A 46,801-nucleotide genomic window follows, 5' to 3' on the forward strand; every position below is an offset into this window, starting at 1 on the left:
CGCCGCAGGCGGCGCCAAAAAACACAGCGGCCGTTTTCGATACCGACACAACCAGTGGATGCAAACTGGACCGAGACATCGGCGGACCGGCAAAGCCAGTATTGGATCCATGATCGAACTCGCCGCGGCGGCCGGGGTGGCGGTGGCCGCACTCGGCCTGGTGCTCACTCCCGGCCCGAACATGATGTATCTGGTCTCCCGGACGATATCGCAGGGCCGGCGCGCCGGCATGATCTCGCTGACCGGGGTCGCCGCCGGTTTCGGCGTCTACCTGACTGCCGCCGCGACCGGAATCACCGCGGTGTTCACCCTGGTCCCGGCGCTGTACACAGCGCTGAAGGCAGCGGGGGCCGCCTACCTGCTGTGGCTGGCCTGGCAGGCGATCAGGCCGGGCGCGGCCTCGGTCTTCACCCCCGAACCGCTCCCCCGGGACCCCGTCCGCAAGCTGTTCACCATGGGGCTGGTGACCAATCTGCTGAACCCGAAGATCGCCGTCATGTATCTGGCGCTGATTCCGCAGTTCGTCGCGCCCGGGGCGGGCCCGGTATGGGCCCAGAGCCTGTGCCTCGGGGCGGTGCAGATCACCGTCGCGCTGGTGGTGAACGCCCTTATCGTGTGCACCGCCGGGACGGTCGCGGGGTTTTTGAGCGGACGGCCGCTGTGGTTGCGCGTCCAGCGGTTCCTGATGGGTTCGGTGCTGGGGGCGATGGCGGCGCTGCTGCTCACCGACCGGACCCGTCCGGTGCCGGCCTGAGCAGTCCGATCAGCGCAACCGGACCCCCTGCAGTTTCGCCGGATTGGCATGGTCGTAGGCGCCCTGGATTACGCCGTCCACCACGGTGAAACCCATGACCCGCGACGGGAAACCCGGATAGTCCCCGTCGCCGGGGCGGGCGTGGAACAGCACTCCGAGCTGTCCGTTGACCCGGACGAACTCCATATCCTCGGCCCCGAGATCGACGCCCGGCCGGTCCAGGCCGTAGCGACGGATGAGACCGAGGAACAACCGGGCGACCTTGTCCGGTCCGAAGATCACATTGCGCGCGGTCTGGGTGGTGCCGCCGGAATCGCCGATCATCTTCGCGTCCGGATGCAGTACCGCCGCCACGGCGCGGGCATCGCCGGTGCCCAGCGCCACCAGGAATTTCTGCACGGCTTCCTCGTGCTCGCCGTCGGCGGCGACCGGCGGTGTCTGTTCGCGTACGACCTTGCGCGCGCGGGCGGCCAACTGCCGGGCCGCTTCCGGGGTGATATCCAGAATGCCGGCGATCTCGCCGTAGGGTACCTGCAGACCTTCGTGCAGTACGAAGGCCACGCGTTGCGGTGGGGTGAGCTGATCGAGCACCACCAGGGCCGCCATCCGGAATTCCTGACGCTGCACCACGGCGGCGAGTGGGTCCGCACCGGGCGAGCCGGTCAGTGGGGTCACCACCGGCTCCGGGAGCCATTGGCCGATATAGTTTTCCCGGCGTACCGCGGCACTGCGCAACCGGTCCAGGCAGAGCCGGGACACCACGGTCGTCAACCAGGCACGCAGATCCTCGATCTCCGACTGCGAGGCGCCGGCCAGCCGTAACCAGCTCTCCTGCACCGCGTCCTCGGCATCGGCCACACTGCCGGTCAGCCGGTAGGCCACCGCCAGCAGATGTCCACGATGGGACTCGAAGAGGTCGGCGAGAAGCGTGGCTACCACCGCCGGAATTCTACGGAGCCCCGCTGCCGGGCCGGGCGGCGGCCCGGCGCGCCGGACCGGGAATTCGGATGCCGGAGACCCTCTCGAACTGCCACCATCGACGGGTGGAGGAGCGCACGCTGACCGACGGCACCGTCTGGCTGAGCCGGCCGGTGGAATCCGATATCGAGGCGATCGTCGAATGCTGCCAGGATCCGGCGATCGCCGAATGGGTGACGATCCCGGTGCCCTACGGGCGCGCCGATGCCGAATACTTCGTCCGCACCAGGTCGGCCGAGGGCTGGGCCGCCGGCAGTCCGTGCTGGGCGATCCGGCTCGGCGAGCACGACCGCCTCGTCGGCACCGTGGGCCTGGGCGTGCGGCCATCGGACGAGGGCTCCGCCGAAATCGGTTACTGGCTCGCCGCCGAGCACCGCCGCCAGGGACTGATGTCGCGGGCGATCGCGCTGGCGTGCGATTTCGGCTTCGACTCGGCGGGGATGGGCCTGACCCGCATCCATTGGCGGGCTTTCGTCGGTAATCACGCGTCCGCCGCCGCGGTCCGCGCACAGGGTTTTCGCTACGAAGGTCTGGCCCGGCTGGGCAGCGTGTTGCGCGGAAGCCGTCGCGACCATTGGATGGCCGCCCGCCTGAACACCGATCCGCCCGGTCCGGCGGACGGCTGGCCGGGCGGGGTCTGATCCGCGGCATCCGTCGTATTCGGCGGTAGCGGCCGAATACGCACGGCCGTCGGCCCGGCCGCCCGCGCCGCGGACCCGTGGTCCGTACGGCGCAGCGACCGGATCGTCAGCGCAGGCGGCGCCGGGCGACGGCGTCGGCCAACCGGTCCAGCTGGGCGGCGGTGGTGTCCCAGTCCATGCAGGCGTCGGTGATGGACTGGCCGTAGGTGAGATCGGCGGACCGGCCCAGGGTGAGGTCCTGGCGGCCCTCCACCAGGAAGCTCTCCAGCATCACGCCGACCACACCCGGTTCACCCGCGGCCAGCCGCTCGGCGATATCGGCGACGACGACGGGCTGACGCCGGTGGTCCTTGTTGCTGTTGCCGTGGCTGGCGTCGACCACGATCCGCTGTGGCAGCTTCGACTTCTCCAGCCGCGCGCAGGCGTCGGCCACCGAGGCCGCGTCGTAGTTCGTGCCGTTGGATCCACCGCGCAGGATCACATGGCAGTCCTCGTTACCCGCGGTCTGGATCAGCGCGGCCCGGCCGTCGAGATCGGTACCGGGGAACACATGACTGGCCGCGGCCGCCCGGACCCCGTCCACGGCGACCTGCACATCGCCGTCGGTCCCGTTCTTGATCCCGACCGGCATGGACAGGGCGCTGCTCAGCTGCCGGTGCACCTGGCTGGCCGCGGTGCGCGCGCCGATCGCGCCGTAGGAGACCAGATCCGAAATGTACTGCGGGGTGATGGGGTCGAGGAACTCGCAGGCCACCGGCAGACCCAGCGCGGTGATATCGAGCAGCAGCTGACGGCCGATCCCCAGCCCGGTGTTGACATCGAAGCTGCCGTTGAGATGCGGATCGTTGATCAGCCCTTTCCAGCCCAGTGTGGTGCGCGGCTTCTCGAAGTAGACCCGCATGACCAGGTGCAGCCGGTCGGAGAGTTCCGCCGACGCGCCGGCCAGCCGCCGCGCGTAGTCGAGCGCGGCGACCGGGTCGTGCACAGAGCACGGCCCGACGATCACCATCAGGCGGTCGTCGACCCCGTTGAGGACCTCGACGGTGGACTTGCGCCCGGCCCGCACGGTGGCGGCGTGATCGTCGGTGATGGCATGGACCCGGCGCACCTCGGCCGGGGAGCGCAGCGGGCTCACACTGAGGGTGCGCTGATCGTCCAGATCGGAATGGTTGGCGTCGATATCGACCGCGGTTGTCATTGTGGGTGGTGTCCTTCTCGTTCGGGCCGACCCACGGAAATATTCGCCCGTCGAGCCGGTCGTCATCCGGCTCGGGGGAAACTGGTCAGCGCGCGTGATAGCGGCAGACCGACCCGCCCCGGGCCGGCTTGCTAAACCAGAAATACACGCGCTGCACGATTGGTCACGGTACCAGGCGGTTGACCACGGAGTTGGATGCGGGGCGGAATCACATGAAGGAAAGTGATACTCGACACAATTCCACCCCGGCGCCGTGTCAGAACTGGCCGGGCTCGTAGTTCCCGGCCGGAGTGTGGGCGATGGCGTTGAGCCGGTTCCACGCGTTGATGGTGGCGACGGCGACGAGCAGTCCACCGATCTGGTCCTCGTCGTAGTGCTTACGCACCCGCTGCCAGGTCTCCTCGCTCACCCCGCCGCCGTCGGCCAGCCGGGTGCCCGCCTCGGTGAGTTCGAGCGCGGCGCGTTCGGCCTCGGTGAAGACGGTGGCCTCTCGCCAGGCGGCGACCAGGTTGATCCGCAGCGTGGATTCCCCGGCGTGCAGGGCGTCCTTGGTGTGCATATCCAGGCACATCGCGCAGCCGTTGATCTGGCTGGCCCGGATCTTCACCAGTTCGTAGGTGGCGGCGGGCAGACCCGAGCTCTCGGCCACCTTGCCGGCGGTGACCAGACGCTTCACGTAGCTCGCGGTGACCTTGTTCTCGAAGAGATTCACACGGGGTTCCATGTCCGGATTCCTTTCGTTCCTGCCTTGTCACAGAGAAGACGACGCACCGGACTCAGGTGTGACATCCCGCGGTTGAGCACCGCGGGATGGCGGGGCGATCAGGCCGAGAAATCGAACTTCACGTCGGTCAGCCGCTCCGAGAGTTCCCACAGCGAACGCGCGGTGAGCTGGTCCTTCGCCCGTTTCGAGCAGCCCGAGCGGCCGGGGTGGCCGCGCATCCCGCCCAATCCGGTCGGCCCGTAGTAGGCGCCCGGCTCGACCGGGGCGGTGGCGGCGAAGAGTTCCGGCAGCGCCCCCATCTCCGCACTCTGCGCGAACACCTTGTTACCGATGTTCATCACCGAGTCGAGCACGGTCTCGGTATGGGACTGCAGTTCGGTGGCGGCGTAGCCGGGGTGGGCCGCCACCGACAGCTTCGCCGAGCCGGCCGCGGCGAGCCGGCGCTGCAGTTCGAAGGCGAAGAGCAGATTGGCCAGTTTCGACTGGCCGTAGGCCGACCAGCGCTTGTACGGGCGCCGCTCCCAGTTGAGATCCCCCAGGTCGATGGCACCGGCCGCGTGGGCACCGCTGGACAGGGTGACGACCCGCTCACCGATTTTGCCGAGCAGCAGGCCGGTGAGCGCGAAATGGCCGAGATGGTTGGTCCCGATCTGCATCTCGAAACCGTCGGCGGTCCGCCGCAGCGGTACCGCCATCACGCCGGCATTGTTGATCAGAACGTCCGCGCCCTCCACCCCGGCGGCGAACTCCCGGACCGAGGACAGATCGGCCAGATCCAGCTTCCGGACCTGCGCCCGCTCGCCGATCTCGTCGGCGACGGCCTGCCCCTTGCCCACATTCCGGCAGGCCAGGATCACCTGTGCCCCGGCTCCGGCCAGGGCTCGCGCGGCGACCGCGCCGAGCCCGCTGTTCGCCCCGGTGATGATGACGGTTCGACCCTGCTGATCGGGGATGTCCCCGACGCCCCAACCACTCATGGGGCGAGTCTAATGCGCGACGGGGATGTGCACCGGGCGCGACGGACCGGGTATCCCGGACAGCATCCGGATCTCTCGCTCACGCCGGGACCTGCACGGAAGAGACACGCCCTTTTCAAAAGATATAGGGTTGCCTAACCTATCAACGGACCGGAAACGCGCCGCACACGCTTTCGAGTCCCTGTTTTCCCAATGAGGCATATCGTGACTTCCACCGCCGCCGGCACCCACCGTGACGGTTATGTTCCCTTCCCCGAGGACCTGGCCGAGACCTACCGCGCCGCCGGCTACTGGACCGGCACCACCGTGGGGGATCTGCTCCGCGATACCGCGCGCCGTAGCCCGGAGCATCCGGCACTGCTCGGCGACCGGCCGCTGACCTACGCCGAACTGGACGCGGAAGCCGACCGGATGGCCTACGGGTTCCTCGCCCTCGGGATCGCGCCGGGCGACCGGGTGATCGTCCAACTGCTCAACACCCCCGAATTCGCGATCGCGCTGTTCGGCTTGTTGCGCGCCGGCATCATTCCGGTACTCACCTTGCCCGCGCACCGCCGGGCCGAGATCGAACACCTGGCCGGTCTCTCCGACGCGGTCGCGTACCTGGTCGCCGACCGCCAAGGCGATTTCGACTACCGGCAACTGGCCGCCACCCTGCTGACCACCGTCGAATCGTTGCGCCACGTCCTGGTCGCCGGTGCGGCCGGCGAATTCACCGAACTGATGTCCATCGCCCGGGACACCGGATCGCTGCCCGCGATCGACCCCGCCGATATCGCGCTCATGCTGGTCTCCGGCGGCACCACCGGACTCCCCAAACTCATCGCCCGCACCCACGACGACTACGTCTACAACGCCACCGCGAGCGCCGCCGTCTGCGAACTCGGCGAGCGGGACGTCTATCTGGCCACCCTGCCCGCCGCGCACAACTTCCCGCTGGCCTGCCCGGGCATCCTGGGCACGGTGGCGACCGGGGGCGCACTGGCCTTCGTCGCCGACCCGAGCCCGGAGAGCGCCTTCGCGGCGATCGAACGCCATCGCGTCACCGTCACCGCGGTGGTGCCGCCGCTGGCGCAATTGTGGTCGGCCGCGGTGGAATGGGAGGACGCCGATATCTCCTCCCTGCGCCTGCTACAGGTCGGGGGCGCGAAACTGGCCGAGGTGAACGCCCGCGAAGTGGCGCCCGCGCTCCGGGTGACGCTGCAGCAGGTCTTCGGTATGGCCGAGGGGCTGCTGAATTTCACCAGGCTCGACGACGATCCGGAGATCGTCTGCACCACCCAGGGCCGCCCGCTGTGCCCGGCCGACGAGATCAGAGTGGTCGACGAGGACGGCGTGGACGTCGCACCGGGCGCGGAGGGCGAACTGCTCACCCGCGGCCCGTACACCCTGCGCGGTTATTACCGCGCCCCCGAACACAATGCCCGCGCCTTCACTGCCGACGGTTACTACCGCAGCGGCGATCTGGTGCGGCAGCTGCCCAGTGGGCACCTGGTGGTGTCGGGCCGGATCAAGGACGTGATCAACCGGGGCGGGGAGAACGTCTCCTGTGACGAACTCGAGGAGCATCTGCTCGCCCACCCCGCCGTCCGGCACGCGGCCGCGGTCGGCCTGCCCGATCCCGGACTCGGCGAAAAGGTCTGCGCGGTACTGGTCGTCACCGGCGATATGCCCACCCTGGCCGAGATCAAGGAGTTCCTCACCGGGCGCGGTCTGGCGACCTACAAACTCCCGGACATCCTGCGCCGCGCGGACACCCTGCCGCTGACCGCGGTGGGCAAGGTCGACAAGAAGGCCCTGCGCGCCCAGGAGTAGGTCGGGAGACGGTCCGGGCCGCGGGGCCCGCGACCGTCCGGGCGCCGGGTGCCCTACGCCCTCACCACGTAGGGCGCCACGCTGCCCAGCTTCTCGCAGGTCTCCTCGAACTCGCGTTCGGGCCGCGACTGCGCGACCACCCCGGCTCCCGCACGCAACCACGCACCCGCATCGGTCTGGTACACCGCGCGCAGCACCAGCGCGGCCTCCAATGCACCGGTCGGCGAAACCATCAGCACCGCACCGGAGTACAGACCACGCGGACGGTCGTGCCGGAAGACCGAATCGACCCCCGGCCGCTTCGGAATACCCGAGGCGGTCACCGAAGGGAAAATGGCGTCCAGCGCGTCCCAGGCCGTACGGCCGGCCGCGAGGCGCCCCCGGACGGTAGAGGCCAGATGTTGCACACTGCCGCGTTCGCGCACCGCCATGAAGTCCGAGACCGAGGTGGTGCCGGGTTCGGCGACCGTACCGATCTCGGCGAAGCAGGTCTGTACGGAGAGGGCGTGTTCGACGATCTCCTTCGGATCGGAGATCAGCTCCGCGCGCGCGGCACTGTCCATCTCGGCCCCCAGCCCGAAGGCGCGGGTGCCGGCGAGCGGTTCGGTACTGACCGTCCGGTCGTCGTCCACCGAGAGCACCAGTTCCGGGCTGAACCCGGCCGCCTCCAGTCCACCCAGCTTCAGCAGGAAGGAGCGAGCGGGAGTGTTGTGCGCCCGGCCGAGCCGGTAGGTGGCCGGGATGTCCACCGCGAAGGGCAACTCGACCTTTCGCGAGAGAATGACCTTCTGGTACCGCCCGGACTCGATCTCCGCCACGGCCGCGGCGACGCGCTCACGGTAGCCGGAGGCGTCGATCCGCACATCCACCGGATGGGGTTGCGGGAGCGCGGTGTCCCGGGAACTCGCGACGGTATCGGCGAGAGTCGCGGCCTCGTCCGGATCGGCTCCGGTGATCCACACCGCCCCGGTGGTGTCGATCCGTACCTCCACGCGCGGGATCATCAGATGAACCAGGGCGGTGCCGGGGCGCAGATACCCGGTGGCTCCCAGCGACCACGCGCAGAATTCGAATCCGATCCACCCGTAGGCATTGCGGCCGGTCATCGGAAGTTCGGCGAGCACGTTGTTCATCACCGCGGCCGGGCTGCCGGACCAGCCGCGGGCCGTGGTCTTGCCCGCCCAGGTGATCCGCAGTTCGCCGGCATCGAGTTCGACGGTGCCGATCGGGTCCGCGGCGAAGACCCATTCTCCGCCGCGTTCGTAGACCACATGGTCGCCGAAGTGGTCCGCGGCGGCCAGGCGCGCCATGGCTGCCGCCGGGTCGGTCACATACTCGGCGCGTAAACGTTCGTCAGTGGTCGACAACGATCCTCCAAGGCTAACCGACCCAAATCCGGAAGTAAGGTTAGCATTACCTCTTCTTATTGGGAGGTCTCGGAAACGACCGGAAACGAGCCAAACAACCCCAACGGCGCGAGAGCCGTCCATAGTGGTTGGCAAGGAGTATTTTCGAGCCGACGACCGATCGGATCCCGCCGATCCGGTTACGCGGCCCCGGCCCGGGCCGGGGCCGGGGCCGACCGCCCTCATCCGAGCAGAGGATCCACACCATGATCGAGCACCGAAGTGGAGCTCCGGCAACCTCCGACCTGCCGCTGGAATCGGTGGTCGCGCTGGTGGATTCGGCTTCGGGTACCGAACGCGAACTGATCGGGCGCTGGATCGCCGATGGCGGCCTGGCCGCCGAACTGGGCGTACGCGCCCCGGTCACCCAGCTCGACCTGGACGCCGGTGCCATCGCCGACCGGCTCACCGGCCGCACCGACGATCCACTGGTGGTCCCGGTCCGGGTGCTGTGGCTGCCGCCCGAACGCGACGGCGTCCGGCGGGTGACCTTCGGTGACCTCGCCCAGCTCACCAATCCGCGCCGCCCGAACCGGCTCGCCCAGCGGCGGCTGATCGAACGGTCCCCCGACCGTCACCTGGTACTCACCGGCAGCCCGGCCCGGCTGAGCGAACTGCGGGCCAACAATCCCGAGGCCACCGCCCTGCACTACGCCGGCACCGCCGACCCGTTGGCCCGCGCGGTGGTACGCGCCGCGGTGGTCGCGCTCGAACGCGCGGAACGCGGCGTCATCGGTGACCGGTACAAGGTTCCCCGCCTGGTCACCGAGGAGATCCTGGACTCGCCGGAATTCCTGCGGCGGCTCGAATCGATCGCCGACGAGATCGGGGCCGATCCGCAGGAGGTGCACCGGCGCGCCGAGAAGGCACTGAACGAACTGGTCGCGGCGCAGAGCCGCATGGTCTCGGATCTGTTCACCCAGGCCATGCGCCCGGTCCACGCGTCGACCTGGAAGGTGGACTGCGACGAATCCGGGCTCACCGCCCTGCGCGACCTCAACCGGCGCTACCCGCTGGTCTTCCTGCCCTCCCACCGGTCCTATGTGGATGCCTTCGTCCTGGGCGATGTGCTGGCCCGCAACGATTTCCCGCCCAACCACGTGGTGGGCGGCGCGAACCTGCGGTTCTGGCCGATGGGGCCGATCGCCCGGCGCACCGGGACGATCTTCATCCGGCGCAGTTTCGGTGGCGACACGGTGTACCAGGCAGTGGTCGAGGAGTACTTCGGCTATCTGATGGCGCGACGGTTCAACCTGGAGTGGTACTTCGAAGGCGGCCGCACCCGCACCGGAAAGCTACGCCCGCCCCGCTACGGACTGCTCAACTATCTGGCCGCGGCCGTGCGCCAGGAACGGATCGCCGACGCGCTGCTGGTCCCGGTCTCGATCACCTACGAGCGGCTCAACGAACTCGGCGCCATCGCCGACGAGCAGATGGGCGGTCGCAAGAAACCCGAAGGCCTGGCCTGGCTGGCCCGCTACGTCCGCAACCAGCAGCATTCGGCCGGGCACGTCTACGTCCGCTTCGGGGCCCCGCTCTCGGCGCGCGAACGTCTCGCCGCCCACGGCGATCCACTGATCGCGACCCCGGTCACCATCCCGCTGTACCCGGCCGACACCACCGGCCGGGCCCGAACCGGCCCCGACGAGCCACGCGACGAGAGCGACGAGAAAGAACGCCTGGCGGTACAACGGCTCGCGTTCGATGTCGCCGTGGGTATCAACTCGGTCACCCCGATCACCGTCAACGCCCTGGTCACCCTGGTCCTGCTGGGTGTCCATCAGCGGGCACTCACCAGGGCCGAGGTCTGCGAGGTACTCGCCCCGGTGCTGGACTACATCGAACAGCGGGATCTGCCGTGTGGCGAGATCGCGAAACTGCGCGACGAGCAGAGCCTGGCCGTGGTCCTCGAGCAGTTGTCGCTCGCGAAGGTGGTCACCGTCTACCGCGGCGGGGTCGAGCCGGTGTACTCCATCGAGGCGGGCGCCCACCTCGAAGCCGCGTTCTACCGCAACAGCGCGGTGCACTGGTTCGTCGATCGCGCCATTGTCGAACTGGCGATCCTGGCCGCGGTCGACGCCGCGCCCGACGATCCGGCCGGTGATGCCGTCGGGCCGGACGCCGATGCCCTGGATATCGGTTGGGAAGAGGCCTACCGGCTGCGGGACCTGCTGAAATTCGAGTTCTTCTTCCCGGACCGGACCGAGTTCGCCGAGCGGATCACTGCGGAGGTGCTGCTGATCGACCCGCGCTGGCGGTCGCGTTCGCGCGACACACTCGGCAGTGAGATCCTGGCCGCACTCACCGGCACCGGCTTCATGATGGCCCACCGGGTACTGCGCTCGTTCTTCGATGCGCAGCTGGTGGTGGCCGAGCGACTGGCCGCCCGGGACCCGGCGACGGGGGTCGACCGCAAAGAGTTCGTCGACGAATGCGTCTCGGTCGGCAGGCAGATGCTGTTGCAGCAGCGGCTGCACAGTACGGAGTCGGTTTCCACCGAACTCTTCGGCAGTGCGCTGAAACTGGCCGCCAATCGTGGGCTGCTCGAACCCGCGGACCCGGAATCGGCGGAATCGGTGGCCGAACTCGCCGCCCGGCGTGCCGAGTTCGCCGAGCGCTTGCGCACCATCGGCTTCCGGATCTCCCGGGCCGCCACCCTCGACCCGTCCAATCTCCCGGCCGGACGGGTCCGATGAGCACGCGGGAAGCGGGCACCGGGCACACCGGCGAAAACCCCGCGCCGTCCGGGATCGACGCGGTGGTGGCCGCCATCCGTTCGGGCCCCCGCGGCGCCGGGGTCGGCGCTGTCTTCGACCTGACCGCGCTGGCCGAACTCGGGTCCGCGCCCGTGCCGCGGTGGCGCGGGCCGGACCGCGAGCTGCTGGAAACGCTGTTCGATCAGTTACGGCACAGCGGCGAGAGTTCGGCGGGCGATGTGCTCGAGCGCGGCGTGCGGGCCGCGGCCGGCCGGACGCCGGAAGAGCTGACCGCGCTGGGCGAACGCCTGTTCAAACGGGGCTGGTACGACCGGTTACGCCCCGAGCTGCTGCGCTTGGTGCAGGAACATATCGCGGCCGGGCACACCGTGGTGTTGACCGGGGACGCGGCGGAATTCCAGTTACGTCCCGCGGCCGCCGCGCTCGGTATCCCCCAGGTGCTCGGCAGCCGGGCGGCGGTCTCCGGGGGCCGGCTGACCGGGCGCATCGAGGGCGAAGTGCGTTACGGCCCCGAGAAGGCCGAGGCGGTGTCGGAATTCGCGGCCGCCCATGGAGTCGACCTCAGGCGTTCCTATGTCTACAGCGGCAGCGCGGGCGATCTCCCGCTGCTGGCCCGCGGCGGCACCCAGGTCCCGATCGCACCCGACCCCGTGCTCGCGGCCACCGCGGCCGAGTACGGCTGGGCCACACTCGCCGTGGGCCCGCGGACCGCGCCGCGCCCGGCCGACTATCTGCGGACCGTGCTGGGGCTCTTCGCCCTGCTCGGCGGAGCACTGTACGGGGTACTGCGCAAGTCCTACACCCGCGATCGGCGGGCCATGGCCGACGCTCTCATGAAGTACGGCACCGCCTGGCCGCTGCGCCTGTGTGGGATCCGGCTCCGCGTCACCGGCGCGGAACATGCCCGCCACCCGCGGCCCGCGGTCTTCCTGTTCAACCATCAGAGCCAGTTCGACGTGCTCATCGTGCCCGCAGTGCTCGGTGGGCACGTCACCGGCATCGGTAAGAAAGAACTCATCCGGCATCCCATTTTCGGCCCGCTCATGCGGTTCGTCGGCGTCACCTTCATCGACCGTTCGAACACCGACCTCGCCAAGGCCTCGCTGGCGCCGGTGGTGGACACCCTGCGCGGCGGCCTGTCCGTCGCGATCGCCCCCGAGGGCACCCGTTCCTACACCGCGCAACCAGGCAGGTTCAAGAAGGGCGCCTTTCACATGGCCCGGCAGGCGGGGGTGCCGGTGATCCCGGTGGTGATCCGCAATGCCGCCGAGGTCGGCCGGCGGGATTCGATGATCGCGCGGCCCGGTGTGGTCGAGGTGGCGATCCTGCCGCCGATCGCTGTGGACACACAGGACCCGTCCGAACTGGACGAGAAAGTCGCCGAGGTGCGGCAGCGTTATCTCGACACACTGCGCGACTGGCCGCGCTGAACGGTGTCAGAGGGCGCGGCCGAGGAGCAGCTTCCACGGCATCAGCGCCGATTCCAGCTGCACCTTCAGGCTCATCTTGGAAGCTCCGAGGGTCCGCTCCTCGAAGCGGATGGGTACCTCGGCGATACCGATGCCCTGCTTCTTGGCCCGGTAGTTCATCTCCACCTGGAAGGAGTAGCCGTTGCTGCGGATCGTGCCGACCTCGATGGCGCGCAGCGTATCGGCCTCCCACGCCTTGAAACCGGCGGTGGCGTCCTTGATCCCGAGCCGCAGGATGGCATTGACGTAGAAGTTGGCCCACGCCGAGAGCGCCTTGCGGTACCACTTCCATTCCGCCGCGGTGGAACCGCCGGGCACATAGCGGGACCCGAGCACGACTCCGATACCCGGCCGATCCAGCTCCGCCAGCATGGCGGGGATCACCTCGGCGGGATGGGACAGATCGGCGTCCATCTGGATCACCACATCCGCGCCCTCCTCGAGGGCCCGGGTGATGCCGGCGATGTAGGCCCGGCCCAGTCCGTCCTTCTCCGTGCGGTGCAGTACCGACACGACGTCGGGCAGCTCCGCGGCCAGCTTCTCCGCCACCTCACCGGTGCCGTCCGGGGAGTTGTCGTCGACTACCAGTACGTGCAGGCCGGGCACGGGTAGTGCGGTCAACCGCTCCACCGCTACCGGCAGATTGTCCCGCTCGTTGTAGGTCGGCACAACAACGGTAACCCTCAAGGGTCGCCCTCCCTGCTCACCTGGTCTCGCCCCGCGGCCGGGTAGAGCAGGCCGCGAGCGTCGCTACGAATTACCCGTGAACGGTAGCCCAACCGCCCACCCGGGAATGCAGCGCACCGGTGATAGCGTCCCCGAGCGGGGCCATCGGCACTTCTTCGGGCGAATCAGTCGCCCTCGCGATACGCCCGATCCGCCGCGTCCTGCGTGGCATTGCGCTGCCGCACGATCTCGAGCGCGCGTTCGGCCGTGGCCTGATCCGGATACGGCCCCATCCGGTCCCGGAACCAGCACTGACGCCCACGTTCGGCGCGCTGATGCTTCAAGCAGTAATACCACCGTTCGGCCATGGTCACAGCATTCCACCCGGCCGGGGTCCGAAACAGCAGAAACCCCCCGATCGTGGTGATCAGGGGGTTGATTGTGGCCAGGGCCGGGATCGAACCGGCGACCTTTCGCTTTTCAGGCGAACGCTCGTACCAACTGAGCTACCTGGCCGCAGGCACCCGGAACGAATGCCATCCGATGGAGGCCGGATTGCTCCGGCATCCACTGGCGACCCTGACGGGACTCGAACCCGCGACCTCCGCCGTGACAGGGCGGCGCGCTAACCAACTGCGCCACAGGGCCTTGCTGTGTGCCACCTATTCGCATAGGTGGTACCCCCTACGGGATTCGAACCCGCGCTACCGCCTTGAAAGGGCGGCGTCCTAGGCCGCTAGACGAAGGGGGCTCGTCCCGGATTTCTCCGGACCGGCTTTCAACGGCTGTCCGTTGGGAGCTCGCATAGCTTATGACAGGGTGCGCACAATTCCCAAATCTGCTGGTCAAGCGGGGGAACCCAGCTCTTCCAGGCGCGCGCTCGCCCGCCACCCCGACCGGCCGAACTCGGCGACCCACGCCGGGGTACAGGTGGCCTGGATCAGGACCTCCAGCGACTCCCGGAACCGGGTGCGCAGATCCGGCTCGCCACCGTGGGCGTCGGCCATATAGCGCTGACCGATCAGCGCGCCGGCGAGGGTCCGGGTGAAGCGGTCGGGATCGGTATCCGGGCGCAGCTGGCCCTGTTCGATCGCCGCGACCGTCAGATCGCGGATGGCCGCGGAGAGCATCGGACAGCCGCCATGGCCCTGCCGATGGAAGCCGGGGTCGATGACGAGCCGGAATTCGGCCTGCACGATTATGTCGTGCTCGAGTCGCAGCGCGAGCTCGTCGAAGACGCCGTGCAGAATGTCGAGCGGGCCCAGGTCCGTGCGCACGAGCCAGCGATCGATGGTGCTGCCGTATCGCTCGATCGCCGAATCGAGAACGGCCCGCGCCAGATCTTCCTTCGAATCGAAATGGAAGTACATGGCGCCCTTGGTCGCCCGCGATCCCTCCAAAATGCGGTTGAGCGAAGCCGCGGCATAGCCGCTCTTCCCGAACTCAACGGCGGCGGACCGGATAATTGCTGCCCGTGTCCGACGGGCCCGCTCTTGCTGCCGTGCCATGCTCGAAACGCCTCCGAAGCCTTGTGCAATCCGCGGGATTTCCACCCGCAGAATGCTCGCGACCGTTCATCCGCCTTCGAGAAGCGGGCCGAGGTCGCGAACTTATCCTGTTGTATGCCGACCTGCGGTCGGTTTATTGACCTGTACCGAACCTTTGGTACGAAACCCAGCCCGCAGAGGAAACACACCGGCTGGTATAATTCGATGGCCCGGGTGCGCCGCAGGGGGTGCGCATCCGGGCATTCCGTTGCGCCGTTCCTGGTCCCCCATACGCCTCCCGCAGCGCCGTCCCGAGTGACACCCCGAATTCGCTGATTCGTCACGGTACTCGGAATCTCGTACCGGCATGCGGTAAACCGATACAGCGGGCTACCATTTCGCCGTCCGGATTTCGCGAACCGGACATCGAGGAGGCCGAACGAATGGCCGAGCGAATCCTTCGGTAACGCAGGATCTTCGACCGCTCGGGCAGGTTCGGAGCCGGTACTCAGCCGGCTGCTCCGACCCCTGGATGGATACCGCCCCGCTCATGCGCCCCGCCGGGAGCGCAACACCCCGGAAATCCGGTTCCCGAACCCCACATCTGCGAGAAGTCTGCCTTCATCGATCCAAAGGCATTGGTATCCAACATATTTGGATCGTATCGTGCTACCCGTTGTATCAACAATGCCGCAGGTACCGTGATACCGAACTCATGGGTATGGTTTCCGGCTCACCGGGTCCACCGAACGAGCCCGACCTCCCCCACCACCCCATCGGGCCACCGTCCGCCCGGCCCACGCCGGACCGGGCCCTCCCCACCCGAGTGACGGAAAGCACCAGCATAGCCACCCGATTACAAGAAACGCGGACTCGACCAGTACACTTGCGCCCGCGCCCCTATAGCTCAGTTGGTAGAGCTACGGACTTTTAATCCGCAGGTCCCAGGTTCGAGCCCTGGTGGGGGCACCCCGGGCGCCCGGCCCACCGGCCGGGCGCCCACCTCTTCTTCCCACCCTTGGTGGGTCCCCCTGTGAGTTGGACCAGCCTTGACCCGGCCGCGATGTGACCGGAGCCGACGCGCGCGGACTTCTTTCGGCCCAGTGCCCGGGCGATCCCATGACGAGGATGAACAACCCTGATCAGCCCCGTAACTACCGGCCGGACGCCCGCGTGCGCCGACCGATGTGCTATTTCCCACGGCCGCTAACGCAATCGAGACACCGGGCGATACGCCCATGACTGCGGATCCGGCCATACACTCGGGTGTGACCCCGGGCAGGGACACCTACACCAACGTGCAATCTTTCACGGTCGGATGCGTTTCGCATCACACCTACGGTGCCGTAAGGTATGGCCGCATCGGCATCGGTCTACATCAGGTGACCCGCACCAACGCAACATATGAAGGGCTTGATTACATGGCAAGGGATCTGACTCAACTCGAGCTGCTCACAGAGTTGGAGCCGGTTGCCGAGCAGAACGTCAACCGGCACCTCTCCTTGGCTAAAGAGTGGCATCCGCACGACTACGTCCCCTGGGACGAGGGTCGCAACTTCGCCGCACTCGGCGGACAGGACTGGGACCCCGACCAATCCAAGCTCAGCGAGGTCGCCAAGGCGGCCATGATCACCAACCTGCTCACCGAGGACAACCTGCCCTCCTACCACCGGGAAATCGCCGAGAACTTTTCCCAGGACGGCGCGTGGGGGACCTGGGTCGGCCGCTGGACCGCCGAGGAGAACCGGCACGGGATCGTCATGCGCGACTACCTGGTCGTGACCCGCGGCGTCGACCCGGTGGCCCTGGAGCAGGCTCGCATGGTTCATATGACCAACGGTTTCGCCTCACCCGCCGAGGTCGACGCCGGTTTTCTGCATTCGGTGGCCTATGTGACCTTCCAGGAACTGGCCACCCGCGTGTCGCACCGCAATACCGGCAAGGTGTGCGACGATGCCATCGCCGACCGCATGCTGCAGCGCATCGCGGCCGACGAGAACCTGCACATGATCTTCTACCGCAATATGTGCGGCGCGGCCCTCGACCTGTGCCCGGACCAGGCGCTGGAGGCCATCGCCCTGATTGTGGAGAATTTCCAGATGCCCGGCGCCGGGATGCCGAATTTCCGGCGCAACGGTGTGCTGATGGCCAAACACGGCATCTACGATCTGCGCCAGCACCTCGAAGAGGTCGTCCAGCCGGTACTGAAGAAGTGGGATGTGTTCGGCCGTACCGACTTCACCGCGCGTGGTGAGCAGACACGGGAGCGCCTCGCCGATTTCCTGGACAAGCTCTCCAAGGACGTCGAGAAGTTCGAGGAACAGCGCGACCGGATGCTCGCCCGCGAGGCCGCCAAACGCGAGAAGGCCTTCGCCACGGTGAGCGGCTGAGCGTCCACCACGAGAACCAGCGACCGAGACCGCCGGTGTCACCGGCGGTCTCGTCGCATTCACGGGCGGCCCCCGCGACCCCTCTTATTTCATCGGCAGGGCACCGTCCACGCCGCCCACATCGGTGATCTGCCGGCCGGAGTTCTCGTCGACCGTCACCGTGTAGGTGACCGTGGTCTGCGTTCCGTCCGGATTCTGGGCGTTGGTCGAGGTCACGTTCACGAAGACGTTCACCTTGCGGACCCCGTCCTGTTCGGACATGACCTTCGCGGTGATGGGGGCGGCGGTCGAGGTCCACTGCAGTGGCACCAGGATCTGCTCCAGTTTCGGCGCGGTCTCGTCGAACTTGCCCGCCAGCTGAGGGCTGGTGTTCTTCTTCAGGGCGGCGATCCAGGCGTCGAGATCCTTGAAGTTCACGGTGGCCGCGCCTACCGCGTACTCGGTGGCCAGCTGCTCGGCATGGATGTCGGCCGCGGCGCGCTCGTCGCGATCGGCCAACTCGCCTCGTGCGGTGAAATAGAGCACGGCGAAGACGATCGCCGCCACGGCGAGCACCGCCACGACCGCGCCGCGGATCAGGCTGGAAACCTGGATGGACACCGTGCCCGGGCGGGATTCGGCCGGGGCCGGTTTCGCGGGGGTGGCGACGGGTTCGCCCGCGCCACCGGCGGTCTCCCCCGGCTCGCGACCGGCGTCGTCGGTGTTCTCGGCCATGGATGTCGTCCTCTTTCGATTGCTCCCGATCAGGGCAGCGGCCCCGGCGGTGTATCCAGCGGAAATCGGGCGGCCGGCGGGTCCGGCGTTCACGAGGCTAACGCCCGGCCGGACCGGACCCGCAGCTACCCCGCGGGGCTCGCCACGCCGGTCACCGACGCAGCCGAAAGGACCTCCGGCGGCGTGCTGTCGCGCGGTGAGGCACCCGACAGTGACCGGGCCCGGACGCTCGAGGGAAAATGGAACACTGTGCAAACACAGCTGGAGCAGGAGACACGTCTGCGGATCGGCCCCTACCCGGTCGATCCGCCGGTTGTTCTCGCGCCGATGGCCGGTATCACCAACCTGGCTTTCCGCAAGCTCTGCCGGGAGTTCGGCAGCCCGACCGCGATCTACGTCTGCGAGATGATCACCGCGCGCGCGGTGGTGGAACGCAACGAGAAAACGCTGCACATGATGGCGTTCGACGAAGGCGAATCACCGCGGTCGATGCAGCTCTACGGTGTGGACCCGGCCACTCTGGGCGAAGCCGTCCGGATCATCGTCGGCGAGGGCTGGGCCGATCACATCGATATGAACCTCGGCTGCCCGGTACCCAAGGTGACCCGGCTCGGGGGCGGCGCCGCCCTGCCCTACAAGCGCAATCTGTTCGCCCGGATCGTCCGGGAGATGGTCCGGGCCGCCGAACCGGCGGGGGTGCCGGTGACCATGAAATTCCGTATCGGAATCGACGACGAGCATCAGACATACCTCGATACCGGCCGCATCGCCGAGAGCGAAGGCGCGGCGGCGGTCGCCCTGCACGCGCGCACCGCCGCGCAGCGCTACTCCGGAACCGCCGACTGGTCGGCCATCGCACGCCTGAAAGAGGCGGTCACCACGATCCCGGTACTCGGTAACGGCGATATCTTCAGTGCCGCCGACGCGGTGACGATGATGGCGCAGACCGGCTGCGACGGGGTCGTGGTGGGGCGCGGCTGCCTCGGCCGGCCCTGGCTGTTCGCCGAACTCGGTGCCGCTCTGCGGGGCGAGCCCGCGCCGGTGCCGCCCACCCTCGGTGAGGTGGGCGCGATCCTGACACGCCATGCCGGACTGCTCGCCGAGCACCACGGCGAAGACAAGGGCATGCGTGATCTGCGCAAACATATGGCCTGGTATTTCATGGGCTTCCCGCTGGGCGCGGAGCTGCGGCGCAGTTTCGCGACGGTCTCCTCGCTGACCGAACTCGAAACGCTCATCGAGCAGCTCGATCCCACCGTCCCGTTCCCGGCGGACGCCGGCGGCCCCCGGGGCCGGCAGGGTTCGCCGGGCAAGGTCGCGCTTCCGCACGGCTGGCTGGACGATCCCGAGGACGGGACCGTCCCGGCCGCGGCCGATGTCATGCACAGCGGCGGCTGAATTATCCACAGCGGGGCACCGGCCGATTCGACACGCCGATTCGACACGCCGCGAAACCGTCGTATGCGCGTGCAAACATAACTGCGGGCAACATCTCAGCATTTACCGCTTTTGCTGCCCTCTCGTAATGTCCGAGTGGCTCTCAGTGGCGAAATCGTTATCATTGCGGAATCCCGCGCAGCCTTTCGAGCACGGTTGCGTCGGCAGTGAGTTGCGGAAAAGCGAGGTTCATTGGTGGGTGACGATCGGCACGGGCGATCATCAGGGCCCGGAGGTCGCGCACCGTGGGAGCGGTATCCCGCGGGAGAGTCCCCCGAAATGGACGACGCGCGAGGGTCTCGCCGGCCGCGGCAGCCGGAGCCGCCCGCCAACCCCGGGCCGCTGACGGTCCAGGATTTGGTCGACCGGGTGGACAGTGAGCGGACGGTCCGGCGTCGCGAGGGCGACGCGCCCCGACACGGAGCACCGGACGGCCCGCCCCCGGGACGCGCGCCGCGCCCGCCGGGTCCGGGACCGCAGCCCGGCGCCGAACAACGCCCCCGGCCGGAGCAGGGCGGTCCCGGCGGTTCACCCGCAGCGCGGCCGAATCGGCCGCCGGCTCCCCCGCAACGTCCCGCTACACCCACGCCGGGCCGGCCCTCCACCGGCTCGACTCCCGCCGCGCAACCAGGTCCGGCGGAGGGTCGGCCCACGGGGCCGCCGCCCCGTCGTCCCGACCGGCCGCAACCCCCCGCAGCCCGCAACCAGCCGCCCGCCCCCCCGCAGCGGCCCGGCCCGGAGCAGCCCGGGCGCTCACCCGGCCGCCCCGGCGGCGAGATGCCGCCCCGCCCGAGCGCGTCCCGTCCGCCGACCGGCAACCGGGCGGCGGTGCCGCCGCCCGCCAAGCCCACCCCGGATCCGTCGAAACGTCCGCCGACCGGACAGCATCCCGCCGCACCGCCGCCGGGCGAGCCCGGCGATCCGACCACCGTGGTTCCACAGCAACCCGACCCCGCCCGAGGCGGCCCGCGACCCGGTAGCGAAGCGGCACCGAAACGGTCCCGGCAATCATCCGGCACACCTCGGCGTGGCAAGAATGCGAAAGCCGCGGCCGTGGTAGCCGCGGACCCCGCCGAAATGGTCACCGATATTCTCGACCCGCTCGACGAGACCGATTCCCGGATCAGTGGCCGGACCGATACCGCCGGCTGGCCGACCTCGGGACCGGCCGCCCCGGAAACCATCGGCAAGCCGAAACGACGGCAGACCCCCGAGAGCAAGCGCAACAGGCGGCTCCGAATCGCGGGTCGCGCCGGGGTGGCCTTCTTCTCCGTCCTGGCACTGCTGATCACCGGTGGTGGCTGGAGCTACCTGCGCGCCACAGGTAACAGCTTCACCCAGGTGTCCGCCCTCGCCGAGAACGATGACGATGTCATCGATGCCCAAGCCCAGCTCGGTGACGAGAACTATCTGATCGTCGGCACCGATACTCGCGCCGGAGCCAACGGTGATGTCGGCGCCGGCACCGTCGAGGATGCCGAGGGTGCACGCGCCGACACCACGATGCTGGTGCACATCCCGCAGAACCGGCAGCGCGTGGTGGTCGTCTCCTTCCCGCGCGACCTGGATGTCTCCCGGCCCGAATGCAAAGGCTGGAACAACGAGCAGAACGGCTACACCGAGGACGTATTCCCCTCGGCCATGAGCGACAAGCTCAATGCCGTGTACGCGCGGGGTGGTCCTCGCTGCCTGCTGTCCACCATCCAGCGGTTGACGGGCAGCACGATCAACCATTTCATCGGGATCGACTTCGCCGGGTTCGAGCAGATGGTGAACAAGGTCGACGGTGTCGAGGTGTGTGTATCCAAGCCGCTCGAAGACGGGGTGCTCGGCACCATCATTCCGGAGGCAGGCCGCCACCGCATCGACGGCGCCACGGCCCTGAACTACGTACGCGCACGCCATGTCTACGGGGAAGAGCGCAGCGACTACGACCGGATCAACCGGCAACAGAAATTCCTGGCCTCGCTGTTGCGCGGTGCGCTGTCCGGAAAAGTCCTGTTGGATCCCGGAAAGTTGAACGGCTTCATCAAGGCATTCACCGAGGCCACCTTCGTCGACGGGGTCCAACCCAACGACCTGCTGATGCTCGGCCGATCGTTGCAGGACCTGGAGTCGGGAGCGGTGACCTTCTTGACGGTCCCCACCGCGGGCACCACCTCCTACGGCAACGAGATCCCGCGCACCTCCGATATCCAGGCGATCTTCCAGGCGATCCGCGACGATCAGCCACTGCCGGGAGAGAAGACCGCACCCGCACCACCCCCGACCTCCGAAGCACCGGTGCCGCCGTCGCTCACCGCGGTCGATCCAAGCGCCCTGTCGCTGCTGGTCTCCAACGGTTCGGGAATCGCCGGCCTGGCGAGTTCCACCGCCAGCCAGATGGCCAATGTCGGTTTCAACATCTACAACTACGACAACTACACGGAGGGGAACTCGACCGAGACGAAGGTCCGCTACTCCGCCGGCCACGAGGCCGAGGCTGCCACGGTCGCGAGCGCGATTCCCGGCGCGACCATACAGCTCGACGAGTCGCTGGGCAGCATTGTCGAACTCGTCCTCGGCGAGGATTACCAGCAAGTGGTGAACGAGCCCACCCCGGTCGGCAGCCCCATCACCGATGTGCCGCCCACCAGCACATCGCCGGTCGAACTGCCCACCGACCTGGAGCACGTGAACGCCGGAGACGATCCCTGCGCCGCCCAGTAACTCAGGCGGGAACAGGCCGCCTACCGGGTTATTCACCCCGTGTTGGTGACGTGGACAGTAGTGCCAACTAGTCTTCTGGTTCATGCGTGTCATCTACAACGAGCAAATGGCCGATCTCGCCCACCTGCTGGGCGAGATGGCCGGGTTTGCCGGTTCGGCCATGGATCGCGCCACGCAGGCTCTGCTCCAGGCCGACCTGCCGCTTGCCGAGCAGGTCATCAGCGAAGGCGATCGGATCGCCGAGATGATCGCCGACGCGGAGGAGAAGTCGTTCGCGCTGCTCGCCCTGCAGGCCCCGGTAGCCGGCGATCTCCGGCAGGTCGTCAGTGCGATCCAGATCGTCAACGACGTCAACCGGATGGGTACGCTCGCTCTGCACGTGGCCAAGGTGGCCCGCCGCCGGCACCCCAATCACGCCCTCCCCGAGGCGGTCAACGGCTACTTCGCCGAGATGGGCCGGATCGCGGTCAGCATGGGCCAGGGCGCCAAGGAGGTGCTGGGTTCCCGCGATCCCGAGCGCGCGGCGCAGCTGAATCAGGACGATGAGGCGATGGACGATCTGCATCGCCACCTGTTCACCCTGCTGATGGACCGGGAATGGAAGTACGGGGTGGCGGCTGCGGTCGATGTCACCCTGCTGGGTCGCTACTACGAGCGCTTCGCCGACCACGCCGTGGAAATCGGCCGCCGGGTAATTTTCCTGGTCACCGGTGTACTTCCGCCCGACGAAGACGCCGAGGTATAGCCCGGGCCCAGGTTCGGCCGCCGGATTCCGCGACGGTCGGATCGGCCTGCCGTCGGCCGGGATGGACCGTCCCCGGTGAGGTAGACGCGGGAGTCGTAGCCGCCCGATATAGAAACCACGATCTCCGCAACACCCAGAATTTCTGGGCGTTGCGGAGGTCGCTGAAACCCGCGTGGCATCGGGCGGGGCCGATTATTGGAGTTTGGTTACGTGCCGACGGACTGCCAGTTGTCGACAGCGCAGATTTCGACCGGAGCCGGTATCGCTAGTTGACAACGATCCATTCGTACCGGCCCTGGCCATGTGAGTAGCACAGCCACTTCGTCGTGCCCTCATGGCGAGTGTTGCCAACGGTATGCTCATTGCACGGGTCTGTCGGCACAGCCGCAGCCTGCGGGGCGAGCAACGTCGAGGCCAAGATCGTGGCCACACCGAGCAATCCACTGGTAAGTAATCGTACTGCCATCACGAATCCTCTTTCGCTCGAATAGATTTCGCAGAGGTCGTGCTATTTTCTCCCCCCTGCATCACACAGGATATCGAAACATGTTGCGAGAAACAACAACTCGTCGCGACTCACGTGCGGCGGGCAGTGCAGCGGCAGCTGCGGGTTCGGTGGCGACACGAGGGATTCCGGCCGGTACGACGCATACAGAGAAGCCCGCGGGAATCGTTCCCGCGGGCTTCTCGTCGTCGGTGCCGCCGGTGGCTCAGCCGAAACGGCCGGAGATGTAGTCCTCGGTGGCCTTTTCGCCCGGGTTCGAGAAGATTTTCTCGGTATCGTCGATTTCTACGAGCCGGCCCGGTTTGCCCTGGGCCTCGAGATTGAAGAATCCGGTCTTATCGCTCACCCGCGCCGCCTGCTGCATATTGTGGGTGACGATGACGATCGTGTATTCCTTCTTCAGCTCGGTGATCAGGTCTTCGATCGCCAGCGTGGAGATCGGGTCCAGGGCCGAGCAGGGCTCGTCCATCAGCAGCACATCCGGGGACACTGCGATGGCGCGCGCGATGCACAGACGCTGCTGCTGACCGCCGGAGAGGCCGCCACCGGGCTTGTCCAGGCGATCCTTCACCTCGTTCCACAGGTTCGCGCCGCGCAGCGAACGCTCGGCGACCTCGTCGAGTTCACCCTTGTTGCGCACACCCTGCAGTTTGAGACCGGCCACCACATTGTCGCGAATGGACATGGTGGGGAACGGGTTCGGCCGCTGGAACACCATGCCGATGGTGCGGCGCACGCCGACCGGGTCCACCTGCGAGGCGTAGATGTCCTCGCCGTCGAGCATGACCGCGCCCGAAACGCTGGCGTTCGGAGTCACCTCGTGCATCCGGTTCAGCGACCGCAGCACCGTGGACTTCCCGCAACCCGACGGACCGATGAAGGCGGTCACACTGCGCGGCAAGACGTTGAGCGACACATCGGCGACGGCGTGGAATTTGCCGTAGAAGATGTTCAGGTCTTTGATGTCGATCCGCTTGGCCATCTGTTTTCCGTTTCCGCCCTTATCGGTTCCGCGTGAGGAGCTTGTTGACAGCCGCGGCCGCCAGGTAGAGCACCGCGATCATGAGGATCAGCGTCAGCGCGGCACCCCACACCCGCTGCCGGCCCGCGTCCTCGGCGCTCTTCAATTCCTGGAAGATCAGCAGCGGCAGCGAGGCCATATTGCCGTCGAAGATGTTCATATTGATCGCCTTGCTGTAGCCGACCAGCACCAGCACGGGCGCCGTCTCGCCCATCACACGGGCCAGCGCGAGCAGGATCCCGGAGATCATGCCGGGCAGGGCGGTCGGGATGACGATCCGCACGATCGTCTTCCACTTCGGGATGCCGAGCGCGTAGGAGGCTTCGCGCAGCTCGTCCGGGACGAGTTTGAGCATTTCCTCGGTATTGCGGACGACCACCGGGAGCATCAGCAGCACCAGGGCCAGCGCCACGGCGAACGAGCTCTGCGGGAAACCCAGGGTCGCGATCCAGAGCGCGAAGATGAACAGCGCCGCGACGATGGAGGGGACGCCGGCGAGGATATCGACCATGAAGGTGGTCACCTTGGCGAACCGGCCGGTGCCGTACTCGATCAGATAGACCGCCGCCATGATGCCGAGCGGTACGGCGATGACCGCGGCCACCGCCGACTGCACGATGGTGCCGTAGATGGCGTGGTACACACCGCCGCCGGTCTGATCGGGCAGCACCCCCTTCTGCGAGTTCTGCCACCACTCGAGCGACATGACGACACCGATACCGTTGCTGACCACCATCCAGAGCACCCAGCCCAGGGGGATGAGGGCGACGAGGAAGCACAGCGCGAACACCGCGGTCGCGATGTTGTTCTTGATCTTGCGGGCCGTGCTCACATCCCGGAAGGTCGGCGCCTTGATCGGCTTGTCGAGGCCGGTCGTGGTGGTGGTCATCAGCCGTTCACCTTTCCGCCTGCCGCGAGCCGGGCCAGCGCGTTCACGACGAAGGTCAGCGCGAAGAGCACGAAGCCCGCCGCGATATAGGCGCCGGTCGGCAGCGGCGCGCTGAATTCGGCCGCGGCCGAGGCGATCTTGGACGCGAAGGTGAAGCCGCCGTCGAACAGCGACCAGGTGCCCGGGGCCGCCGAGATCTTCAGGATGAGCAGGACGGCGATGGTCTCACCGAGAGCGCGACCCAGACCGAGCATGGAACCGGCGATCACACCGCTGCGGCCGTAGGGCAGGACGGTCATCCGCACGACCTCCCATTTGGTCGCGCCGAGGGCCTGGGCGGCCTCGATATGCGCCGGCGGGGTCAGCGCGAAGACCTCACGCGAGACCGAGGTGATGATCGGCAGGATCATCACCGCCAGCACCACGCCGGCGGTGAAGATGGTGCCACCGCCGCCGATCGAGACATTGCCGTCGGAGAACAGGAAGAACCAGCCGAGGTTGCCGTTGAGGAACTCCTGGACCGGTTTCAAATACTCCGCCAGCACCAGCAGGCCCCACAGTCCGTACACGATCGAGGGCACCGCGGCCAGCAGATCGGTCAGCATGGAGAAGGGGCGGGCGAGCCGCTTCGGCGCGTAGCGGGTGAGGAACAGCGCGATGCCGACACCGATCGGCACCGCGATGACCAGCGCGAACGCGGAGCTCAACACCGTCACCATGAACAGGTCACGGATACCGAAGCGGAGATTGTCCGCGTCACCGGTGTTGAACTCCGCGCTGGTGAAGAAGTTCACCTCGTCAGCCCGGAGCGAAGGCACCGCACGAATCAGCAGGAACAGTGCGATCAGCGCGATGGAGGCCACGATGATCGCCGCGGCGGTGGTCGCCAGCGATTTGAACACCAACTCGGCCCGCCTGCCATGACCGCGACTTTCACCGCCTAGCGGCGGCTTGCTGGGATGGCTCGACATTGATGCGGGGACTCCCGCCTTCGGCAGGCCCGTCGCGCTGGACGAGCCTGCCGAGGCTACCTCTGGGTTGACTGTCATATTCGCGCTATCAGGAGATGGCGTTGATCGCCGTGGTCAGCTTGGTCTTGAACTCCTCCGGGATCGGCACGTAACCGTTGTCCGCCAGACCGTCCTGGCCGTTGGTGACGGCGGAGGTCAGGAATGCCTTGACAGCGGTCGCGGTCGCCCCGTCGGCGTACTTGGAGCACACGATCTCATAGGTCGGCAGGATGATCGGGTAGGAGCCGGCCTCGGTGGGCTTGTAGAACGACGAGGTGTCGAGCACCAGGTCGTTGCCCTCGCCCTTGATCTTCACGCCGTTGATCGCCTTACCGGCGGTCTCGGAGGTCAGCTCGACCGGTTCGGGACCGGCGGAGGTGATGATCCGGGCCACGGACAGGTTCTGCGACTTGGCGAACGACCACTCGTTGTAGGAGATCGAGTTCTTGGTGTTCTTCACCGCGGCCGAGGTGCCCTCGTTGCCCTGGGTGCCCTCACCGACGCCGCCGTTGAAGACCTTGCCCGCGCCCTTGCCCCACGCACCCTCGGACGCGGAGTCCAAGTAGAGCTGCAGGTTGTCGGTGGTGCCGGACTCGTCGGACCGGTAGACGACCTTGATCGGCTCGGCGGGCAGCTGCTTGCCCTCGTTGAGCGCCTTGATCTCCGGGGCGTCCCAGGTCTTGACGGTGCCGTTGAAGATCTTGGCCACGGTCGGGCCGTCGAGCGCGAGATCGGTGACGCCGTCGATGTTGTAGGTGATGGCGATCGGGCCGAACACCGTCGGCAAGTTCCACGCGGGAGAAGCGCAGCGCTCGGCGGCCGCGGCGGGCTCGCCCTTCTTCTCGCTGAGGGGGGAGTCGCTACCGGCGAAATCGGTCTGGCCGCCGAGGAATTCCTTGACGCCCGCGCCGGAACCACTCGAGGTGTAGTTGAGGGTCTGGCCGTCACAGTTGGTCTCGAAGGCGGCGGTGAAACGCTCGACGGCGTTCTTCTGCGCCGAGGAGCCGCTGGCCTTGAGGGCCTCCTTGCCACCACAGGTGACGTCGGCGTTGGCCTCGACTCCGGTCGAGGACGCATTGTCGTCGCTGCCGCAGGCGGCCAGCGGCAGGGTCACGGCCGCGATCACACCGACGAGGGCGCTGCTGCGCTTGAACTTCACTCCAGTCCTCCGGATACGTCCTACTCGCCCGGTCCCTCACCGGCCCGGGCGCGTGTCGTGGTGCGGCCGTTCGCGGGGAACTTGCACACCGGGCGACCCACTGCCGCCCAGAATCAAACTAGGGCGCGTCGGTAGACAGCTGGACCAGGGCAAGTGAACGGAAGGTGAACAGGGCGGCGCGAACACGTCCGATATGTGTGATGTTTGCCGCGCTGTTACTCCGCGCATACCGGATTGCGGCCTTCCAGCGCCCGGACGTAAGAGTCGCGGCCCCGGGCGGTAACCGTCCGGTTCCGCGGTCTCAGGCCGGTATCGAGTAGGCGATATCGATATGCGCCGGGGCGAAATCCAGCCCGCGATAGGTGCGGACCGCGGCCGTGTTGTCCGCCTCGGTGTACAGCAGAACCTCACCCAGTCCGGCATCGCGGAGGTGATGCAGGCCGATCAGGGTGAGCAGCCGACCGAGTCCGCGCCCCTGGGCAGCCGGATCGATCGCGACCACGTACACCTCACCGGCCGGGGGATCCTCGTCACGATGAATCTTGGTCCAGTGGAATCCGAGCAACCGTCGCGGCTCCTGCGCATCGAAGGCCAGGAAGAGTCCGGCCGGATCGAACCACGATTCGGCGCGTCGCTCTTCCAGTTCGCGGGCCGACCAGCCGCCCTGCTCAGGATGCCAATCGAAGGCCGCGTTGTTGACCCGCAGGAGCTCGGCGTCGTCGGCCGGGCCGCGATAGGCGCGAACCACGAGCCCGTCGGGTACCTCGACAGCCGGTAGCTCAGGAGTTGCCAGCGGGCGGCGCATCTGCCAGAGTTCCCGCGCGGCCGACAGCCCCAGCCGCCGCGCCACCGCCTCCGCGGCGGGCAGTTTCCCGTGCGCCCAGATCCGGGCTCCCGGCCCGCCGGCGGCCAGCGCGGCCGCCACCAGATCGCCACCGATCCCGCGCCCGCGCCATTCGGGGGCCACCACCGCCTCGGCCATGGCGGGGTGCTCGCCGTGCGCCGGAGTCAGACTCGCGTACCCGGCCACCTCGTCTCCCGCCACGGCCAGCAGGTGGCGGGCCGGCGATTCCCGGCGCAGGCCCAGCAGGACCTGTTCGGAAACCGGGGCGACGCCGTCGGCGGTCGCCGCCGCGTCGAGCAGCGCGCTCACCTGGCCGGCGCGGGCGGCGGAGGGACGCTCGTGCCACTGCAGTTCGTACTCACCCATATCGGCCGGGCTCACTGGAGCGTGCCGTTGACCGGTGCCATCGAATCCTCTTCGGTCCCGTCCTTGTCGCCACCCGCGGACCGGGCATCGGAGTCGTTCTTGTTGTTCGAACGGGCGGGACGCACCGCCTTGTACCCGACATTGCGCACGGTACCGATCAACGACTCGTACTCACTGCCCAGCTTCGCCCGCAACCGCCGGACGTGCACATCGACGGTCCGGGTACCACCGAAGAAGTCGTAACCCCACACCTCCTGCAGCAGCTGGGCGCGGGTGAAGACCCGGCCCGCGTGCTGGGCCAGGTACTTCAGCAGCTCGAATTCCTTGTAGGTCAGGTCGAGCGGGCGCCCGCGCAGCCGCGCGGTATAGGTGCCCTCATCGATCACCAGCTCCCCGAGGGTGATCTTCCCGGAGTTCTCCGGGCTGGCCGAACCGCCGGTCCGGCCGACGAGCAGGCGGAGCCGGGCGTCCAGTTCCGCGGGCCCGGTACTGGGCAGGAGAATATCGTCGAGACCCCAGTCGGCATTCACCGCGACCAGCCCGCCCTCGGTGAGCACGGCGACCACGGGGACCGACGAGCCCGTGCTGCCGAGCAGCCGGCACAGCCCGCGAGCCGCCGCCAGATCCGAGCGCGCGTCCACCAGCGCGATATCGGCGGTACCCGCCTCGAGTAGCGACGCCACCTCGGTGGGCGCGGGCCGCACATTGTGCGCGAGCAGCGACAGCGAGGGTAGAACCGATTCGGGGTCGGGGTCGGAAGTCAGCAGGAGCAGCTCCACAAGCACTCCTCCCATCTCGTAGCTACGCGAAAGCCAGCTTCGTCGCCGTCGCCACGTTGCTCATCCATCTGTAATCGCTGCAAGATTAGCGCGTCGAGCTGTGTTTATTTGCGTCGCCTGCGGCGCAGCGGGTCGGGGCCCTGTCAACCCCGGCCATTTGCCGCAACCAGACCCCGGGGGTCCGGGCCGGCGTCCACTAGGGTGCATGCCATGCGGAAGCTGATCATCGGACTGCTGTGCCTGGCGGGACTGGCAGTGGTCGTCGATTTCGGTGCGGCCGCATATTCGGAGTACCGCGTATCGCGGTCGCTGAAGGTCGGCGCAGATCTCAGCGCCGACCCCGAGGTCACCTTCCACGGTTTCCCGTTCCTGCGGCAGGCGCTCGACGGCCGCTACGACAATATCGAGATCAAGGCCGACAGCGTCCGGCCCGATATCCCCGGCGAGATCGGCCTGGAGGCAACTCTGCTGGGGATGAACCTCCCGCTCGGCGATCTGGTCGACGGGCGGGTGCGCAACGTACCGGTGGAGCAGGTCGACGTCCGGATGCGGGTCGCGCCCACCGAACTGGGCCGCCTGTTCGGTATCCCGGATCTGGAGGTCCATTCCCGGCCCGCGGACAAATCCGACGGCACCGGCGGTTCCGGCGGGTCGGGAATGACCACGGCGGGCGCGCTGGTGCTGACCGGAACGCTGCCGTCCGCGCCGAGCGGGCAGCAGGGCGCGAGTTTCGCCGGGGAACGGGTGAGCATCGCGGCCGATCTGCTGCTCGACGGCGATCAGGTGCGGATCGTGGCCACCGGTTTGTACTCGGAGGAGATCTCGCCGGTCCCCTCCGAGCCGGTCGTCGACGACGCCGACATCCCGGCGGTGCTGGCGATGTTCACCCGTACCATCGATACGAAGGAACTGCCGTTCGGTATCCGACCCACCGAGGTGACCGCCCTGGGCGGCCATATCGTGGTCGAGGGCCGGGGTAGAGATGTGACGATCGATTTGAACAGATTGCGGCGCCCATGATCGAGATCACCATTTTGGCGGTAATGCTGCTGGCCGGGCTGGCCGTCGGCCTGTACCTGCGCCGGCGCGAGGGCGCGGTGCGGTCGGCCCCGGTCACCCTGGACCGCGACACCGGCCCGCGCGACGATCTGCTCGTCGCCGCCGGCGTGACCGGGTCGGGGCCCGCGGTGCTGCATTTTTCCGCCGACTGGTGCGGTCCCTGCGCGGCGGTACGCCGGGTCGTCGCCGACGCCACCGGCGATCTGGCCGATTCCCCGCGGCCGCCGCGTGATATCGAAATCGATATCGACGCCGACCCGGCGCTCGCCAGGGCCCTGAACGTCCTGTCGCTACCGACCACCTTCGTATTCGACGCCGAGGGCCGGGAGCGGTTCCGGATCTCCGGTGTCCCCAAGACCAGCGACCTGCGCAGCGCGCTCGGCCCGCTGACGGCCGGTTCGGCCGCCGGCTGAGCTGAGCTCCAGGACGCCCGACTGCACGCACGGCGGCGTTATTGGGTAGACTGCCCCCTGTGCAACACCACCGCGAGCTGATGCTCACCCGTCGCCGCACAGTCGACCTGTGCCGCCTCGGTGGTTGTTGCTGCCTGTGCCGCTGAGCGGTCGGGTCTTCTTTCCTGACGCCGACCACGGTTCGTCCGCGCGAGCGATTTCATCCCCCGGCGAACCGGCCGAATTCCGCCGAAAAGTTCGAGCGCAGGAGCTTTGTTCATGTCCACTACCACTACCGTCGTCAGCCGAGTCGATATCCGCGGTCCCCGTTTCGTCGCCTGGGTTACCACCGGCGTCCTGGTCCTGATCCTGCTACTCGGCGCGTTCGCTCCGACCGCCGCCACCGTGCTGGTCGCCGCCCAGACGCTGGTGTTCGCGCTCGGCGCCTGGCTCGAGCCGCGCCGGCACCCGTACGGCCTGGTCTACGCGCGCTTCGTCGCGCCGCGCCTGGGCCCGGTCACCGAGACCGAACCGACCGCCCCGTTACGATTCGCTCAGTTGCTCGGGTTCGTGTTCGCCGCGGTGAGCCTGCTGGGCTTCCTTCTCGGCAGCACCGCCGTGGGCGCGCTGTTCGCCGGGTTCGCCCTGTTCGCGGCGTTCCTCAACGCCGCGTTCGGCATCTGCCTCGGGTGCAAGCTCTATCCGCTGGTCACCCGGCTACGCCCGAACACCCTGTCCGAATCCCTCGCATCGAACTGAACACCGATCCGCTGTCACCACTGAAAGGGAAAACATGGCTCGCTCCGATGTCCTGGTCTCCGTCGACTGGGCCGAAGAGAACCTCAAGACCCCCGGCGTCGTCTTCGTCGAGGTCGACGAGGACACCACCGCCTACGAAGGCGGGCACATCGAGGGCGCCGTCCGGCTCGATTGGAAGAAGGACCTGCAGGATCAGGTTCGTCGCGACTTCGTGAACCAGGAGCAGTTCTCCGCGCTGCTCTCCGAGCGCGGGATCGCCAACGACGACGAGGTGATCCTGTACGGCGGCAACAACAACTGGTTCGCCGCCTACGCCTACTGGTACTTCAAGCTGTACGGCCACAACAACGTCAAGCTGCTCGACGGCGGCCGCAAGAAGTGGGAGCTCGACGGGCGCCCGCTGTCCCGGGACGAGGTGAGCCGCCCGGCCACCCAGTACAAGGCCGCGGAGCCGGACAACACCATCCGTGCCTTCCGTGACGAGGTCATCGCGGCCATCGGCACCAAGAACCTGGTCGATGTGCGCTCCCCCGACGAGTTCTCGGGCAAGATCCTGGCCCCCGCGCACCTGCCGCAGGAGCAGAGCCAGCGGCCCGGCCACATCCCCGGCGCGATCAACGTACCGTGGAGCAAGGCCGCCAACGAGGACGGCACCTTCCGTTCCGACGACGAGCTCACCGAGATCTACGGTGCGGCCGGCCTGGACGGCAACAAAGAGACCATCGCCTACTGCCGTATCGGCGAGCGTTCCTCGCACACCTGGTTCGTGCTGCAGGAGCTGCTCGGGCACCAGAACGTCAAGAACTACGATGGCAGCTGGACCGAATACGGCTCGCTCGTCGGCGCCCCTATCGAGTTGGGAGAATAACCAGCATGTGTGCAGCACCTACCCAGGGCCAGGCCATTCCGGCCGGGGTCGATGTGGAGAAGGAAACGGTCATCACCGGCCGCGTTCTGGCCACGGACGGCGAGCCGGTGGCGGGCGCCTTCGTGCGACTGCTGGACGGCAACGGGGATTTCACCGCCGAGGTCGTCGCCTCGGGCACCGGTGACTTCCGTTTCTTCGCGGCGCCGGGCACCTGGACGCTGCGCGCGCTCTCCTCGGCGGGCAACGGCACGGCCGAACTCCGCCCCGACGGCCCGGGCATCCACAACCTGGACGTCGCCGTCTCGAAGTAGAACGGGATCGCACGGCCCGGGATACGCCCTCTCCACAGGGTGTATCCCGGGCCGTCCCGTTTCCCTGCCCGCTGCGTCGCCCAACACGCCGCTGCCGCGCGATGACGAAGGCCGGCATTCGTGGCCGGAGTCACGAGGGCCCCGGCCAGCCTCGCCGGAGGCGGGGCAATAGAATCGGCCTGTGGTCCTCTTCTTCGAGATTCTGCTGATCGCCGTATCGATCCTCATCGGATGGTTCGGCCTGTACGTCTTCTACCGGCTGTTCACCGAATCATGAGCGGTCTCGCGAGCGAAGGTTCCGATCCGGCCGAGCGAGCGAGCGACAACAGCAACGGAAGGCCTCCGGCCGATATCCACGGCCAGAACGGTAACGGCCGTCCGGCCGATGCTCCGTCGTCCCTGAGCGGCGATCAGGCGGTGGCCGACGCGGTCGAACGCGCCAAGGCGACCAGCGGCCGTAATATCCCGGTGCTCCCGGACCTCCCGCTGCCCGACGATACGGCGAATCTGCGCCTCGGCCCGGATCTGAATCCGGCCATGCTGGCGCTGCTGCCGATGGTCGGCGTCTGGCGCGGCGAGGGCGAGGGCAACAATCCCGAGCGTGGGGATTATCGCTTCGGGCAGCAGATCGTGGTCTCCCACGACGGCGGTGACTATCTGAGCTGGGATTCGCGCTCTTGGTTCATCGAATCCGACGGCAGCTACGGCGGGCCGGATCTGCGTGAGACCGGCTTCTGGCGGGTCGGGGTCGACGGCAGCGACGAGGTGCTGGAACTGCTGCTCACCCACAGCACCGGAATCGTCGAACTCTTCTACGGCACCGCACTCACCCAGGCATCCTGGGAACTGGCCACCGATGTGGTGATCCGCAGTCAGACCGGCGCGGTGGTGGGCGGCGCCAAACGTCTGTACGGGATCGTCGAAGGCGGCGATCTGGCCTATGTGGAGGAGCGCGTGGTGGCCGACGGCCCGCTGCAGCCGCGCCTGTCCGCACGGCTGCAGCGCTATATCGGCTGACCCCGGCGCCGCGGGGGTCCCCGGATACAGAACGACCCCCGAGCCGTATCGGCGCGAGCCCGTGGTGTGACCACCGGTGGGTCTCGCGGCCGATCCCGATCGGACGGATCGGGGACTCGGGGGCCGGGTGGCTGCCGTGGATTCGCTCAGCTCTGTAGCGATCGGAATCCGAAAGGACAGCCGGCTACAGCGCTCAGCTGGCAGCCACCTCACGCGTCCTGAGAATTTGCATTCTTGGGATCACCTCCTTCCTTGTGTAACTCCGAACTTAGCCACCACCGGCGGTAGTCGGCAACGGAATTTCGTCGAGGGCGTAACGGGTCGCTTTCCCGTCCGCGAAAGCGGCCCGGACCTGGCCCGATTCATCGACTGTGACCACCAGGCCGGCGCGGTGCCCGGCAGGTAGCTGATGTGTGACCACCACCACATCGCGGTCGGCCGCGACCAGGCCGCTGTCGATATCGAGCAGATCCCGCAAAAGCTGTGCGCCGGCCACGGCGTCGAGGTGTTCGGTGGGTTCGTCCAACAGGAGCGCGCGAGCGGGCGACACCAGGGCACGGGCGAGCAGGATGCGGCGGCGCTGACCGCCCGAGACAGCGGCGGCGCCGCCCGGCAGGTCGGTGTGCACGCCGTCGGGCAGCCCGTCCAGCCAGTCCCCCAGGCCGACCGTCCGCAGCGCCCGCTCGGCGGTCGCGGCGTCGAGATCACCGCGGGCCACCCGCAGGTTCTCCAGCACGCTGGTACCGAACAGATGGGCGTCTTCGGCGAAGAACCGCACCTGATCGTCCGGATCGTCGAAAAGACCGGCCCAAGCCATCAGCAGGGTGGTCTTCCCGGCGCCGCTGGGCCCGACCACCACGACCCGGGACGCCTGCGGACGCTCCGGGATCTGCCACTGCCCGTCGCCCACCCAGCCGATGACGACTCCGTCGGCGCGGCTGTCGGCGTAGGGGAACGGATGCGGATAGCCGCCGGTGCCGAACCGTTTGCGGGAGCCGGTGGCCCGCGGCACGCGGCCGGTGGCCTCCGCGGCGGGTTCATCGTCCCGTTCCAGGGGCTCCGGGCGGTGGTCGGGCGATACCGCCCGCAACCGGTGCAGGGCGGCGCGCGCGACCGTGAGGGTCTGCGCGGCGGCCGGCAGCGGACCGGTCGCCTCGAAGGCGGACAGCGGGAGCAGCACCAGTACGGCCAGCGCCATCGGGGTCATCGCGCCCGGCGCGCCCCCGCCGGGACCGTAGACGATGATCCCGATCAGCAGGGCGGCGAGCACGGTCACGCCGGTGGCCAGCGGGATCGCCGCCGCCGCCCAGGCATTGCGGCCCGCAGCCCGGTCCTCGGCGGCCAGCGCCCGCCGGTTCGCCGCCGCCGCGGTGTCCAGCGCGGAACCCAGCTTCCCGGCGACCCGCAGTTCCGCGGCATGGTCGAGCACGGTGAGGGCGTGCGCGGCGAATTCGGCGCGGTCCGCGCGCGCCGACCGTTCGGCGGCGGCCGCGGCGCGAGCCGACAGCCAGGGCGCGACGATTCCGGCGAAGGCCAGTGCCGCCATAAGTACTCCGGCGGCCGGCAGCGAGATGCAGGCCAGCAACCCCACCGCCGCCAGTGCCAGCACCAGCGCCACCGCGATCGGGACGAAAGTCCGCACCACCACCGCGCCGAGATCGTCGATATCGGTGCCGACCCGCACCAGCACGTCCCCACGCCGCAGCCGCCCGGGCACCCCGGGGCCGCCCGGCGCGGTCGGGGCGGTGGGCCCACCCGCGGCGATTCCGGGGATATCGGCGCGGCGGGTCAGCCACAGGGGCGCGCGGGCCAGGGCGCGGTACACCGAGGTGCGGGCGGCGGTCATCGAGCGCAGCGCGACATCGTGAGTGGCGAGCCGCTCCAGGTACCGGCAGACACCGCGCGAGATACCCAGTGCCCGCACCGCCACCACCGCGACGGTGAGGTCCAGCACCGGCGGCATCTGCCAGGCCCGGGCGATCAGCCAGGCAGCGAGCGCGGCGAGACCCAGCCCACTGCCCAGGGCCAGGACGCCCCACCCGGTCGCGAATGCCAGCCGCCGGCGGGATACCTCCAGCAGATCCCACATCTGGTGGGTATCGCGCAGCAGCAGCCGTAGCCGTGCCCAGCGGCGGCCCGCGCGGGGCCGGCGGTGCGGAGGACGAGTGGTTTCGGTTCGAGAGCTCATCGCAACATTCGGGGGCAGGTCGTCGGTACCGCGACGATCTCGTCGGCTGCGGACAGGAGGGCCGGTCGGTGGGCGACCACGACCACGGTCGCGCCGGTACGCGCCAGTGTGGTGAGGGCCGCCGCCACCGCGACTTCGCTGTCGGCATCCAGATGGGCGGTCGGTTCGTCCAACAACAGGATCGGGCGATCCGCGGCCAGCACCCGGGTCAGCGCGAGCCGCTGCCGTTGGCCGAGGGACAGTCCGATCCCCCCGGACCCGACCACGGTATCCCATCCGGCGGGCAGCGCCTCGAGCACAGCGTCGAAACCGGTTACGGCACAGGCGGCGTCCAATTCGCTGAGTACCCGGGCCGGACCGCGGCGCGCCGGACCGGCCACGGTGGCACCGAGCAGTTCGAGATTCTGCCGGAGGGTTCCCGGGACCAGTACCGGTCGCTGCGGGAGCCAGGCCAGCCGCGCCCACCACTGTTCGGCCGGGATCTCCCGGATATCGATGCCGTCGGCGAGCACCGCGCCGCGGGTGGGTTCGATCAACCCCAGGATCGCCTGCAGCGCGGTCGATTTCCCGGAGCCGTTGGGCCCGGTCAGCGCGGTGACGGCACCGGGGCGGAATACGGCGCGCAGCCCGTCCGGTGCGGCACCGTCCCTGGAATCGACCGTCAGATCACACAGTTCGATGACGCCCTCGCCCCAGGAGCCGTTCCGATGGCGCCGTGTTCCGTCGACGCTCACCGCACTGCCGGAAGCCGGGGTCACCGCCGTATCGGAGGCCGCGTTCGCCCCGGCCCGGGGGTGTGCTTGCGTGCCCTGTGCGTCCGGCGCCGAGATCGTAGCCGCGGCGTCTCCGGCCGCGGGGTCCAGAACAGCGAAAGCCCGGTCGGCCGCCGCCATTCCGTCCTGTGCGGCATGGAAACGTTCCCCCACGGTCCGCAGCGGCAGGTAGACCTCCGGGGCGAGAACCAGGGCGACGATTCCGGCGTAGAGGCTCATATCGCCGTGCACCAACCGCATCCCGATCGCCACCGCCACCAGCGCGACCGACAGGGTGGCCAGCAATTCGAGCACCATCGAGGACAGGAACGCGATCCGCAGTGCGGCCATGGTGCGGCGGTGCAGCGTTTCGCCGAGTTCCCGGACGCGGCCGCTCATCGTGCGTCCGGGGATATCGGTCGCCTCACCCGTCTCCCGCCCGAGGGCGCGCAGGGTGGGCATACCGGCGAACAGGTCCAGCAGTTGATCCGACAGCCGCGTGGTGGCCGCGAGTGTCTCCCGGGCCCGGCCTTCGGTGAGCAGGCCGATGAGGACCATGAATAGCGGGATCAACGGCAGGGTGATCACCACGATCACCGCCGAGGTGAGGTCGTGGACGGCGATCACCGTCAGTATCACCGGGGGTACGAGGACCGCGAGCAGCAGTGCGGGCACATAGCCGGTCAGGTAGGCACGCAAACCGTTGAGGCCGCTGCCCACCACGACCGCGAGTTCGGTTCGCCGCGTTTCGAGTTCCCGGGGCGGGAGTCCGGCGCCCGCGGCGAGGGCCGCCTGTTCGAGTTCGGTGACGACCCGGGCGCCGGCCCGGTGCGCGATCCGCGACTGCCACCACGCCGCCAGTACCCGCGCGCCGAGCGCGAGTGCGAGCAGCACCAGTTCCGCGGTCCAGGAGCCGAGGGAGCGGCGGCCCGGGTCGGTGATCACCCCGGCCAGCACCCGCCCCAGCAGCACGGCCGCGCAGGCGATGCCGACCGTGGTCACCAGCGAAAGGGCGACGCTGAGTGCGAGATAGCGCCGCGCCGAACGCGCGTACCGCCACAGGCGAGGGTCCACGGGCGGGCGGGCCATTGGCTCACTCCTCGGTGACAACGCGGGGTGGAAGTCCGATTCCGGGTGGGATGTGTTCGACACTAATGCGTTTCCGGAACACCCAGTAGGTCCAGGCCTGATAACCCAGCACCACCGGGGTCACGATCACCGCGGCCCAGCTCATCACCTTCAGCGTGTACGGGGTCGAGGAGGCGTTGTCCACGGTCAGGCTGAACGCCGGGTCGATCGTGGAGGGCAGCACATCCGGGAACAACGCGCCGAACAGCAGCGCGGTGGCGGCGAGCACCGTGAGCGCGGTCCCGGTGAAGGACCATCCGTCGCGCCCGGCCAGCAGCGCCGCGGCGCCACCGAGCAGCCCGCACACCGCCAGCGCCAGCGGAATCCAGGTCCAGCCGGATCCGTAGGCCACTTGGGTCCACAGGCCGAAGCCGGCCACGACCAGGGCCGTCGGCGCCAGCAGCAGCCTGGCGGTGCGGTGGGCGTCGTCCCGGACCTCCCCGGCGGTCTTGAGCGCCAGGAACACCGCCCCGTGCAACGCGAACAGCAGTCCCGTGGTGAGCGCGCCCAGGAGCGCGTACGGGCCGAACAGTTCACCGAAGGCACCGGTGAACTGTTTGTCGGCGCCCAGCGGCACGCCGCGCACGATATTGGCGAACACCCAGCCCCAGGCCAGCGCGGGCACCCAGGAGCCGATTCCGATACCGAGGTCGCAGCGCGCCCGCCAGCGCGGATCGTCGATCTTGCCCCGGTATTCGATCGCGCAGATGCGCAGGATCAATGCCACCAGGAGCAGCAGTAGCGCCAAATAGAAACCGGAGAACATGCTCGCGTACCACTCCGGGAACGCGGCGAACAGCGCACCGCCGGCGGTGATCAGCCAGACCTCGTTCCCGTCCCACACCGGGCCGATGGTGTTCAGTACGACCCGGCGGCGGGTATCGGATCCCCGGCCGAGGATCGGCATGAGCATGCCGACTCCGAAATCGAAACCCTCGAGCACGAAGTACCCGGTGAAGAGCACCCCGATCAGTACGAACCAGAATTCCTGCAGTCCCATACCCGGCTCCTAGTAGGCGAACGAAAGCTGCTCGGCGACGAGTTTCTCCGCGGGCTCGGACGCGGGCTCGCCCGCCGGCCGTTCCGGCCCCTCGAGCACATAGCGCCGCATCAGGTAGAACCACACGACGGCCAGCAGCCCGTAGACCACCGTGAAGGTGATGAGCGAGACCCATACCGTCGCGGCCGCGTGATCGGACACACCCTGCTGCACCATCAGCCGCAGATCCTGGTCACCGGTCGGGTTGGGCACCACGACCCAGGGCTGGCGGCCCATCTCGGTGAACACCCAGCCGGCCGCGTTGGCCAGGAACGGGGTCGGGATGGCGAGCAGGCTCAGCCACGAGAACCAGCGCTGATGCGGGACCCGGCCGCGCCTGGTCATCCAGAATCCGGCGAAGACCAGCAGTGCGGACCCGGCGGCGAGGCCGATCATGGCGCGGAACGACCAGTAGGTGACGAAGAGGTTGGGCCGGTAGTCGCCGGGCCCGAACTTCTCGTTGTACGCCCGCTGCAGGTCGACGACGCCCTCCAGCTCCACCCCGGTGAACTTGCCCTCCGCCAGCCAGGGCAGTACGAACGGCACCTCGAGCACATGGGTGACGCTGTCGCAGTTGTTGTGCGTGCCGACCGTGAGGATCGAGAAGTCCGGGTCGGTCTCGGTGTGGCACAGCGATTCCGCCGAGGCCATCTTCATGGGCTGCTGCTCGAACATCAGCTTGCCCTGGACATCGCCGGTGTAGACCAGCGCGAGGCCGGCGACCACCACCACCAGCAGCGAGACCCGGGCCGCCGGACGCCACACGGTGCGCGCCTCGGCGAGTTCACCGGTATCGCCGCTGCGCGCCTTGCGGACCATCCACCAGCCCGCGATTCCGGCGACGAACGTGCCCGCGGTGAGGAACGATCCCGCGACCACGTGGGGGAAGGCGGCCAGCGCGGTGTTGTTGGTGAGCAGTTCGGTGATGCTGGACAGTTCGGCCCGCCCGGTCTCCGGGTTGTACCGTGCGCCCACCGGGTGCTGCATGAAGGAATTGGCCGCGACGATGAAGTACGCGGAGGCGTTGACGCCGATCGCCACCATCCAGATGGTGCCGAGATGGACGAGTTTGGGCAGCCGCGACCAGCCGAATATCCACAGTCCGATGAAAGTGGACTCCATGAAGAAGGCCACGAGGCCTTCCAGCGCCAGCGGTGCGCCGAAAACGTCACCGACGAATCGGGAGTATTCGCTCCAGTTCATTCCGAACTGGAATTCCTGCACGATTCCGGTGGCCACACCCAGCGCGAAATTGATGAGGAACAGTTTCCCGAAGAATTTTGTGAGCCGGTACCAGTGCTCCTTGCCGGTGACGACCCAGGCCGTCTGCATTCCCGCGACGAGCGGCGCGAGGCCGATCGTCAGGGGTACGAACAAGAAGTGGTAGACGGTCGTGATGCCGAATTGCCATCGCGAGACATCCAGGGCGTCCACACCGAGCCTCCTGTTACTACGACGTGTCGTAGACCCAAGACTACGCGCCGCGGCGGCCCGATCAATGTGTCGGCGGACACGACGTGCTCAGCGATACACGCACGATCCGGCGACGGTTCCGGTCACACCGGAAGCGGTCCGGTCGCGCGGAGGCGCCGGCAATCACCAATCGGCGATGGTCCCGGCCCGTTCGATCCCCCGATCGACCATCTCGACGATCTCCGCAACCGACTCCGGCGCCGACATCCGTACGCCGTCAAGAGAATTGACCCGTGCGGCGAGCGTCACACTGCTGAGCATCCAGATGCTGTCGCAGTCGAACAGATCGGCGGTGAAAAACGGTTCGTAACGGCAGTCGTAACCGCGGCGTTCGGCCTCGGCGTACAACGCGCGCTGGGTGATTCCCGGCAGCACACCGTTCTTCGCCGGCGGCGTGATCAGCTGTTTGCCCCGGGCGATCACCACCGTGGAACGCGGGCCCTCCAGGACCCGGTGTTCGGTACTGGTGAAGATGACGTCATCGGCGCCCATCCGGGCGGCGAACCGCAGCGCGGCCATATTGGTCGCGTAGGAGAGCGTTTTCGCGCCGAGCAATTGCCAGGGCGCCGCCTGGGCGAGGTCGATCGAGATACCCCGGGTCAAGGTGACCACCGCGACGCCCTCGGTTCTCGCCGCCGCCACCCGGTCGGACAGCTCCGTCACCATGACGAAGGTCGTGGGGACCGGAACCGCCTCGGACAACTCGCCGGAGCGCAACCCCGCCTTGGGGCTGCCGAGCGCGCTCTCCCGGCCGCGGGTCAGCACCAGGCGCATGACCCCTTCCTCTTCGCTGCCCCATTCCTTGGCCGCGGTTTCCATCGCACTGCGCCACCGGGCCAGGTCGGGCTCGGGTAGATCGAGCGCCTGGGCGGAGCGGCGCAGCCGGGCCAGATGAAAATCGAGCGCGCAGACCGTGCCACCGCGGACCAGAGCCGTTTCGAAAATTCCGTCGCCACGCAGGACGCCGATATCGTCGGCATACAACAACGGCTGGTCCGCATCGCGGACCTCGCCGTCGAGTGTTACAAGAACTCGATCCACCATGGCACGAGCGTAGGCCACCACCGCTCACTATGACGGACAGAAATCCGGGCTGCCCGGACAATGTCGGCGGATTCCCCGGCCACCGATACCGCAGCATCCGCCCAGGGTCCACCATTTCGATCACGCGGGTGGCGCTGGCTAAGGTCAGGCAATGGCGCGACGGACGGATATCGACCCCGGCGTGGTGCGAGCCGCGGTGACCGCGGTCCGGGAATGGCTGCTCGACGAGAGCCGTCCGGCCCCGCCCCGGGCCGATCTGGCGGCGGCGGTTCGCGGGACCGCGCGGGCTCTGGCCGCGGCCGCTCCCGGACATTCGGTGGAGGTGCGGGTCCCGCCCTTCGTCGCGGTGCAGTGCGTCGAAGGCCCCCGGCACACCCGCGGCACTCCGCCCAACGTGGTGGAGACCGACGCGCGGACCTGGCTGCTGCTGGCGACCGGCCTCCAGGAATTCGCGGCGGCCGTCGCCGCGGGCGCGGTGGAAGCCTCCGGCAGCCGGGCCGCCGAGATCGGTCACTGGTTGCCGCTGGTCCCGGTACGTCCCGAAGACTGACCCGGCGAATCGCCTGGTCAACCCCCCGCTGATGCGCGACAGGGTGATCTGCTCCTAGAGTGGAAGCTGTGTCCGTGCTCGCCGCACCCAGCCCTGTCCTCGCAGTACCGGGAGCCGTCGCGGCTCCGCCCGGCTCCCCGGACGAGTCCGTCCCCTGGCATTACGGCGACCCGCTCGGCGAACAACGCGCCGCGATCGAACGCGTGGCCGTCGTGGACCGTTCCCACCGTTTCGTACTCACCGTCACCGGCGCCGAACGGCTGAGCTGGCTGCACACCATCACCAGTCAGCGCATCGCCGACCTGGGCCAGGGCCGCTCCGCGGAGAATCTGGACCTCGACCTCAACGGCCGGGTACTGCACCATTTCGTGCTCACCGAACTGGACGCGACGGTGTGGATCGACACCGAGGGCGACCGGGGTCCGGGCCTGCTGGATTTCCTCACCAAAATGGTGTTCTGGGCCGACGCGCAGCCGCGGGAGGCGGCCGATCACGCCGTCATGAGCCTGCTCGGTCCGGGTGTCGCGACCCTGACCGGCGTACTCGGTCTCGACCGCCTGCCCGATACCTACGAGGCGGTCGCGGTCCCGGGCGGCGGGTTCCTGCGCCGGATGCCCTGGCCGACCGCGGACTCCTTCGACCTCGTCCTGCCCCGCGAACAGCTCATGTCGCGGTGGAGTGAACTCACCGCCGCCGGTGCCGAACCGGCCGGTTCCTGGGCCTACGAGGCCCTGCGGGTGGCCGCCGTGCGGCCCCGGATCGGCCTCGACACCGACGACCGCACCATCCCGCACGAGGTGAACTGGATCGGCGGGCCCGACGAATACGGCGCCGTCCACCTCGACAAGGGCTGCTATCGCGGCCAGGAGACCGTGGCCCGGGTCCACAATCTCGGCAAACCACCGCGCCGGCTGGTCCTGCTGCATTTGGACGGCTCCGCCGACGAGCGGCCCGCTCCCGGCACAGCGGTCGACGCCGGCAACCGCGCCGTGGGCGTCCTCGGTACGACGATCGACCATTATGAACTAGGCCCCGTAGCGCTCGCCCTGATAAAGCGGTCCGTCCCCGCCGATACCCAACTGACCGTGGGCAGCACGGCCGCGGCCATCGACCCCGATTCGGTGATCGCCGACGACACCCCGCAGGCCGGGCGCCGCGCCGTCGAACGGCTCCGTGGCCGCTGAGCGGCGCCGGACGACGAGCCGAGAGGAGACAGCTGTGCACGTCGGTGCCATCGGCCGGGTGCTGGCCGCCTGTGTCGTCCATGCCGATCTGGAGGTACCGGGCCGGGTAGGGCGCAGCGCGATCGACAAGCGCCCGGTCCCCGGCCGGGTGCGGGCCGGGCGGCTCGGGCTCGACGGCGATCATGTGTGCAACACCCGCGACCACGGCGGCGTTCACCAGGCGGTCTACGGCTACGCCGAGGAGGACGCCCGGACCTGGTCGGCCGAACTCGGCCGCACCCTCGAACCCGGCTGGTTCGGGGAGAACCTGCGTATCTCCGGGCTGCCGCTCAGCGACGCCGTGCTCGGCGCACGCTGCCGCGTCGGCGACGCACTGCTGGAGGTCAGCGCGCCCCGGGTGCCGTGCGCCACCTTCGGGCACTGGTCCGGGGAACGGCAGTGGGTGCGCCGCTTCGCCCTGCGGGCCGACACCGGATGCTATTTCCGGGTCCTCACCGAGGGTGAGGTGGGCGCCGGCGACCCGGTCGAATTCGTGCACGTGCCCGAGCACGGCATCACCGTCCGCGATGTCTTCACCGGCGCCGACCCCGCACGACTCGAACGGTTGCTCACCGCCGAGCCCACCATTTCCGATGAGATCCGCGCACAGATCGCCCGGCACACACGACGGCGCGTCCCGGCGGCCGAGCCGGCCCCGGAACAGGAGGCGATCGGATGAGCGTGGACCTGGTCGAGGTGGTGCGGTCGGGGTTCCGGGAATGTGTGCACCGCGGCTCGGTGGTGATCATCGGCCCCGACGGTGAACCGACCTTCGCGACCGGTTCGGTGCACGTGCCGGTCTATCCGCGCTCCACCAACAAACCGCTGCAGGCGCTCACCCTGCTCAAACACGGTTTCATCCCGCTCGACGACGCGGAACTGGCCATCGCGACCGCCTCACACACCGGCGAGCCCGAGCACATCGAATTGGTCGAGCGGTTGCTGCGCCGTTTCGGCTTCGGCGAGGACGATCTGGCCTGTCCCCCGGACCTGCCCGGTGACGAGCGGACCAGGGCCGGGGTGCTGTACCGCGGCGAGAAACCCGCCAAGCGGTATATGAACTGTTCGGGCAAACACGCGGCCATGCTGGCGACCTGCGCGGTGAACGGCTGGCCGGTCACCGGCTATACCGAGGTCGGGCACCCGCTGCAGCAGGCGGTGCTGGCCCAGATCATCGAGACGACCGGTGAGCCGGAAACCGATCTCGGCATCGACGGCTGCGGCCTGCCCATCGTCCCCGTCTCGTTGACGAATCTGGCGCGTGCCTTCGCGACCCTGGCCACCGCCCCCGACGGCACACCCGAACGCCGGATCGCCACCGCGCTCCGCGCGCACCCACGGGTGATTTCGGGCACCAACGGCCCCGATCTGCTGACGATGAACGCCGTCCCCGAACTCATCTGCAAGATCGGCGCCGACGGCGTGCACGCCGGAGCGTTACCCGACGGCAGCGCCTTCGCCTACAAGATCGCCGACGGCGCGGACCGCGCCAGAATCCCGCTGACCATGGCAGTCCTGCAGCGTATGGGCGTCGAGTGGTCCGATGAATTGGCGGCGCTCGCGGCCCCTCCGGTGCTCGGCGGCGGAACCCGAGTCGGTGTGATCCGGGTCATACCGGGCGCGGTTCCGCCTGGGGACTGAGCGGCGAAACATCGGCAAACCGGTCGGTTGATCCAGCGGATAGCCGACTCGTGGAAGCGCGACGGCCGGACACGCGCTAAAGTGTCTGTCAGGAAGATATTAATTCGAACGGGGCCGCCACCAATCCCCAGGCCGCCCCGCTGTGACGCGAGGGGGTCAGCCATGGGCCGTGGCCGGGCTAAGGCAAAGCAGACCAAGGTTGCGCGCGAGCTGAAGTACAGCTCGCCGTCGACCGACTTCGCGAGCCTTCAGCGCGAGCTTTCCGGTAGCGACAACGCCCCACGCGGTGGCGTCCTGTCGGATGAGCACGACGCGGACAATTCCTTGTCCAAGTGGGACGAGGACGACGACTACGACAGCTGGCGCCGCTGATCAGGGTGCATACGCTCGGGGGAGGCCGTAGGCCTCCCTTTCGGTCGTTTACGCCGGTTCGCGCCGTTTCCCGCCGGTTTGCCCGGCGGTGGACGACGTGAACCGGCGGTGCGACACCGAGCAGCATGTGGATCATCGCGTCGATTCCGACCGAGAGTCGGTGGGCGATCTGTCACCCACCGGGCGGAAGTCGAGTCCGAGAAGTCCGGTCACCGCGCTGGGGCTCGCGCTCCGAGTGCACGACTACGGAATGCCGATAGCTGCGCGTTGACCCGCGGGCCGTCGGTGACCGCGCTGTAGCGATATCAGGACGCGCAGAACATCAGACGCGCCGAACATCAATGAAACCCGGAAGATCCGGCCGCCGGATCACGACGGCCGGATCGCGGATCAGAAACGCGGATGGTCGCCGAGCAGAACCGCCCGCGGCGCATCCACATCCTTGGCCTTCTTCACGCTGCCCAACGTCCAGCACTCGATATGGCGCGCGGTGAGCACAGCGAGCGCGCGATCGACATCCTCGGGCGCGACCACGGCGACCATCCCGACGCCCATATTGAACGTCTTCTCCATCTCCACGCGCTCCACCCGGCCACGCTGCGCGATCATCTTGAACACCGGCGCCGGATTCCAGGTCCCCCGGTCGAGCTCGGCCACCAGCCCCGCGGGCAGCACCCGGGCCAGGTTCGCGGCCAGACCACCACCGGTGATGTGCGCGAACGTCCGCACATCGGTCTCCGCGATCAACGCCAGGCAATCCTTGGCATAGATCCGGGTCGGCTCCAGCAATTCCTCACCGAGCGTGCGACCGAACTCCTCCACATGCCCGGTCAACGCCATCCGGTCGATCTCCAGCAGCACCTTGCGCGCCAGACTGTAACCGTTGGAATGCAGACCCGACGAACCCATCGCGATCACGACATCCCCCGGACGCACCCGGTCGGGCCCCAGCAGATCATCGGCCTCGACCACCCCGACACCGGTCGCCGACAGATCGTAGTCCTGGGCGCCCATCATCCCTGGATGCTCGGCCGTCTCACCACCCAGCAACGCGCAACCGGCCCGCACACACCCCTCGGCGATACCGGCCACCAGTTCGGCCACCCGCTCCGGCACCACCTTGCCGACCGCGATGTAATCCTGCAGGAACAACGGCTCGGCCCCGCACACCACCAGATCGTCGACGACCATGGCCACCAGGTCCAGACCCACCGTGTCGTGCTTGTCCAGCGCCTGGGCCACCGCGATCTTCGTACCGACCCCGTCGGTCGACGAAGCCAGCAGCGGCTCCCGATAGTTCTTCTTCAGCGCGAACAATCCGGCGAAGCCACCGATCCCGCCCTGCACCTCGGGGCGGCTCGCCTTACGCGCCAGCGGGGCGAACAACTCGACAGCCCTGTCACCGGCCTCGATATCCACTCCAGCTGCGGCATAGGACGCACCGGCACCGGTGGGGTTCTGCTCAGTCATTGTCGGGGAAAGCTCCAAACCGAATTCGCGGATAATTGCCTGCTCAGAGTTTATGGCGTCATCCCGGAGCGCGGGGGGCCGGGCTGTGTTTATTTTGCGCCGCCTGCGGCGGCGC

The 46,801-nt window shown here is 68.3% G+C and carries 41 protein-coding genes and 4 tRNA genes; 21 read left to right on the forward strand and 24 right to left on the reverse strand.

Translation table 11 applies throughout. The features are described from left to right. Positions 1 to 109 precede the first annotated feature (109 nt). The gene (locus NF4_RS04095) at positions 110 to 754 is read left to right on the forward strand and encodes a LysE family translocator (protein WP_063125959.1); all 645 of its coding nucleotides are present in this window, start codon (positions 110 to 112) and stop codon (positions 752 to 754) included. Positions 755 to 763: 9 nt separating this feature from the next. Here NF4_RS04095 and sigJ read toward each other — a convergent pair whose 3' ends face one another. Further along, positions 764 to 1,693 (reverse strand): RNA polymerase sigma factor SigJ, encoded by a 930-nt coding sequence (gene sigJ, locus NF4_RS04100; RefSeq protein WP_063125960.1) that lies wholly within the window; start codon positions 1,691 to 1,693, stop codon positions 764 to 766. 104 nt (positions 1,694 to 1,797) lie between these two features. On the opposite strand from sigJ, the gene NF4_RS04105 reads away from it, so the two are divergent. Continuing rightward, a complete protein-coding gene (locus NF4_RS04105) occupies positions 1,798 to 2,373 on the forward strand; it encodes a GNAT family N-acetyltransferase (protein WP_063125961.1) in 576 nt (191 codons plus the stop codon). Positions 2,374 to 2,479: 106 nt separating this feature from the next. Here NF4_RS04105 and NF4_RS04110 read toward each other — a convergent pair whose 3' ends face one another. From NF4_RS04110 to NF4_RS04120, 3 genes are all read right to left on the reverse strand, one after another. Further along, the gene (locus tag NF4_RS04110; protein ID WP_063125962.1) at positions 2,480 to 3,571 is read right to left on the reverse strand and encodes a 3-deoxy-7-phosphoheptulonate synthase; all 1,092 of its coding nucleotides are present in this window, start codon (positions 3,569 to 3,571) and stop codon (positions 2,480 to 2,482) included. Positions 3,572 to 3,827: 256 nt separating this feature from the next. Next, on the reverse strand, positions 3,828 to 4,295 hold the full coding sequence (locus NF4_RS04115; protein WP_063125963.1) for a carboxymuconolactone decarboxylase family protein: 468 nt from the start codon (positions 4,293 to 4,295) through the stop codon (positions 3,828 to 3,830). A 98-nt stretch (positions 4,296 to 4,393) separates the two neighbouring features. Continuing rightward, complete coding sequence (locus NF4_RS04120; protein ID WP_063125964.1) at positions 4,394 to 5,272, reverse strand: oxidoreductase; 879 nt, start codon at positions 5,270 to 5,272, stop codon at positions 4,394 to 4,396. Positions 5,273 to 5,464: 192 nt separating this feature from the next. Here NF4_RS04120 and NF4_RS04125 point away from each other — a divergent pair, with 192 nt between their 5' ends. Next, positions 5,465 to 7,087 (forward strand): (2,3-dihydroxybenzoyl)adenylate synthase, encoded by a 1,623-nt coding sequence (locus tag NF4_RS04125; RefSeq protein ID WP_063125965.1) that lies wholly within the window; start codon positions 5,465 to 5,467, stop codon positions 7,085 to 7,087. 53 nt (positions 7,088 to 7,140) lie between these two features. On the opposite strand, the gene NF4_RS04130 is transcribed toward NF4_RS04125, so the two are convergent. Continuing rightward, positions 7,141 to 8,454 carry a salicylate synthase gene (locus NF4_RS04130; protein ID WP_063125966.1) on the reverse strand — a complete coding sequence of 438 codons (1,314 nt, stop codon included), beginning with the start codon at positions 8,452 to 8,454 and terminating at the stop codon, positions 7,141 to 7,143. 245 nt (positions 8,455 to 8,699) lie between these two features. On the opposite strand from NF4_RS04130, the gene NF4_RS04135 reads away from it, so the two are divergent. Together NF4_RS04135 and NF4_RS04140 are read left to right on the forward strand one after the other, a co-directional pair. Continuing rightward, a complete protein-coding gene (locus NF4_RS04135; protein ID WP_063125967.1) occupies positions 8,700 to 11,189 on the forward strand; it encodes a glycerol-3-phosphate 1-O-acyltransferase in 2,490 nt (829 codons plus the stop codon). Next, on the forward strand, positions 11,186 to 12,640 hold the full coding sequence (locus NF4_RS04140; RefSeq protein WP_063125968.1) for a 1-acylglycerol-3-phosphate O-acyltransferase: 1,455 nt from the start codon (positions 11,186 to 11,188) through the stop codon (positions 12,638 to 12,640). Before NF4_RS04135 ends, NF4_RS04140 begins: the two co-directional genes overlap by 4 nt. A gap of 6 nt (positions 12,641 to 12,646) precedes the next feature. Here the strand turns inward: NF4_RS04140 and NF4_RS04145 are convergent, their stop codons facing one another. From NF4_RS04145 to NF4_RS04170, 6 genes are all read right to left on the reverse strand, one after another. Beyond that, positions 12,647 to 13,366: a polyprenol monophosphomannose synthase gene (locus NF4_RS04145; RefSeq protein ID WP_269749579.1), complete on the reverse strand. Its 720-nt coding sequence runs from the start codon at positions 13,364 to 13,366 to the stop codon at positions 12,647 to 12,649. A gap of 164 nt (positions 13,367 to 13,530) precedes the next feature. Continuing rightward, a complete protein-coding gene (locus NF4_RS04150) occupies positions 13,531 to 13,713 on the reverse strand; it encodes a hypothetical protein (protein WP_030522827.1) in 183 nt (60 codons plus the stop codon). A 74-nt stretch (positions 13,714 to 13,787) separates the two neighbouring features. Beyond that, positions 13,788 to 13,861, reverse strand: a tRNA-Phe gene (locus NF4_RS04155). A gap of 55 nt (positions 13,862 to 13,916) precedes the next feature. Then, a tRNA-Asp gene (locus tag NF4_RS04160) sits at positions 13,917 to 13,993 on the reverse strand. A gap of 27 nt (positions 13,994 to 14,020) precedes the next feature. Beyond that, a tRNA-Glu gene (locus NF4_RS04165) sits at positions 14,021 to 14,096 on the reverse strand. Positions 14,097 to 14,190: 94 nt separating this feature from the next. Continuing rightward, positions 14,191 to 14,853 (reverse strand): TetR family transcriptional regulator, encoded by a 663-nt coding sequence (locus NF4_RS04170; protein ID WP_063125970.1) that lies wholly within the window; start codon positions 14,851 to 14,853, stop codon positions 14,191 to 14,193. 875 nt (positions 14,854 to 15,728) lie between these two features. Between NF4_RS04170 and NF4_RS04175 the strand changes: the two genes are divergently transcribed. Together NF4_RS04175 and NF4_RS04180 are read left to right on the forward strand one after the other, a co-directional pair. Further along, positions 15,729 to 15,801, forward strand: a tRNA-Lys gene (locus tag NF4_RS04175). A 452-nt stretch (positions 15,802 to 16,253) separates the two neighbouring features. Next, positions 16,254 to 17,222 (forward strand): acyl-ACP desaturase, encoded by a 969-nt coding sequence (locus tag NF4_RS04180; protein WP_063125992.1) that lies wholly within the window; start codon positions 16,254 to 16,256, stop codon positions 17,220 to 17,222. A gap of 84 nt (positions 17,223 to 17,306) precedes the next feature. Here NF4_RS04180 and NF4_RS04185 read toward each other — a convergent pair whose 3' ends face one another. Beyond that, complete coding sequence (locus tag NF4_RS04185; protein ID WP_063125971.1) at positions 17,307 to 17,936, reverse strand: hypothetical protein; 630 nt, start codon at positions 17,934 to 17,936, stop codon at positions 17,307 to 17,309. 249 nt (positions 17,937 to 18,185) lie between these two features. Between NF4_RS04185 and dusB the strand changes: the two genes are divergently transcribed. The 3 genes from dusB (at position 18,186) to phoU (ending at position 22,827) form a co-directional block, all read left to right on the forward strand. Continuing rightward, positions 18,186 to 19,334, forward strand: coding sequence for a tRNA dihydrouridine synthase DusB (dusB, locus tag NF4_RS04190; protein WP_084532850.1), 1,149 nt, complete (start codon positions 18,186 to 18,188; stop codon positions 19,332 to 19,334). Positions 19,335 to 20,426: 1,092 nt separating this feature from the next. Then, positions 20,427 to 22,082: an LCP family protein gene (locus NF4_RS04195; protein ID WP_232330315.1), complete on the forward strand. Its 1,656-nt coding sequence runs from the start codon at positions 20,427 to 20,429 to the stop codon at positions 22,080 to 22,082. A gap of 82 nt (positions 22,083 to 22,164) precedes the next feature. Continuing rightward, on the forward strand, positions 22,165 to 22,827 hold the full coding sequence (gene phoU / locus NF4_RS04200; protein ID WP_063125973.1) for a phosphate signaling complex protein PhoU: 663 nt from the start codon (positions 22,165 to 22,167) through the stop codon (positions 22,825 to 22,827). A 710-nt stretch (positions 22,828 to 23,537) separates the two neighbouring features. Here the strand turns inward: phoU and pstB are convergent. The 6 genes from pstB to NF4_RS04230 all read right to left on the reverse strand — a co-directional run bounded on the left by pstB (position 23,538) and on the right by NF4_RS04230 (position 29,400). Then, entirely contained in the window at positions 23,538 to 24,314 is a 777-nt protein-coding gene (gene pstB, locus NF4_RS04205) for a phosphate ABC transporter ATP-binding protein PstB (RefSeq protein ID WP_063125974.1), read from the reverse strand. 19 nt (positions 24,315 to 24,333) lie between these two features. Then, entirely contained in the window at positions 24,334 to 25,242 is a 909-nt protein-coding gene (gene pstA / locus NF4_RS04210) for a phosphate ABC transporter permease PstA (protein WP_063125975.1), read from the reverse strand. Next, positions 25,242 to 26,213 carry a phosphate ABC transporter permease subunit PstC gene (gene pstC / locus NF4_RS04215; RefSeq protein WP_063125976.1) on the reverse strand — a complete coding sequence of 324 codons (972 nt, stop codon included), beginning with the start codon at positions 26,211 to 26,213 and terminating at the stop codon, positions 25,242 to 25,244. The genes pstA and pstC overlap by 1 nt, the downstream gene beginning before the upstream one ends. Positions 26,214 to 26,301: 88 nt before the next feature. Beyond that, positions 26,302 to 27,411 carry a phosphate ABC transporter substrate-binding protein PstS gene (gene pstS / locus NF4_RS04220; RefSeq protein ID WP_063125977.1) on the reverse strand — a complete coding sequence of 370 codons (1,110 nt, stop codon included), beginning with the start codon at positions 27,409 to 27,411 and terminating at the stop codon, positions 26,302 to 26,304. Between the two features lie 301 nt (positions 27,412 to 27,712). Further along, a complete protein-coding gene (gene mshD, locus NF4_RS04225; protein WP_198165211.1) occupies positions 27,713 to 28,621 on the reverse strand; it encodes a mycothiol synthase in 909 nt (302 codons plus the stop codon). Between the two features lie 11 nt (positions 28,622 to 28,632). Further along, positions 28,633 to 29,400 carry a winged helix-turn-helix transcriptional regulator gene (locus tag NF4_RS04230; protein ID WP_063125995.1) on the reverse strand — a complete coding sequence of 256 codons (768 nt, stop codon included), beginning with the start codon at positions 29,398 to 29,400 and terminating at the stop codon, positions 28,633 to 28,635. A gap of 210 nt (positions 29,401 to 29,610) precedes the next feature. On the opposite strand from NF4_RS04230, the gene NF4_RS04235 reads away from it, so the two are divergent. The 6 genes from NF4_RS04235 to NF4_RS04260 all read left to right on the forward strand — a co-directional run bounded on the left by NF4_RS04235 (position 29,611) and on the right by NF4_RS04260 (position 33,806). Beyond that, a complete protein-coding gene (locus NF4_RS04235) occupies positions 29,611 to 30,420 on the forward strand; it encodes an LmeA family phospholipid-binding protein (RefSeq protein WP_063125978.1) in 810 nt (269 codons plus the stop codon). Continuing rightward, positions 30,417 to 30,872, forward strand: coding sequence for a thioredoxin family protein (locus tag NF4_RS04240; protein ID WP_063125979.1), 456 nt, complete (start codon positions 30,417 to 30,419; stop codon positions 30,870 to 30,872). Before NF4_RS04235 ends, NF4_RS04240 begins: the two co-directional genes overlap by 4 nt. A gap of 258 nt (positions 30,873 to 31,130) precedes the next feature. Beyond that, the gene (locus NF4_RS04245) at positions 31,131 to 31,610 is read left to right on the forward strand and encodes a DUF4395 domain-containing protein (RefSeq protein ID WP_063125980.1); all 480 of its coding nucleotides are present in this window, start codon (positions 31,131 to 31,133) and stop codon (positions 31,608 to 31,610) included. Between the two features lie 34 nt (positions 31,611 to 31,644). Continuing rightward, a complete protein-coding gene (locus NF4_RS04250) occupies positions 31,645 to 32,478 on the forward strand; it encodes a sulfurtransferase (RefSeq protein WP_063125981.1) in 834 nt (277 codons plus the stop codon). Positions 32,479 to 32,483: 5 nt separating this feature from the next. Continuing rightward, positions 32,484 to 32,789, forward strand: a complete 306-nt coding sequence (locus NF4_RS04255; RefSeq protein ID WP_030522845.1) for a DUF1416 domain-containing protein — start codon at positions 32,484 to 32,486, stop codon at positions 32,787 to 32,789. A 273-nt stretch (positions 32,790 to 33,062) separates the two neighbouring features. Continuing rightward, on the forward strand, positions 33,063 to 33,806 hold the full coding sequence (locus NF4_RS04260) for a heme-binding beta-barrel domain-containing protein (protein ID WP_063125982.1): 744 nt from the start codon (positions 33,063 to 33,065) through the stop codon (positions 33,804 to 33,806). A gap of 268 nt (positions 33,807 to 34,074) precedes the next feature. Here NF4_RS04260 and cydC read toward each other — a convergent pair whose 3' ends face one another. The 5 genes from cydC to NF4_RS04285 form a co-directional block, all read right to left on the reverse strand. Then, positions 34,075 to 35,895 carry a thiol reductant ABC exporter subunit CydC gene (gene cydC, locus NF4_RS04265; RefSeq protein WP_063125996.1) on the reverse strand — a complete coding sequence of 607 codons (1,821 nt, stop codon included), beginning with the start codon at positions 35,893 to 35,895 and terminating at the stop codon, positions 34,075 to 34,077. Between the two features lie 95 nt (positions 35,896 to 35,990). Beyond that, on the reverse strand, positions 35,991 to 37,835 hold the full coding sequence (gene cydD / locus NF4_RS04270; protein ID WP_063125983.1) for a thiol reductant ABC exporter subunit CydD: 1,845 nt from the start codon (positions 37,833 to 37,835) through the stop codon (positions 35,991 to 35,993). 4 nt (positions 37,836 to 37,839) lie between these two features. Further along, positions 37,840 to 38,874 (reverse strand): cytochrome d ubiquinol oxidase subunit II, encoded by a 1,035-nt coding sequence (gene cydB, locus NF4_RS04275; protein WP_063125984.1) that lies wholly within the window; start codon positions 38,872 to 38,874, stop codon positions 37,840 to 37,842. 9 nt (positions 38,875 to 38,883) lie between these two features. Further along, a complete protein-coding gene (locus tag NF4_RS04280) occupies positions 38,884 to 40,347 on the reverse strand; it encodes a cytochrome ubiquinol oxidase subunit I (protein WP_063125985.1) in 1,464 nt (487 codons plus the stop codon). A gap of 162 nt (positions 40,348 to 40,509) precedes the next feature. After that, positions 40,510 to 41,430, reverse strand: a complete 921-nt coding sequence (locus tag NF4_RS04285) for an aminodeoxychorismate lyase (RefSeq protein WP_063125997.1) — start codon at positions 41,428 to 41,430, stop codon at positions 40,510 to 40,512. Positions 41,431 to 41,581: 151 nt separating this feature from the next. Here NF4_RS04285 and NF4_RS04290 point away from each other — a divergent pair, with 151 nt between their 5' ends. From NF4_RS04290 to NF4_RS04310, 5 genes are all read left to right on the forward strand, one after another. Then, positions 41,582 to 41,980 (forward strand): sterol carrier family protein, encoded by a 399-nt coding sequence (locus NF4_RS04290; RefSeq protein WP_063125986.1) that lies wholly within the window; start codon positions 41,582 to 41,584, stop codon positions 41,978 to 41,980. 68 nt (positions 41,981 to 42,048) lie between these two features. Then, the gene (gene ygfZ / locus NF4_RS04295; protein ID WP_084532851.1) at positions 42,049 to 43,164 is read left to right on the forward strand and encodes a CAF17-like 4Fe-4S cluster assembly/insertion protein YgfZ; all 1,116 of its coding nucleotides are present in this window, start codon (positions 42,049 to 42,051) and stop codon (positions 43,162 to 43,164) included. Positions 43,165 to 43,198: 34 nt separating this feature from the next. Beyond that, entirely contained in the window at positions 43,199 to 43,882 is a 684-nt protein-coding gene (locus NF4_RS04300) for an MOSC domain-containing protein (protein WP_063125988.1), read from the forward strand. Next, positions 43,879 to 44,844 (forward strand): asparaginase, encoded by a 966-nt coding sequence (locus tag NF4_RS04305; protein ID WP_063125989.1) that lies wholly within the window; start codon positions 43,879 to 43,881, stop codon positions 44,842 to 44,844. Before NF4_RS04300 ends, NF4_RS04305 begins: the two co-directional genes overlap by 4 nt. Before the next feature lie 162 nt (positions 44,845 to 45,006). Next, positions 45,007 to 45,216 (forward strand): DUF3073 domain-containing protein, encoded by a 210-nt coding sequence (locus NF4_RS04310; protein ID WP_039821949.1) that lies wholly within the window; start codon positions 45,007 to 45,009, stop codon positions 45,214 to 45,216. A 390-nt stretch (positions 45,217 to 45,606) separates the two neighbouring features. Here NF4_RS04310 and purM read toward each other — a convergent pair whose 3' ends face one another. Beyond that, positions 45,607 to 46,686 carry a phosphoribosylformylglycinamidine cyclo-ligase gene (gene purM, locus NF4_RS04320; protein WP_063125991.1) on the reverse strand — a complete coding sequence of 360 codons (1,080 nt, stop codon included), beginning with the start codon at positions 46,684 to 46,686 and terminating at the stop codon, positions 45,607 to 45,609. Between the last annotated feature and the right edge of the window lie 115 nt (positions 46,687 to 46,801).

Source organism: Nocardia fusca NBRC 14340 (genome assembly GCF_001618425.1).
Lineage (GTDB): Bacteria > Actinomycetota > Actinomycetes > Mycobacteriales > Mycobacteriaceae > Nocardia > Nocardia fusca.

Bases quoted from the DNA above. Each gene is read 5' to 3' on its own strand.
- NF4_RS04095 (WP_063125959.1), top strand. From the start codon at position 110: ATGATCGAACTCGCCGCGGCGGCCGGGGTGGCGGTGGCCGCACTCGGC.
- NF4_RS04110 (WP_063125962.1), bottom strand. From the start codon at position 3,571: ATGACAACCGCGGTCGATATCGACGCCAACCATTCCGATCTGGACGAT.
- NF4_RS04115 (WP_063125963.1), bottom strand. From the start codon at position 4,295: ATGGAACCCCGTGTGAATCTCTTCGAGAACAAGGTCACCGCGAGCTAC.
- NF4_RS04120 (WP_063125964.1), bottom strand. From the start codon at position 5,272: ATGAGTGGTTGGGGCGTCGGGGACATCCCCGATCAGCAGGGTCGAACC.
- NF4_RS04125 (WP_063125965.1), top strand. From the start codon at position 5,465: ATGAGGCATATCGTGACTTCCACCGCCGCCGGCACCCACCGTGACGGT.
- NF4_RS04135 (WP_063125967.1), top strand. From the start codon at position 8,700: ATGATCGAGCACCGAAGTGGAGCTCCGGCAACCTCCGACCTGCCGCTG.
- NF4_RS04140 (WP_063125968.1), top strand. From the start codon at position 11,186: ATGAGCACGCGGGAAGCGGGCACCGGGCACACCGGCGAAAACCCCGCG.
- NF4_RS04150 (WP_030522827.1), bottom strand. From the start codon at position 13,713: ATGGCCGAACGGTGGTATTACTGCTTGAAGCATCAGCGCGCCGAACGT.
- NF4_RS04170 (WP_063125970.1), bottom strand. From the start codon at position 14,853: ATGGCACGGCAGCAAGAGCGGGCCCGTCGGACACGGGCAGCAATTATC.
- NF4_RS04180 (WP_063125992.1), top strand. From the start codon at position 16,254: ATGGCAAGGGATCTGACTCAACTCGAGCTGCTCACAGAGTTGGAGCCG.
- NF4_RS04185 (WP_063125971.1), bottom strand. From the start codon at position 17,936: ATGGCCGAGAACACCGACGACGCCGGTCGCGAGCCGGGGGAGACCGCC.
- phoU (WP_063125973.1), top strand. From the start codon at position 22,165: ATGCGTGTCATCTACAACGAGCAAATGGCCGATCTCGCCCACCTGCTG.
- pstB (WP_063125974.1), bottom strand. From the start codon at position 24,314: ATGGCCAAGCGGATCGACATCAAAGACCTGAACATCTTCTACGGCAAA.
- pstA (WP_063125975.1), bottom strand. From the start codon at position 25,242: ATGACCACCACCACGACCGGCCTCGACAAGCCGATCAAGGCGCCGACC.
- pstC (WP_063125976.1), bottom strand. From the start codon at position 26,213: ATGTCGAGCCATCCCAGCAAGCCGCCGCTAGGCGGTGAAAGTCGCGGT.
- mshD (WP_198165211.1), bottom strand. From the start codon at position 28,621: ATGGGTGAGTACGAACTGCAGTGGCACGAGCGTCCCTCCGCCGCCCGC.
- NF4_RS04235 (WP_063125978.1), top strand. From the start codon at position 29,611: ATGCGGAAGCTGATCATCGGACTGCTGTGCCTGGCGGGACTGGCAGTG.
- NF4_RS04240 (WP_063125979.1), top strand. From the start codon at position 30,417: ATGATCGAGATCACCATTTTGGCGGTAATGCTGCTGGCCGGGCTGGCC.
- NF4_RS04245 (WP_063125980.1), top strand. From the start codon at position 31,131: ATGTCCACTACCACTACCGTCGTCAGCCGAGTCGATATCCGCGGTCCC.
- NF4_RS04250 (WP_063125981.1), top strand. From the start codon at position 31,645: ATGGCTCGCTCCGATGTCCTGGTCTCCGTCGACTGGGCCGAAGAGAAC.
- NF4_RS04255 (WP_030522845.1), top strand. From the start codon at position 32,484: ATGTGTGCAGCACCTACCCAGGGCCAGGCCATTCCGGCCGGGGTCGAT.
- NF4_RS04260 (WP_063125982.1), top strand. From the start codon at position 33,063: ATGAGCGGTCTCGCGAGCGAAGGTTCCGATCCGGCCGAGCGAGCGAGC.
- cydC (WP_063125996.1), bottom strand. From the start codon at position 35,895: ATGTGGGATCTGCTGGAGGTATCCCGCCGGCGGCTGGCATTCGCGACC.
- cydD (WP_063125983.1), bottom strand. From the start codon at position 37,835: ATGGCCCGCCCGCCCGTGGACCCTCGCCTGTGGCGGTACGCGCGTTCG.
- cydB (WP_063125984.1), bottom strand. From the start codon at position 38,874: ATGGGACTGCAGGAATTCTGGTTCGTACTGATCGGGGTGCTCTTCACC.
- NF4_RS04285 (WP_063125997.1), bottom strand. From the start codon at position 41,430: ATGGTGGATCGAGTTCTTGTAACACTCGACGGCGAGGTCCGCGATGCG.
- NF4_RS04290 (WP_063125986.1), top strand. From the start codon at position 41,582: ATGGCGCGACGGACGGATATCGACCCCGGCGTGGTGCGAGCCGCGGTG.
- NF4_RS04305 (WP_063125989.1), top strand. From the start codon at position 43,879: ATGAGCGTGGACCTGGTCGAGGTGGTGCGGTCGGGGTTCCGGGAATGT.
- NF4_RS04310 (WP_039821949.1), top strand. From the start codon at position 45,007: ATGGGCCGTGGCCGGGCTAAGGCAAAGCAGACCAAGGTTGCGCGCGAG.
- purM (WP_063125991.1), bottom strand. From the start codon at position 46,686: ATGACTGAGCAGAACCCCACCGGTGCCGGTGCGTCCTATGCCGCAGCT.